The following is a 57,671-nucleotide window of genomic DNA, read 5'->3' on the forward strand; positions in this document are numbered from 1 at the left end:
GTTGGCCGCTTTGGTATCTCCCCGTTTTTTAAAGAACTTTTGCCTTTAGCGGGTACAAATATAGGGGATTCTCTATGAAATCCAAAGAAACCGGGAAAAAATATTAAAAATGTGGAGGAATCTTTTCGTCGGCAGATTTGTGTTTGCGAAGGTTACGGATAAAGGCGGGAAGAAAACAGACGATGAGTTGGGGGCGGGTCCAGTTATAACATTTTTGAAAACAGAGCATTGCAATGCCGATAAACAGGCTGGCACCTATGAATACCTGTATGGGGAGCCAAAGCAGGTCTTCCGGGGGGAGCAATAGGGGGATTAAAGCGACGGCTCCTGCGGGAGCAAAAGGTTTTCCTGAAAGTTCGAATAGGAGGAATAGAGGGCCTGTTATACATAAAGCGATGAGGAATTCGGGTAAATGCCATTGATAATAACCGAACCATTGGCAGAGTGAACCTAATAAGGAGGCTGCAAATAGCGTGAGCAGTATCTGGACCGGGCGGTTGCGGAAACCGGCTTTGGAATGGGCGAATTCGATGTAGGTGACAATGAGGGGCGGAAGAATGAAATAAATGTTGTTTGTGTATATCGCCAGTGAAGCTACCGATAATATGGTAAACAGCAGAAAGGTCCACGAAAGGAGAACCGAACGCCAGTATATTTTTACCGGAGTATATTCGATAGGAGTACGTAATTGCTTTTTTTCCATCAGATATTGTCCGAGGATAATGATAAGTGACATTATAATTACTGCGGCCGGATATACCCAACTGTTTGTTTTTAACAGTATAGGCAGGATGATGGCAGAAACCTGCGGGATCAAGGTGGTTCGGGATAAAGTCAGATGAATGGCCGCAAAACTAAAGGCCAAAGCAATGTTCCCCAATAGGGGAAAAGGTGAGTAACGGACAATGAGGACTCCTGTTACGGAGCAGAGGCTCATTGCAAGAAGCATTTTCCATTTGTTACAGTGCCATACCCGTTTATCGACTACCCACATGCCGATTGCAAGGGCTGCCATTTCGGGGAAAATGATTTCACGTTCGGCCAGTCCTTCCGCGCATCCTACCATAATAAGAATCATGAGTAAGGCGTAGATATATCTCCGATAGCGGAGAGGAATCGAATAAAGCATTTGAATCAGTTAACGACATTGGTCGGATGTCCTTCCAAAAAATTCCGGATATTCGTCAGAGCTTCTTCTGCCATGGCAATCCGTCCGTCGATGGTGGCTGTACCTACATGCGGAAGGAGTACGACATTGTCCAATTCGTATAATTCGTCCGTGATGTGGGGTTCCCGTTCGAATACATCCAGTGCTGCACCCCGTATGGTACGTTTGCGCAGGCATTCCGTCAAAGCGGCCTCGTCTATGACGGCGCCTCTGGCCGTATTGATGATAAAAGCCGATTTTTTCATCAGTCCTAATTCCCGGCTACCGATCAGATGACGGGAATCGTCGTTCAAAGGTGTGTGCAGGGAAATAAAATCCGATTCTTTTAACAATGAATCCAGATCGGTACGTTTGAAACCGGGAATTTCCGTATGGCGATTGTAATAGACGATTTTCATTCCGAAAGCCTCTGCTTTGCGGGCGACATTCTGGCCGATCCGTCCCATGCCGATAATACCCAGGGTTTTCCCGTACAGGTCTGTCCCCAGGTTTTTCATGACTCCCCAAAGGCTTTCTTTTTCTGTACGGATTCTGCGGTCCAGCTCGGCAACTCTTCTGGAGGCACTAAGCATTAGGGCCATGCAGAGTTCTGCTGTCGGGTTGCAAACCGACTGAGGGGTATTGCATACTGTAATCCCTTTTTGCCGCGCATACTGAATGTCGATGTTGTTGTAGCCGACCCCGAAGTTGCTGATGAGTTGTAATTTTTTACCGGCATCAAGCATGTCTTTGTCTATCGGACGGCTGAAGATTGCCAGTAAGATATCATATTCCGGCAATAACCGGATAATTTCCTCTTTTGAAAGCTTTTCACCTTCCGGAAAGGTGATTTCCCAATCTGCCGGCAGATTGACGAAAGGTTCGCGGGGGATGTCGTAGGTAACTAATATTTTCATAATAAAGTTAACAAGTTTTTATTCGGTTTTCAGGAATCCGTTTTCCGGAGATCAGTCGAGGGTTGTCCGGGCAAACGGAACGGCTTTGAGATCGATAAATTGGCCGGCAAGGTATTTATAATAACCTGTGACGGCTACCATGCCTGCATTGTCGAGGGAAAAGCCGAGGCGGGGGATGAATACTTCCCAGCCTGCTTTTGCAGCTTCTGTATGTACGGCATTTTGCAGTCCGGAGTTTGCCGATACGCCTCCGCCGATTGCAATTTGTTTGATACCGGTTTGCCTGGCTGCTTTTTTCAATTTAGACATCAGGATGTCGATGATTGTTTTTTGCAGGGAAGCACAAAGGTCGTTCAGATTTTTCGTTATAAAATCGGGATCTTTTTTCAGTTCATCGCGGATAAAATAAAGAAAGGAAGTTTTTAATCCGCTGAAACTGTAATCCAGACCCGGAATCTGGGGTTTATTGAACGTAAATCGCTCCGGGTTGCCTTCTTTTGCCAGACGGTCGATTACAGGTCCGCCCGGATAAGGAAGTCCCATTATTTTTGCGCATTTGTCGAATGCTTCTCCTGCGGCATCGTCTATTGTCTGGCCGATCATTTCCATCCTCAGATAATCGTGTACTACGATTAATTGAGAATTGCCTCCGGATACGAGTAGTGTAAGGAACGGAAAGGAGGGGTGACGGCTTTCGACGCCCGGTTCTTTGATGAAATTGGCCAGGATGTGCGCTTGTAAATGGTTTACTTCGATCATCGGTATATGATTTGCAATAGCAAATCCTTTGGCAAAAGATGTGCCTACCAATAAGGAACCCAGTAATCCCGGTCCCCGGGTAAATGCAATGGCGTCGATGTCCTTTATTGCAATTTCCGCTTTGCGGATCGCTTCGGATACGACCGGAATGATGTTTTGCTGATGGGCTCTGGAAGCCAGTTCCGGAACCACACCTCCGTAGGCTTCGTGAACTTTTTGACTGGCGATAATATTCGATAATACGATTCCGTCTTTTAGTATGGCGGCAGAGGTATCATCACACGATGATTCGATTCCGAGAATAACTGTCATAAGGTTGTTTTTTTACGAGTCGGCAGAGAAGGAAAGTTAAAAGCCGTAAATATATGGTTTTTACTTTATCTTTAGTTTCCGATCTCTTTCAAATATTCTGCAATATTAATATTTTTGTAGGCAAACTAAAACTGTGCGGATATAAAAAAAGTTTTTCGGATATTATTCTATTGTGTCGCGGGGATTCTACTGTTGATTTTAATTCTTTATGCTTTGTTACACAGTCCGTATGTACAGACAAAGTTGGTCAATTATCTGACTTATCGTATCGAACAGACTACGGGTGTAAAGATGAAAATCGGCGGGGTGGATTTTCGTCCGGTAAAATCGTTGGTGTTGAATGATGTTTTAGTTGAGGATTACAGACAGGATACGTTGTTGTATTGCAAGGATTTACGGGTGAAGATCGATTCTTTTCAATGGACATCCCAGCGTTTTACCGTAAAAGATATTACACTGAAAAATGCCTATTTCAATTTATGGATTGTGAGGGGGGAGGAGAAGTCGGTTATGAATCTGGATGTTCTTCTGAATGCTCTTCGGATTACGGCAGAAGAAGAACAGGAGGGGATAGCTGGAGGTGCAGAGGATGTTACTGTCCCCTGGCAGGCGGATTTAAAACGCATTCAGATCCGGGATTCTCGTTTTGTATATAGGGAGAGTGAATATGAGGCGGTAGATTACGGTATCAATTGGACGGATGTGGAGTGTCTTCATGTCAATGCCGATATTACGGATATTGATTTTTCGGGAGGTCGGGTCGGGATGCGTGTTACCGGGTTGGGGCTGGAAGAGAAGTCCGGTTTTGTGATCGATAAAATGGAGGCGACAGTCAGTGCCTGCGATTCCAATTTATTGATAACAGATACAAAGATATATACGGCGAGGAGTTTTCTGGACCTCCGGAAGTTGGAATACAATTGGGTGCCGGGTCGCCGGGATTGGCGTCATTTTACGACTATGATGCAACAATATTACCGATTGGGGGAATCCCGGGTAAGTTTTATCGATCTGGCTTATTTTAACGGAATATTGCGGGGAATCGAGAATACGGTGGGGTGTAAAGGGGTTATTACAAATACCGTAAACCGGATAGAGGGACATCAATTGGAGTTTACTCTTGGGGAATCAACCCGATTGACCGGAGAATTTAAATCTTTCGGTTTACCTGATTTCAGGCATACGATTTTCGATATAAATATCCGGGAGGCCCAATTGAATCCGAAAGATTTGGAAACCGTTTATTTGCCGTGGTTTTCATGTCAGCTTTCGGTGCCACAACCCTTGCATCATTGGAATAAATTTGATCTGACCGGGAATTTTAAGGGAACGATAGATGATTTTATATTGTTGATCGACAGTCGTACGACCGGATTCAAAGGGACTGCAAAGTTGGGATATATTCCTTGTGCTTCGGCTGATTCTACAGATTGTTCCCGTATATCCGGGGAGTTCAATTTCCCGTCCCTGAATTTTGCGAAGCTGAGCGGAACGGAAGTATTGGGAGGAGGGCATATTTCCGGTACGTATGACGGGATATTGGCGGAGGGCCGGACGGCATTGAATGTGAATGGAAAATTGAATACGATTCAGATCGGTAAAGGAAAGTTGAAAAATACCGATTTATTTCTTACGATGGACGATGAAAAAATCAATGTTCTTTCTTCATTTGATAACGATAGCATCCGGGGTGCGGTGATGTTGACCTGTGATGTGGGGAAAGAAGTATTCTTTTTGAGTTCCAAGGGCAAGATAGAGGTAAATGATCTTGCTGATTTCGGGTGGGGGATCACCGGGGGCAAAGAAGCTGTCAAAACCGGATTTGACTTTGTTTATGCAAAGAAGAAAGGAGGAGATAGTTTCGGGAATTATGCATTCCGGAATTTTACCTATGCCGGAGAGAAGGGTGACTTTATCCTCGATAATGTCAGTATCGAAAATCGATTGAATGACGGGTATTATGTCACCAGTTTATTTTCGGATATTGTGGATATGCAGATCGAGGGACATTATATGTCGATACGTCCTCTTGAGTTTACGGATAAGCTGGTCCGCAGTTATTTGCCTGCTTATAAATGGCAGAAGTACAAAAATCTGAATGAGGAGAAGGCTGATTTCCGGTATAGTATAAACATCAAGGATGCCGATCGGGTTTTATCGGCTGTTTATCCCGATTTGAAAATTGCTCCGGGAACCAAACTTTATTCCGATTTCGGATATAAGGGAAAGAAGATTCACCTTCGAATCGATTCGGATTCTATCCGGTACAAGGACTTTATTTTGCAAAATTCCCGGATTGATCTGACGGGGGATGAAGATTGTTTGCGGATGTTGTGTACGGCAGATCAGTTAGAAGTCAGTCAGGACTATCGTTTGTATAATGTCCGGAATGAATTGGTTTTGAAGGATAATACGGTGTCCGATAAATTGTTGTGGAGTAATTGGGGCAGTGAAACGTATAGCGGTGAATTGGGAATGATTCTTCGCTATGAACCTATCGACAAGAACAAATACAGGACGGTAGTTCATATTCAGCCTGGAGTGATTGTGCTTGCAGATAAGGTGTGGAATGTACAGGAAGCGGAGATAATCGCTTTGGATAAGGAAATTTCCATTTACGATTTCTGGATCGGTAACGGAAGGCAATATTTATCCATAGACGGAGATCTTTCCGAAAATCCGCAAAAAACGCTTTCTTTCCGGTTGAATCGTTTTGATTTGTCGGAATTGAACCGGGTGTTGTTTGACAATCGCTTTCATGTTTTCGGTCTTGCAACAGGAGAGGTGATCGTGCAGGATTATTACAAAGATAATTTATTGTATTCGGATGTACATGTGCAGGATTGGGGGATAAACCGCGATACTTTAGGAACGTTGCGGATGTTATCGGCCTGGGATGCGGATAGCAGCCGTATGCTGATCCGGGCGGAAAACCAGGTCGGAGAGGAAATCCCTTTGCGGGTAAAAGGATATTACCGGCCGGATACAGATAGCCTGAACGTCAATATAAATTTGTCTAAAATCAAATTGGATCGGCTGGGTATGTATGCTTCGGATTATTTTGTGGCCAGCCGGGGAGGTATTTCGGGTAAAATCAAGCTTACCGGTTTGATGTCCCATCCGGATTTTTCCGGTTATCTTTTTTTGGATTCGGTTTTGTTGACGATGCGGGATGTCAATACGTCTTTTTTCATAAATGACAGTATTTATGTCGATAAGAGCAGTTTTATAATCAATGATCTGGCTATAAAAGACGTGCTCGGCCGTTCTTCGCTCTGTTCGGGATATTACCGGTTTTGGGATGATGAGTACGAGTTGAATATTACCTCCCGTAATTTTTTGATTCTCAATACAGATTACAGTCAAAACGATTCGTTTTACGGAAAGGTATTTATGAGTGGCTTTACGAATATTAATAATCGTAACGGTTTTATGGCATTGACGGTAAATGCACGGCCTGAAAGTAATTCTCGTTTATATCTGCCTTTGACCTCGGCGTTGACAGAGGAAAATGGTAATTTTTTACATTTTGTAAGTCCTAATCAGCAAGCGCGGAAAAAGGTACAGGTTCAGACCGGAACCGGCGGGATGCAGTTGAATGCTAATCTGGAATTGAATGACAATCTGGAGATACAGATTGTTTTCGACCCGACGATCGGGGATATTTTGAAAGCCAGAGGTTCCGGCGATATTAAGGTAACGTTGGATCAGGATGGGACAATCAATATGTTCGGAGCCTATAAGATTTCAAAAGGGGATTATCTGTTTACGTTGAGTAATCTGTTGAATAAAAAATTTGTACTGACTCAGGGGGGAAGTATAGCCTGGAACGGTTCGCCTTATGATGCGACGGTAGATATCAATGCCGTTTATAATTTAAAGACGTCGTTGTATGAGTTATTGACTGCGACGAGTTCTACTGTAGATAAATCGACAAAGGTGCCTGTTGAGTGTGTACTGAATTTAAGTGATAATTTTGCTAATCCATTGGTGAAGTTTGATATCAATTTTCCGACTTTGGATACGCAGACGAAGAGTTATGTGCAGAGTCTTTTTTCCAGTCAGGACGAGATCAATAAACAGATGTTTTCTTTGTTGATTTTAAATAAGTTTTACACTCCGGACTATATGACGACGGCTGATATCGAGGAGAGAAATGCCGGTTATCAGGCGGGTGTGACGACGGCTTCGGAGTTGGTATCGAACCAGTTGTCCCGGTGGCTGTCGAAAATCAGCAATAATTTCGATATCGGTTTTTCTTATCGTCCCGGAGATAATATCACGACGGATGAGATTGAATTGGCTCTTTCGACCCAATTGCTGAATGATCGGGTTACCTTGTCTGCCAACGGTAATATGGATGTCGGAAATGCTAAAAATGTAACTTCGAATTCAACCGGAAGCAATAATATTGCCGGCGATTTCGATTTGGATGTTAAACTGAATAAGCAGGGAACGCTGAAATTGAAAGCCTATTCGCATACGGACGAGAAAATTATTTATAACGCGACGGAGACGATTCAGGGTGTCGGTATTTCTTATCAGGAGGCTTTCGATACTTTTCGGGAATTGTTACATCGGTATTTTAGTTTTTTGAGGAAGAAAAAATAAAAATCCTTGGTCTATATTGAATTTATAATCTTTATGACTTTGTTTTTTAATCTTTTTTTCACAAATTGCGTATTGCAAACGATTACGAACAGATTTGGGCCAACAAACTCATAAAAATTATATAACTTATGAATGCAAAGGATTACATGGACAGGGAAGCTCGTTACGGAGCTCACAATTATCACCCGCTGCCGGTTGTATTGGAACGTGGTGAAGGAATTTTTGTGTGGGATACGGATGGGAAACGATACTATGATTTTTTGTCAGCATATTCGGCTGTCAATCAAGGGCATTGTCATCCGAAAATTGTAGGGGCAATGACAGAGCAGGCCCGCAAACTGGCTTTAACGTCCCGGGCTTTTTATAATGATGTGCTGGGCGAGTGGGAGGAATTTGTGACGAAATATTTCGGTTATGATAAGGTACTTCCGATGAATACCGGGGCTGAAGCCGACGAGACTGCTTTAAAGCTTTGCCGGAAGTGGGCTTATATGAAGAAAGGTATTCCGGAAGGGCAGGCTAAGATTATTGTTTGTAACGGAAATTTTCACGGACGTACGATTACGATCGTTTCCTTGTCGAATGATCCGGATTCTTATGAAGGCTATGGTCCTTTTACCCCCGGTTTTATTAAGATTCCTTACAATGATATTCCGGCTTTGGAGAAAGAGTTGCAAGATCCGAATGTAGCCGGTTTTCTGGTAGAGCCGATTCAGGGAGAAGCCGGAGTTTTTGTGCCTGATGCCGGGTATTTGAAGAAAGCATTCGATTTGTGTAAAGCCCATAACGTGTTGTTTATGGCTGATGAAGTACAGACGGGAATTGCCCGTACGGGAAAATTACTGGCTTGCGATCATGAAGGGGTACGTCCCGATGTTTTGATATTGGGGAAAGCCTTGGGAGGAGGTGTTATGCCTGTATCCTGCGTTTTGGCGGACGATGAAGTCATGTTGTGTATTCGTCCGGGAGAGCACGGTTCGACTTTCGGAGGAAATCCGATTGCTGCTAAAGTTTCCATTGCGGCTCTGGAAGTGGTTCGGGATGAGAAGCTGGCCGAAAATGCCGAAAAACTGGGGATTGTTTTCCGGGATAGACTGAGTGCGATTCATTCGGACCGGATTGAGGAAGTGAGGGGGAAAGGATTGTTGAATGCTGTTGTGATTAAGCCGAAAAACGGAAAGACGGCCTGGGATGTTTGCTTGAAGTTGCGTGACCGGGGACTGTTGGCTAAACCGACGCATGAACATATTATTCGTTTTGCTCCGCCTCTGGTGATTCATAAGGTGGAATTGATGGAGGCCATCGGAATTATTGAAAATACGTTTGCTGAATTGGAATAGATAAAAAAGGTGTCAAAATTTTTTTGACACCTTTTTTATTCAATATTTAAAGCTGCTGCCTCCTAAGAATTCCCGCAGGATTGAGGTGTTGGGTATTTCCCGGGTAGGTACGGCTTTGATATAGGAGAGAAATTTCAATAAACGCAGGGCTTTGGAATGTTCCGGGTGCTGTCCTGTAACTTCCCGTAATAAAGGTTCGGCCTGTTGTTTAAGAGCACCGAGTTCGTATATCAGAGCTGAGTTGAACATGATATCGGCTTCTTCCTGGTAAGGGACGATGTGTTTTTGCTCACCTTTCAATACGCTTTCCCAGCGTTTTAGAGTTTCAAGCGCCGAATAATTCCGGTATTTATAATCTCTGACCATCCGTCGGAGTAAACGGTTATCCGTCGGATTGATGATGTTATGGTTGTCGATAGAGATAGAAGTCAATGCCGACACAAATATTCTGAATATGGAATCGGCCGGGAGTAAGCGGGTGAGTTTAGGATTAAGTCCGTGTATTCCTTCTACGACGATTACATTATTTTTGGCAATTTTCAGTTTCTCTCCGCTGTAGTAGCGTTGTCCGGTTTCAAATGAAAATTTGGGTATTTCGATCTCTTCACCGTTTATCAAGCGGAGAATGTTATCGGAAAATGTATCGATGTCCAAAGCATCTATCGATTCGTAATCGTATTCACCCTTTTCGTCTTTCGGTGTATATTCCCGGTTGACAAAGTAGTTGTCGAGGGACAGGTTTACAGGGCGGATGCCGTTGACCATCAGTTGAATACTCAATCTTTTGCTAAAAGTCGTTTTGCCGGAGGAAGACGGACCTGCAATGAGAATAACTTTTACTTTTTTTCTGCGGCTTTTGATTTTATCGGCGATCAGGGAAATTTTCTTTTCATGCAGGGCTTCACTGATTTTTATGATGGCGCCGGAATATTTTTCTTCTACGGTCCGGTTTAGGTTACCGATGTCTGAGATGCCGAGAATTTTTCCCCAGCGCTTATATTCACTGAATATTTGAAATAGTTTCGTTTGCGGGGTTTCCGGCAATAATTCCTGGGGATTATTGCGATTTGGCAAGCGAAGCAACATCCCGTCTTTGTAAGGTATAAGATCGAAAATAGCCATACAGCCGGTGGAAGGAGCTAATGTGCCGTAAAAATAATCAGCCGTATTTTGGATATAGTATACGGAGGTATACAATCTTCCCCGGGTTGCCATAAGTTCGCATTTGTCTTTTAAGCCGGCTTTTTTAAATAGCCGGATGGCCTCTTCGGTCGGCATTTCTTCGCGGATAATGGGATAATCGGCGGCAATAATTTCTTGCATTTTGTCCCGTATGGCGGCAATTGTTTCCGGTCTCAAAACAACATCTTTATTTGCTATCCGGCAGAATATACCGTTGGATATGTTGTATTCGGCGATTAATGTCTTTTTGGGAAAAAGCCTGTGTACCGCTTTGTAGAGTATGAATATAAGGGAGCGCGTGTAAATACTGTATCCATCTAAAGTCGTAACGTCAATGAAATTGACTTGTTTCGGATTCATGATGATGTATTGTAAGTCTTGTAGCTGGTTATTTACAAGAGCGCCTAAAATGGACTTATGATTTTGAGGAAAAATAATTTTTTTGACTTCCCGAAGGGGCGTACCGATTTCAATATCGTAATACTTCCCCGTATTTTCACACATAATACTTACTTTTTCCATAATTATATATTTGATCCTCTAATGTAGTTTTTTCTTTCTATATAAGCAAATAACATGCCAACAGTCCCTTAGGAGAAATTCAGGCAAAAGAAGGGAATAAACAAAAGATCAGGGTAAGCCGGGATACCTTTGTGAATCAAAAATCGTAAATTAATTTTAGAGAGAGGGGATTGTTGAGTCTGTGGTGTTGTATTTATCTGTACATTTCTTTGTCTTTCGGGATACGTATTTCATATTCCCGGTGAGCCGGGTTTTTCAGTTTATTTTTGCGGAGCCACGGGTTGAAGCGTTTGAGTGTTTTATAGGAGATGTCGTGTTTATTGGCAAAGTCGGCCCAATCTGCAACGGATTTTTTGATTTTGACGATTTTGACTTTTTCGATAGGATAGGCTGTAGGAGGATCGAAGTTGTACACATTCGGATTGTTCAGTATTTGTTTTAAGGCCAATATCCGGAATACGTATCTTTCGGTTTCTTCGCCGAGCAACAGGTCGTAGTAGTTTTTTTCTTTTTGGATGTCCATTTGTTTCTGGAGCATCGAGTTTCCCGCATTATAGGCAGCAGCGGCCATTGTCCAGGAGCCGAAGCGCTCATATGCTTTTTTCAGGTAGTTGCTGGCTGCCTGGGTTGCTTTTTCTACATTGTATCGCTCGTCTACTTCGCTGTTTATTTCCAGGCCGGCTTCCTCTCCCGTAGATGCCAGAAATTGCCACAATCCGACAGCTCCGGCAGGAGAGACGGCAGAGGGATTGAGGTTACTTTCGATGACGGCGAGGTATTTGAAGTCTTCCGGAATTCCGTTTTCTTTTAATATCGGTTCGATACGGGCGAACATACGGGGGGCATTTTTGAGCAGTTGTAAGGTATGTGAATGCAGATAGGTGTTTACTATCAATTCTTTACGCAGTGCTTCTTGTACATCGATGCGGTGAAGAGGCACTTCTTCTCCGGCAAAGCTGATGGCTTCCGGGACAAATACATCTACGGTGAGGGCTTGCTCTAAGGGAGTCAAATCAGTATGCGGAGTCGCGGCCGACAGGTTTGAATTACCTCCTGCTGCCTGCGAATAAAATACAATGGCAAAAATATTCAGAATGGATACTGTCGTACAAATATATATTAGTGAGGTGTATTTTTTCATTTCAGAATTAGTTGTTTTATATTTGCTGTAAAGATAATGCATAAAAGGCTATGATAAAAGAGGCAGAATGCTAAAATAGCGAGATTTCATAGTGGTTTATCCGTTAAAAATCGTTGTTATTCTTTATAAAGGAATTAGTATATGAAATACAATTTTGATGAAATTATAGATCGCCGGGGAACGGATTGTGTGAAATACGATGACCTGAACCGCACTTTCGGACGGACGGATTTATTACCGATGTGGGTTGCGGATATGGATTTCCGGACGGCTCCGGCAATTATCGGGGCAGCAGAGGATTGTTGCCGGCACGGTATTTTCGGATATACTTTCCGGTCGGAAGAAGCTAAACAGGCGTTTATCGATTGGGTGGCGTTGCATTACGGCTGGCCGGTAAAACCGGAATGGATATCTATCAGCCCGGGGATTGTTACGGCCTTATCTGTTGCGGTAAGGGCTTTTACTGAGAAGAGGGACAAGGTGTTGATCTTAACTCCCGTATATCCGCCTTTTTTTGCTGTTGTAACTGAAAACGGGCGAGAGTTGGTATGTAGTTCGCTGGTAGTGGAAAACGGGCATTATGAAGTGGATTGGGCGGATTTTGAAGATAAGCTCAGACAGGGTGTGAAGCTTTTTATACTGTGTAATTCTCATAATCCGGTGGGACGGGTATGGCGTGCGGAGGAACTGAAACGTATGGGAGATTTGTGTTGTAAGTACGGTGTATTGATTTTATCCGATGAAATTCATGCCGATTTGGCTTTGCCGGGATTTAAACATACCGTTATGGCTTCCTTGTCGGAAGATATTGCGGCTCATACATTGACTGCGATGGCTCCGAGTAAAACGTTCAATATTGCAGGAATGATGAATTCTTTGATCGTATCTTCCTCATCTGAATTATTGGGTAAGTATAACCGGGAAATGCTGGCATTGCATTTGGACGTCGGCAATATATTCGGGCATGTGACATTGAAAGCTGCTTATCGGGCAGGAGGGGAATGGCTGGAAGAGTTACGGATATATCTGGGTCGAAATGTCGATTTTGCGGATGAGTATATCCGGCATGAATTGCCTTATGTGAAGATGTTGAGGCCGGAAGGTTCTTTTTTGTTGTGGCTGGATTTCCGGCCGACAGGATTAAGGCATGAGGAGGTCGGTCGTATATTGACTGAAAAGGCAAGGGTCGGTTTGAACGACGGAAGTGCCTTCGGTAAAGAAGGCATCGGCTTCCGGCGGATGAATGTCGGATGTCCCCGGGCTATTTTACAGGAAGGCCTGGAGCGTATAAAGAAAGCTTTTTAATGTGATGGCATACCGTGAATCCGGAGAATTTGGCTTTAAATTTTCCGGATATATTCGGTAAGGGATTCTTTGGGTTGCAGATTCAAATGCTGACGTAATCTGTAACGGGCGATATTTATGGTATTGGGTGGGTTATCCGTCAATATGGAAATGTCTTTGTTACTAAGTCCGATGCGTAGGTAGGTAGCCAGTTTTTGATCTCCTTTGGTCAAATTTCCATGTTTTTGCATCAATCGTTCCGTGAAATCGGAATGCAGCGTTTCGATCTGTAAAAGCGTATCTTTTAAGTTACTGTTGCTTTTTAAGTACAGAGCTATAAACGAGCTTATCTTTTCCAGCTGGGTTTTCAATTCTTCATTGTGCATTTTTTTTGCTTCTTTCAGCATGGTGATGATCTTTTGGAAAAGATCGTTCCGGCTTTTGATATAACAACAGAGATTGGTCAGTAATTTTTTGGAATAATCCAAGGCTGTAAAAGCATTGTTTTTTTCGATTTCAACGGCGTTTAACTGATAGTTGATCAGAGCGTTGTTTTTTTCGTGTAATTCCTGTTCGACAGCTAGTTTTTGTATTTTTATCTTTTGACGCACCCTGACTTGAAAGATAATGATTAAAAGTGTGGTTAGTAATAATGCCGAAATTCCCAGTAAATAACGCTTTTGTATAGTTTGCAGTTGATTTTGTTTTTGTTCGATCCGGACTTGTTGTTCAGATTCTTTGAGTTTCTTTTCTGCAATTCTTCTTTCGATATTACTGATCCGGTCGGTAATGAATATTTGTTTTTCCAGTTGGTGTAATTGTTGCAGGCTTTCATAGGCATTGGCCATATCTCCGATTTTATGGTATATCTGGGCACAATAATTCAAATTGTCCATCAGAATTTCCTGGGCGTTGATGGTTTTGGCTTTTTCCCGGGCTTTTTCGAGATAATCCAATGCTTTTTTGTATTTTCCGGCATATAGATGTTGTAGTCCGAAATTGTTGTAATTTTCGGCAATCGCCCAGGTGGCGTTGACAGCCAGATTGATTTGCAGGGCTTCTTCCAGAAATTTGATTTTTTCCTGGAAATGTTCGGGAAGCATACCCAAATTGTTCAGATTTGCCGCAATCGCTTTGGAATTATTAAACCGGCGGTTGATTTGTAAGGCATAATTGAATTCTTTTTCTGCTTGCTTGTATTCTTTTTGAACGAAATGTAATAATCCTTTGATGTTGTGGTAGTAGGACTCTCTGGGATCGTTGGGGAAATCTTTGTAATACAGGGCCGATTTATCCAGAAATTCGGAGGCACGCTTGAAATTGCGCAGTAAACGGTAAGAATTACCGAGACATGCATGTAAGTAAGCTATCGTAGCAGGACTGCACCGGTCTTCTTTATCAAGGGCCTGGTAGTAAATATCCAGAGCCATATCAAACCGGGATTGATGAATATAGCTGGTACCTAAAAGGATCAAAGCTTCGATTTCCAGAGAGTCGTTTTGTATTTTTATGGCTTCCCGAACGGCTTCGTTGGCATAATATCCTGCTAATTCGGGCGCTTTGTAATAATTATTTTGAGCTAAATCCAGATTTTCTTCGATTTTACGAATGGTGGTCGTGTCGGATTTTTCCTGTGCAGAAAAAAATGTGAATAATAGTATAAATGCAAATTGGGGTACCATAATTCTGACGCTTGTGTGTTGTAATCGGTTTGCCACACATCTTTCAAAAACAATTGCCCATGCACCGGCTTTTTATAGAAATCCACGTTGTTCCCAAGTCTTGAAGATGTATAACATTCCGTATAGGATTTATGTTAGTGGGAACTAAGTTAATATAAATTTAATAGGGTCTGTGCTATTTTAAGATAAAATTATAAGTCCGGAATTGAAAAAAATGAAAATAAATCAAAAAAAGAAAAACAGATGTATATATTTCGAATGTATAATTAGTTGATTATTAATATGTGATTGTTAAAATTGTATATAAGAAAAGAGGTGAAAACAGGAGTACGTATATATGATAATTTTGTTTTTTGAGTTTATTTTTTTTTAGAATTTTCATTTTTGTTTGCGGTTAAAAGTGAACAATTATGAAATCTTGGATCAAATTAACGATTGTTGTTATTACGGTGTTGTTGTGTGCATGTCATGACGATGAAGTGAGAAATAAAGTACAGGTTGTGGAAGAGCCTTTGTCGGATATTGGTTGCCGGACAGCAGAAATGAACCGTGAAATGGCGATGTCGATTCCGGAAGGATATCAGGGACGGGGGTCTTTATTGACCAAAGCTTATATGCAGACACGGGCTTCTTCTCAAAAATACATTATTCCGGTCGTTTTTCATGTTTATGGAACCAGTTTTCTAGGAAAAAGCGTAACCGTGGAATTGATTGAGGATGCTTTAAGGCGTACCAATGAAGATTTTCAGGGATTAAATGGAGATTGGCAACGGATAACGGCGCCTTTCGATTTGATAAAAAAAGAATTGAATATCGAGTTCCGTTTGGCACAAAAGGATCCGGAGGGAAAATCGACAACGGGGGTCATTTTTTATCCTAAAAACAGCGGTTTCGGAGGTTTGAATAAGAACCCTGAGATTGCTGCTTGTGCCTGGGATAATTACAGTTATATGAATGTATATGTGATGGAGGATTTATATGGGGATCAGGTGTTGAATAATTCCGGTGTTGCCTGGTATCCGGATGAATGGATGAGTGATCGTAATCTGGCCCGGGTTGTGTATAACGGTGCTTATATCGGTAAAAATACCACAGAGAATTTCCGTCGGGTACTGACCCATGAATTCGGGCATTGGCTGGGATTGGCTCATACGTTCGAAGGGGGATGTACTTATCCGAACGATGAGGTCGACGATACACCGCCTCATGAAAAGAATATGTTGCATGAGTATGATTTGAATTGCGAAGGAAATAAGACCAATTGGCAAAACTTTATGACTTATACGGATATGTATGCCAATTTTACAACCGGTCAGGTGGAACGGATGTTGGCCATGCTGGAGCATCCGGCTCGTTTTCCGATTTGGCAGGAAGAGAATCTGAAAAAAACATTGTATCTGGGAGATGAGGCTGTTATTGAAGTGGGTGAGGGTATGCTGTTTGAAGATAAAAAGAATGACGGTACTTTTTCGGGCCGTTTTGAATTGAATGTAAAGTTTGCTTCATTGAAGGGGCAGGTAAACGATGAGTTGTCTGCCGATACCTATGAGGTGCAGCATTTGCCGGAAGGTTTATCTGTGCGCGTAGTCGTTGCAGGTGCCTCTTTGCTGCATGTTTTTGTCGACGGTCAAGCCGTAAATCATTCTTCGGCTGATAATACTTTTTTTATCCTCCGGTTTACAGGCGATATTTGTGATAAACCTTTGCATATTGATGACCAGCATCTGGAATTGCGGTTCCGGAATCCCTATCAAATCGTGACGACAGAGGTCTCGGATGTCGTGGTTTGTGCCGGGCAACAACGTCATCTTTTTCAGCTTTCTTCCGTTTATCCTTCTTCGAAGTATAGTCTGGTGTATGAAGGAGGTAAGTTGCGTATCGATACCTATAGTAAGGCTTTGGCAACAGAATCTTTTTCCCGTAATGTCAGTTGTCTGAGTGGCGGGGATGAGATTCCGGGCACATTGTCCTGGATCACGGGGTCGGATAATTTTATTCATGATTTATATACTCCTTCTTATAATCAGTGGAAAGGTAAGACGGGTTACGTCGGGCTGTATTTTCCGGGAGCGGATCAGACCGAGCGCTTGTACGGCTGGTTGAAATTGAGTGTAAGTACTGCCGGGGATTCGGTGATATTACATAGTTATGCTTTCCGGGAAGAACCGGGGATTGCTCTGAAAGCCGGTCAGAAAGAGGTTGGGCAAAACCTGATCGATCCGGAAATTTATGCTGATAAAACGGTCGTAAATACAGGCGAACAAGTGCGCTTCGGTTTTTCCGCGTGGAGTAATAGCGGAATCAACACTTATCGTTGGTCATTTCCCGGAGGAACCCCGGCTGCTTCTTCGGAAAAAAATCCGGAGGTGAGTTATGAGCAAAGCGGAATATATGATGTGTCTTTAGAGGTTACCGATCGCTCCGGGGAATCGTGGGTTCTATCCAAAAGTCGCTGGATACAGGTAAAAGGAGGGGGTACCTCCGAAAAACCGGAAATTACGTCTTTGATTGTTTTAACCGGTAATGGCGATAAATTTTTCCGGATAGAAAATCCGGAACATTATGCCGACAGTGAATTGACTATTTGGAATCCACGCCGGAAAGAAATCCTGAAACGGCAGAATTACCGGAATGATTTTGAAATGAAGGGATTGGCTGCGGGGACTTATTATTATCGTTTTACTTGGGAAGCCGCAGGACAAAAAGAGGAAGTCACAGGCTTTGTCGAGTTGGTACGTTGACTACAATTGTCTAACCTAATATAAATTTTATGAACAAACTGATCATGCTACTTTCCTTTCTGATTATAATCGGGATGGAAACGGGTATCGCACAATCTTTAACGATTCACGGTACGGTAACAGAAAAGGCGACAGGGGAGCCACTTCCGGGTGTCGGTATTCAAGTAAAAGGGACGGGAACAGGAACGACGACGGATATTAAGGGATATTATACCATTAGTGCTCAGAAGGGACAGGTGTTGTTATTTTCTTTCGTCGGGATGAAAACAAGAGAGGTAAAGGTTGAAGGGAGTAGTCCGATAGATATAAAGTTGGAGGCCGAAAACCAGGCTTTGGACGAAGTTGTTGTTGTCGGATACGGTGTTCAGCGCAAAGAAGCTTTGACCGGGGCCATGACTACGGTTAAATCCGAGAAGTTGGCAACCGTTACGGTTTCCAGTATTGATAAGGCTTTGCAGGGAAATGCTGCAGGTGTGATTGCAACGTCTGCCAGCGGTACTCCCGGTAGTTTTGCTACGATTCAGATTCGGGGAGCCGGTTCTGTAAATGCAGGAACGAGTCCGTTGTATGTTGTCGATGGTGTGCCTATCATGTCGGGATCAACTTCCGGCTGGGCTTCTTCTTCCAATGCGTTGGCTTCTTTGAATCCGGCTGATATCGAATCCTTGACGATATTAAAGGACGCTGCGGCGACAGCTATTTACGGGTCGCAGGCTGCCAATGGAGTTGTATTGATTACGACCAAGAAAGGAAAACAGGGAAAAACGCGGATTTCTGCTAATATCGAGCGCGGATTTTCAACTCCTACCAATACGAGGTTCGGGGTTTGTAGTTCTTCCGAGTTACTGATGCTCCAACGGGAGGCTGTCGATAATGCCCGGGATTATTTTAAAAGTGATGCATACGACTGGACTGATCCTGACGGCGCTTACTATTTGCCGGATGAACTGGCGAATACCAATACGGATTGGTGGGATGTGGTTACCCGTAACGCTTTGTATCAATCTTATGATGTTTCTGCATCCGGAGGTAATGAGAAAACTCGTTTTTTTGCTTCCGTATCTTACATGAAGCAAGACGGTATTGTTATCGGGACCGACTTTTCCCGTTTTTCTGCCCGTCTGAATCTGGATCATGAGATCAATAAGCATTTTTCTTTTAATATCAGCTTATCCGGTTCTAATGCGTCGCAGAATTATTCCTTGACGAATTGGGCTTATCAAAATCCTATTTTTGCTGCCTATTCTTTGCTGCCTTATGATTCGCCTTATAATGAGGACGGCTCGTGGCGGGAAACATTTACCCGGAATGCCAATGGAAATTACAATCCGTTGAACTATATGAATGAGTGCGAGCTGGGACAGAAAACGAAGTCCTTAATTTCGACTTCTTATTTGCAGTATCAGATTGTCCCCTGGCTGACCTTCCGGACGACTTTCGGTATGGATTACAAGATGACCCGGGAACGTACCCGTTACGGTGATAAATCGAATACGGGTATGTCCGAGGATTCTCCGATTAGTGTTCAGGATTTGCAATACTATCGTTGGACATCTTCCAATGTGTTGACTTTCAGTAAGGTGTTTACAGAAAAGCACAATGTAGAGGCTTTGTTGGGTTATGAGGCTACGGCTTATAAGAGTGATTATTTGTATGCCTCAGGTTCCGGAAGTAACGACGATATCCCTTATCTGAAGGCAGCTTCTGCGAATTTCGATGTGGATGAAGGATTGTCGGAGTATGCTTCTATCTCAATGTTCGGACGGGTAAATTATAGTTATGACAGCCGTTATTATATGGCTGCCAGTTTCCGGCGTGACGGTTCTTCCCGTTTCGGCGATAACAATAAATGGGCGAACTTCTGGTCGGTTTCAGGAGCCTGGAAACTTTCCGGAGAAAGTTTTATGAAAGCGGATTACCTCGATATGCTGAAGTTACGCTTGAGTTACGGAACAACCGGTAACTCTTCGATTGGCGATTATGCAAGTAAAGGTTTGTACAGTTCGACGAAATATGCGGGACTCGGTGGATTATTGCCTTCCCAACTGGCTAATCCGACATTATCCTGGGAAGAGTCGGCAACAACGAATCTGGCCGTAGATTTCGGTTTCCTGAATCGTATCAGCGGTACGGTAGAGTATTTCTGGAAAAAGACTTCGGATTTGTTGTTGAGTGAACAATTGTCTTATACAACCGGTTTCAGCAGTATTTTGAGAAATACAGGTTCGATTATGAACCGCGGATTGGAATTTCAGATTTCCGGACAGATTTTTAAAGACGGAAATTTTAAATGGACTTCGGATTTGAATATGACATTCCCGTCCAGTGAGATTTTAAGTTTGGGGGGAGTTGAAGAACGTTTTGAAGGAAACTATCAGAAGAGAAGGGTACACGGAAAGGCATTTACAGAATGGTATATGGCTGATTATGCCGGCGTAAACCCGGCCGACGGTATGCCGATGTGGTACGATGAAAACGGCGGGTTGACCTCCGATTATGGTAAAGCCCGTTATTCTTACCTGGGTACACCGGAACCGGATTTTTACGGTGGATTTACTAATACGTTCAGTTGGAAGGGGATTACGCTTTCCTGTATGTTCTATTTCAATTACGGTAATACGGTGAAATTCAACGATTATTATTATCTGGAAGGAGACGGAGCCGATGGTTTGGGTATGAATTTAAGCCGCAGGCAGCTGCAACGTTGGCAAAAACCGGGGGATATTACCGAAGTTCCGAAGCCGATTCTCGGTAATCCGACGAAATCACGGGATTGGTATAATTCCCGCTGGTTGGAAGACGGTTCATATATTCGTTTGAAAAATGTGACGCTTTCTTATGATTTCCCGAAGCATCTGATCGGAAAAATCGGTATCGATAATTTGCAGATTTATTTTAAAGGTACGAATCTTTGGACGCATTCCAATGTCTGGTCTTTGGATCCGGAAGTGGGTGTTTACGGATCTTCTTCCAATGTTTATCCGAATTCCCGTTCTTTTGTGTTCGGTCTGAATATTGGTTTATGATATGAACTATAAAAAGTAAAACCTATGAAAAAAGTATATAATATATTAGGCATCATCTTGAGTATAGCCTTGTTATGGTCTTGCTCATCCGATTTTATAGATAAGGATCCCAAGACGTCCATTTCTAATGAGAAAGCGCTTTCGACTTATGATAAACTGGTTCTGGCAACCAATGGTTTGTATGCGCCGTTGCTGGACAGGAGTTTGTACGGTGAGTCTTCGATATTGGCTCCGGATGTTATGGCAGACAATGTTGTGCTTTCGTCAGTAAAGGCATCCGGACGTTATATTCAGGAGTTTAATCTGACAATGGGATCTAATGACGGGCCTTCCGACGGTGTGTACAGTATGGGATATTACATTATATGTGCTGCCTGCAATGTGATCAACGCTATCGAGGCAAATAAGTTTGACCGTCAGGGGGCTACGGACGCACAGGTAAATCAGTTGCTGGGAGAGGCTTTGTTTATCCGGGCGATGGTACATTTCGATTTGTGCCGTTGGTTTGCTTATCCTTATCATTTTACGGATACAAAACTGGCGCCGGGGGCTGACGGTGCAGGCGGACATCCCGGTATTCCGGTTGTTTTGACGACTGAAATCGGTAAACCGGCACGGAGTACCGTGCACAAGGTGTATGAACAGGTTATTTCGGATTTGAAACGGGCAGCCGATCTGATGACGGAGAAGAAAGTCTGTTTCTGGGCTTCTTCAGAAGTAGCCAAGGCATTGCTGGCCCGCGTATATTTGTATCAGGGGAATAACCAGGATGCGGCTACGATGGCAACGGAAGTCATCGGTTCACATCGTTATGAATTGACTCCGGCAGCAGATTTTGTAAAATATTGGGCATTGGAAGGACAGAAGGAAACGATTTTTGAGTTGCAATCCAATAAGACCGATGACTATTTTTACGGAGGAAATAACAATCCGGGTGGTGTATACTTGTATTACGGAGATTTGGTGGCGGCAAATGAATTGGCGACATCTTACGAAGAAGGGGACGTGAGAGCGAAACTGGTCGTTTTGAATAAAGACGGGGAATATACCGTAAATAAATATCCGGGACGGGAAGGAACAGGGAACGTTGAAATCAATAATCCTCATATTCTGCGTTTGGCTGAAATGTATTTGATAAGGGCCGAAGCCAATCAGAAGAATAATTCACAAATCGGCGATACACCGTTGAATGATGTCAATGCCGTGCGTGCGAAACGCGGACTTTCGGGTTTACGGGTTGTTGACGGCAGTACAATTGCTTCGGAACGCCGGAAAGAACTGGCTTTTGAAGGACATCGCTGGTTCGATTTGTCCAGAAACGGTCAGGATAATGTACGCCCCGGTTGTAAGGCTACGCCGTTGGTGACATGGCCCGATAAACGTTTTGTATTGCCGATTCCATTGTATGAGATGAAGAATAACGGTAATATGGTGCAAAATATCGGTTATTGAGTGGTATCTAGGTTTTATGATTAAAACGAATGTTTATGAAAAAGATTTTAATTAATATAGGTTGGATTTTTGCTTTGGCCGGGATTTTGTTTTCCTGTGAAAAAAGTAAATTGGAACACTTGTACGAAGGACCTTGGTTTCTTGCTTTTCAATCGGGAGAGCTGACAGCTGTTGAAAGCGAGCCGGACCCGGTTGAGATCCCGGTGCAATTGGTTAGTACCGTAAGAAATACGCCGGTAAAGGTGGATTTTACGATTAATGCCGGGAGCCTGATTGCCGGTGAGGATTACGAATTGCTGAACGAGTCTCAGACTCTGACTTTCGCTCCGGGAGAGCTTACGCAGTACATACGGGTTCAACTGCATGATAACCTCGATATAAACGGCGATCAGCAGATTGTATTTACATTGACGTCGAACGATGCCGATATACAGATCGGACAACCGGGTACCGGAAGCAAGCGGGATGCTTGTACTCTGATCGTAAAAGATGACGATTGCCCGTTGGAATTGAACCTATTCTCCGGTAAAGTGAAAGGAAAAGAGACGACACCCTGGTGGGATAAGGTTGAATTTCCTGCGACATTTACGCCGATAGAGGAGCTTGCTCCGGGTAAAATCAAATATCATGTAAGCGGAATATTTTTTGCCGTTCAGTTGGAATATGCTTATAATGCATGGCTGGGAACTGCCGATCAGGCTGAATATAATGAAGTAGAAGTTGTTATCGACTTTACGAATCCGGCCAAGCCGACGATGTCCTGGGAAGAACAGCTTTCGGTAACCGTATATTGGGACGGAGATACGACGGGTGATGAGTATTGGATACAGGCTGCCGTTAATCAGCCGATAGCTATTTCCACATGTGATAAGACTTTAGAGTTTACCTATTATATGGCAAATCCGGATTGGGCGAGGTCGTATGCATTCCGGGTAGCGTTTAATTTTGGAGACTGACCGGATGTAATGTAAAACTTTAAATTTTGAAAGTTATGAATAGATTGAAATATGGTTTGTTAATCGTCGGTATCGTCTGTGGATTATCGGCCTGTGACGATGATAACGATTATGAGTATATACCGAAATTGCCGAGGGGCGGTTTTTTGGAGAAAACATCGGATCAAAGTGCGGATTATTTTATCAGTGATGCTGAAAACGTAGCTGTTCCGATGCAAATGAACCGGATGAAGGCCGGACAGAACCTTACGGTAAAACTGGATGTAAGCATTGAACCGGCAGAGTTGAGTTCTGCTATCGGTATACTGAAAAACGAAGTGGCTTTTAAAGGGAGTGAAAAAATTACTCCCGAATTGTTCAGCATAGATTGGAGTAAAGTGCCGGCCGGAAAAAGTTTGACGGTGACGGCTAAATTGCAGGAAGCCGATGATATTGATTTGAATACTATCTGTGCTTCTTATCAGATGAATGTGAGTAAGGCCGCTTTACCGATTCCCTGGTGTGATCCGCAAGGAGTGGGAGAGGTGATGTTGGATTTCGATGCGACGGCTCCCAAAAAGGTTTCACTGGCTTTATTGTCGATGACAAAGGCTGCCGTGCAGGATTTGGTCGTACCTTTCAAGTTGGAAACGGATTTGGTAGAAGGTACGGATTTCAAGATACTGGGGGAATACGGACATGCCTTTTTCGTACCAGCCGGAGAACGTTCAGCATCTATTGAAGTCGAGGTAAGGGGTGATTTATTCCCACAGGTCGGTTTTGAGCGGGTAAAACTGACGTTGACGGAGGAAGGTAAAAATCCCTCTCAGCTTTTTGAGTATGATCCGGCCTGGAAAGAAACCTGGCTGAAAATAGGGCGTAGTCCGGATTATGTGATGACACTGGACCCGAATGCCGAATACGAGGCTTTGTTGGCTGCCGGAGAAGGAAACAAAGAGTTTACAATAACCATTCCCAATGTATTGGATAAGGCCGCTGCCAGAAATATGACGATTCCTTTGAATTTAAACCAGTATATGGCTAAGTTGGGAATTCATTTCCAAATGGATGCGCCTTATCAGATGACAGTGCAGCAAGGCTCCCGGGATGCACAAGTGGTGCTGACTGTTTTGAGCGATGCTTTCGCTTCTTCGGATGATAATGTACCTTTATACATCGAACTGGCAGACCCCAGTGATGCCGTCAATTTCTGGACGACGATAACGTTAGGACGTGAATGACAAATAATAGGCGGGAGGTCCCTGACCGGGGGACTTCCCGTATTTTAAAATGTAAATCAATGTTGGTTATGTGGAAGAAATTATGGGGTGTATTTTGTTGTTGGGGTATGGTGACGGGAGGAATGGCTCAAGATGTTGTGCCGGTAAGGGCATTGTCCAGTCCGGAAATTATCAATCCTGCTTATTATAACCGGGAAACCGGTGTGTCAGCCGCTTTGTGGTATCGGCATCAATGGGGAAAACTGGAAGAATCTCCTCAATATATGGGTATTTCGCTACACAAGCTGTGGACTCCCGGAAAATGGGGGACGGGTGTCAACGGGGGATATAGTAAATCGGGGTACCGGAAAGATTATCAGTTCGGATTGACCGGAGACCGGGGATTTGCTCTGTCGGAAAATTCCCGTCTTTCTCTCGGACTTACTGCGGGGATGCAATTGGTGCGTTACGATTGGCCGGAGAATCTGGGAAGTGCAAAGCCGGAAGATTTTAATAAAGAATGGTTTTATGTTGCCGGAGGTGTTGCCTGGAATTACCGGGAATTGTCTTTGGGAGCAGGCTACCGGGGAGTGTGCCGGGACGGAGGTGCCGGGATGTATTCCAGGATAAGTTTGTATGGGGAATACCGGATTGGAATGGGATCCCGTTGGGATATTTTGCCGAGAGCGTTATATGTGTACGATAGCGATTGGGACAGTGATCTGGATTTAGGCGTTTTTGCCTATTACCGGAATATGGCCGGAATCGGTTTGATTTGGCGGAAAGAACAGGCAATAGGCGTACAGGGAGAAATGCGGTTACTGGACTGTCTGGCCGTTACTTATTGTTATGAACCATCGACCGGAACGGATGCCAATGTGTTCGGAGCCTCGCATGAAGTATCCCTGAAATTCAATTCCGGAGGTTTATATCGGAAGAAATAAGCAGATGTTTTAAATTTTCTTCTTTTGCCAGTGTGCGAATTTCAGGTATAGGTAGGAGACCAAACCGATAAATACACCGTAAATAAATTCGCTGCTCCAGACCCATTCTACCCGGGCATTGATATAAGAGGCGAAAAACCAAACCGAGAAGGTATAGGCTGCCAATACGACAAATTCGAGCAACAAGGCTTTGGTGGTGTTGCCGGTGCCGGAGACGCCTTCAAACATAGGCATCCCGATACTCATCGTGATTGCTGCACAGCAAACAACGAAAAGTGAAGAAACCGATTCCGCAGCCAAAGTCGTATCGTTTGTGTAGACAGACAATATAAAAGAGGGAAAGAATAAACAACAAAGTAGTATCGGCAGGATGGCCAGCATGCCCTGACCGATTGTTTTGAGTATCGTCGGGATAACTTCGTTTTGCTTACCGGCACCGATGAGGCGGCTCGTAAGCGTATTTGCCGTAGCTCCGAATGCGAATACCGGTATCATAATCAACATATAAACGCTCCGAATGATTCCGGATACGGCGATCGGCCCTTCTCCCATGTGCTCGACAAGTGCAAAAAAGATAAACCAGGTTCCGAAAGAAAATAATTTTTGCAGCATAGTCGGAAATGCCAGCCGGAGAATAGATTTCATCAACCAGCCTTCGAGTTTGTGAAAATAGAATAAGGCATATGTTTTCAACGGTAATTTTACGAGTGTATAGCCGATGAAGAAGAGAAGTGCGGAGATTTCGGCACAGACAGAAGCCAATGCTGCTCCACCGACTCCCATATTGGGGAATCCCCATTTGCCGAATATCAGGACATAATCGAGTACGATATTGACGATGGCCATCAATAGCGTGGAAAAACTGATTACTTTTGTATTGGAAAGTCCGATGTATAAAGCCCTGAAAAGAAAATTGAAACAGACGAAGACAATACCGTAATGCCGGTAATTCATGTAGTCCATTGCCGAATTATATATGTTGGGCGATTGAATGATGTTGTGAAGTATGCTGTCGGTAAAGTAATGCTGGATTAGAAACAATCCGGAGGATAAGAACAGCACAAATACCAGGCCGTGCTCGAAGATAACTCCGATACGGTTTAATTTGTTCTCTCCCAGACGGCGGGCTACGATGATTTGTATACCGATACTGAATCCCCAGGCCAAGGTTGAATAGACGTAATAATATATTCCTGCCATCATTGAGGCGCCTAAGGCAATGGGACTTAAGCGTCCTAAAAATGCCGTGTCCGTCAATGCAATTAAAGTTTGTGCCAGATTACCGAAAATGATCGGATAAGCAATGGTCCAGATGGTTTTGTTTTTAATCGAAGTCATATATTCCAGATTGCTTCGCAAAGGTAAGAAAAAAGCGTGTCGATATGTTTTTTAAATCCCTTTCATCAAAAGATTCGTTTGAAAATATTAATTTCGTCAATTGGAACGGGAGAAATACCGGATGGATATAAGCGGGAAGGTAGGATGAATTGAACCTTTTAGAGGCAATAGAGCAGACAATGGATTTACTTCACCGGTTTAAAATTGGCAGCTAAATCCTGTATTTGGATTTTAGTGGCATTGCTTTTTCGAAAGGAAGTTTTAAAATGCACCTATGTATTAGCGGTTATTCGAATAAAAATACTTAATACAATTTATTATGACGATAGAAGAACAAGTAAACGAAGGCATTAAAAATGCCATGAAAGCGAAAGAAAAAATTCGCCTGGAAGCCTTGCGGAATATCAAAAAAGTGATATTGGAAGCCAAAACCCGTCCGGGTGCAGATGGCATAGACGATGCCGAATGTATTAAAATCATTCAGAAACTGGCAAAGCAGAGTATGGATGCTGCTGAAATATATAAGCAGCAGGGGCGTACCGATTTGTATGAAGAGGAAAGCGGACAGCTTGAAGTATTGAGTTCGTTTTTACCGAAACAGATGTCGGAAGCGGAATTGACGGATGCTTTAAAAGCGATCATCGCTTCTGTCGGAGCAACCTCTCCCAAAGATATGGGTAAGGTGATGGGGGTTGCGACGAAGCAATTGTCGGGGAAGGCCGATGGTAAAGCGATTTCTGCTAAAGTAAAAGAATTACTGGGATAAGGAACAAGGCCGGAATTTAATTCCGGCTCGTTTCTTTTAAAGAAATTTTTTCCTAAAACCTTGTTTTATATCAAACGATTGCATATCTTGGCTGCATGTTAATTGCACCGGATATATATCGTATTTTACAGAACCGTTCCTATAAGGGACTTTATGAGTGCTGGATTTGTTAGCACTTTATACTTTTCTGTGTGTGATTCCGGAAACGAATGATACTTTCCGGAAATAATAATCCGAATTTATTTATTTTTTACTGTTATGCGTGGAAATATTTTCGATATTAAGCGCTATGCAATTCATGATGGCCCGGGAATACGGACAACTGTATTTCTGAAAGGATGTAATTTGCATTGTCGTTGGTGTCATAATCCGGAAAGTCAGTCTTTGCAACCGACGGTTATGTTACAGGTTCACCGGCTGGGAGATAAGGAGTTCCGGGAGGAGAGTACGGTAGGGTACAGTGTTACGACCGAGGAATTGATGTCAGAGATATTAAAAGACCAGGTGTTTTTTGAAGAATCGGGTGGAGGCGTGACCTTTTCGGGTGGAGAACCTTTGTTGCAGGCTCCTTTTTTACTTGAGATACTTAAGCTGTGTAAAGCTCATAAGATCAGTACTTGTATAGATACGGCCGGAGCTGTTTCCTGTGAAATGTTGGAAGAAATCTGCCGGTATACCGATTTGTTTCTGTATGATATGAAGACAGCGGAGGAGGCTAAATTTACGGAGTTTGTCGGTCGGGGATTTCATCAGGTGCTGGAGAATTTGGGATGTATAGCCGGGTACGGTAATCGGGTTATCATACGGATTCCCGTTATTCCCGGAGTAAACAACACCCCTGACGGGCAACAGGCTTTATTGGATTGTCTAAAACAATGGCCGGCTTTGCGTGAAGTGGAGTTTTTGCCTTATCACCGGACGGGGGCCGATAAGTATCGTCGTTTGGGGATGACCTATGAGATGGGAGATCTGGCTAGTATGACGGAAAAGGATCTTTGTGAGATAAAAGAGTGTTTCCGCCGAAACAACTATACGATATTGTAATGTAAAAACTATAAACTTTATAACTATGCAACTGAGTGAAAGAATTAAAAGACTGCGTGAACAGAGTCTGAATGCCGTGAATCGTATTTCGGCCGAACGTGCATTATTGATTACGGAATTTTATAAATCGGGTGTGGCCGATGCCGAACCGGTACCGGTTCAGCGGGCAATGTCGTTCCGTTATATTTTGGAACACAAATACATCTGTATTAACGAAGGGGAATTGATTGTCGGAGAAAGGGGACCGGCGCCTAAAGCAACCCCTACTTATCCGGAAATATGTGTGCATTCGATAAAAGACCTTGAGATATTGAATGACCGGGCAAAAGTGTCTTTTAAATCGGACGAGGAGACCCGTAAGGCTTATCGGGATGTGATTATTCCTTATTGGACGGGTAAATCCAACCGGGACAGAATTTTCAAAAGTTTACCGGAAGAATGGAAGGAGGCATACGCTGCCGGTATCTTTACCGAATTTCAGGAACAGCGGGCGCCGGGACATACCGTATTGGGTAAGAAAATGTTCCGTACGGGTTTGCTCGATCTGAAACGGGAAATTGAGGAAGCAATGGCTGAATTGGATATGCTGGACGATCCGGAAGGTGTGGATAAGCACGACGAATTGCGAGCCATGGAAATTGTTTGTGATGCCATGATTATGTATGCAGGCCGACATGCCGATAAGCTGGAAGAGTTGGCAGCGGCAGAAGCCGATCCGAAGCGTAAGTCTGAGTTAAAACAGATGGCAGAGGTTTGTCGCTGGGTGCCGGCACATGCTCCGCGTACTGTGCAGGAAGCTCTCCAACATTATTGGTTTATCCATCTGGGGGTCGTTACAGAGTTGAATCCTTGGGATTCTTTTAATCCGGGACGTCTGGATCAGAGTCTTTATCCGTTGTATGAAAAACAGATGCGGGAAGGATCTGCGACGAAGGAAGATATATACGAAGTGTTGGAGTCGTTCTGGGTAAAGTTTAATAACCATCCTTCTCCTCCTAAAGTGGGGGTTACCGCAGAGGAAAGTAACACATATACCGATTTTTCGCTGATCAATGTCGGAGGAGTAAAGGAAGACGGTAGTGACGGTGTAAATGAAATGTCTTATATTTTGCTGGATGTTATCCGGGAGATGCGTATTTTGCAGCCTAGTTCGATGATTCAGGTCAGCAAGAAGAATCCCGATCAGTTTATCCGGGCCGCCGTTGAGATTATTAAAACCGGATTCGGTCAGCCTTCGGTTTTCAATACGGATGCGTTGGTACAGGAAATGCTCCGGGCTGGAAAAGATGTTGTAGATGCCCGTAACGGCGGTTGTTCCGGTTGTGTGGAAACCGGAGCTTTCGGAACAGAGGCTTACATCCTTACCGGATATTTTAACCTGCCGAAAATATTGGAATTGACATTGAATAACGGATTTGATAAACGTACGGGCAAGCAACTCGGTTTGAAAACCGGTTGTTTGGTTGATTATACGACTTATGAAGAGTTGTTCGCTGCTTTCCGGGCTCAGGTGACACATTTTATGCGTATTAAACTGATCGGGAATAATATTATCGAACGGATTTTTATGCGCCATATGCCGGTGCCTTTCTTGTCTGTCCTGATTGAAGATTGTATTAAGAACGGTAAGGATTATATGTGCGGCGGTGCCCGTTATAATTCCAGTTATGTTCAGGGCGTTGGTCTGGGAAGCATTACGGATATGCTGACTTCTTTGCGGTATCATGTTTATGATAAGAAGGACGTCGGTGTGGAACAGATGGCTGCGGCTCTTGCTGCAGATTTTAAGGGATATGAAGAGTTGCAGTATCAATTTGTATACAAAACCCCGAAGTATGGAAATGACGATGATTATGCCGATAAACAGGAAGTAGAAGTTTTCGATTTATACTACGATGTGTTAAACGGGCATAAGTCTCCGAGGGGGGCTAATTATCGAGTAAATATGTTACCGACAACCTGCCACGTTTATTTCGGAAGTGTGACGGGGGCTACACCGGACGGGCGTAATGCCGGCAAACCCTTGTCAGAAGGAATATCTCCGGTACAGGGAGCCGATACCAAAGGACCGACGGCTGTGATTAAATCCGCCGCTAAGATCGATCATATCAAGACGGGGGGGACGTTGTTGAATCAGAAATTTACACCTTCCTTACTGGCAACGGAACAAGGGGCTACAAATCTGGTACATTTGATCCGTGCGTATTTCCGTATGGACGGACATCACATTCAGTTTAATGTTGTCAATGCTGATACATTGCGGGATGCTCAGAAGCATCCTGAAAACTATAAGGATTTGATTGTAAGGGTTGCCGGATACAGCGACTATTTCAATGATCTGGGTGAGGATTTGCAGAACGAGATTATTTGCCGTACCGAGCAAACTGAATTGTAGCGGTTTGTCTATAGCTTTTAAAGCTTGGGATGTTGATAACCTATTTTGCCGCAATTGTGGCAGAATAGGTTATTTTAAAACAGGATACCTCATTTTCTTGCCGGCTTTTTCCCTCATATTACAGTTATTTTACAACTGACTGTTTTTATTTTAATTCCGGTAACTCGATTCCTTTGATTTTCCGGTAAAGATTCAATGCATAAGAATCGGTCATACCGGATACGTAATCGACGACCGTTTGTATTTTGGTGTACATCGAGTCGTCTTTACTGACTTGGTATTGTTCCGGCATAACGGATAAGATGTTGCGGGCGTAATAGGTTTCCGGTTTGAGAACGGCATCCGTATATTCTTTCAGGATCGTTCCGAGGATTTTGAAACCGGCTATTTGAATCTGTGTGACGATATTGGTGTGGTATATCCGACTGTAAGCCAGTTCTGTACACTTGTCGTAAGCCATTTTGTTGGTGCCCGTCAGGTTTTTGATTAAACTGCTCTTGAATTCCCCCATCATAATGGTTTCGTAGTTTTGGCAGAAGATATCGGCACAGGCGTTGATCAGCTTGTTGATAATGCCGGCACGGAGGAAGGCGATGCGTTCGTTTTTGTCAGTTACCACTTTAAAAGTCCGGGCAATGATTTTCAGGTCTTCTTTGTCTTCGTTTTTGTCATAAAAATTTTCCAGGATATTTGTCGTTTCATCGTAAGAGAGTATCCGCATTTTATGTGAGTCTTCGATATCCATGATTTGGTAGCAAATGTCGTCGGCAGCCTCTACCAGAAATACAAGGGGGTGACGGACATATTGCAACGGATTTTCACTTATCCGGCGAATGCCCAATTCTTCGGCCACCTGCTGAAAGATTTCTTTCTCACTTTGGAAAAAACCGTATTTATAGCCTTTGGCGGAGGCTTTGGATTCGAAAGGATATTTGACGATGGAAGCCAGGGTTGTATAAGTCATGGTATATCCTCCCGGACGTCTTCCGTTGAAACTGTGTGTCAACAGGCGGAAAGCATTGGCATTGCCTTCGAAATGACTGAGATCGGCCCACTCTTCATCCGATAATAGCTTTTTAAAATACATGCCTTCTCCTTCGCTGAAAAAATAGGAAATAGCTTCTTCGCCCGAATGTCCGAAAGGAGGATTGCCTAAGTCGTGCGCCAGACAAGCGCTACTGACAATCGTACCGATTTCTTCCAGTAGTTCAGGATTGTCTATTGGCACATTTTGTTGTTTGATGAATTGGGCGATTTTATTGCCCAGTGACCGTCCTACGCTGGCCACTTCCAGACTATGTGTAAGGCGGTTGTGGACAAAAATATTTCCGGGCAAAGGAAATACCTGTGTTTTATTCTGCAAACGCCGGAAAGGGGAAGAAAAAATCAACCGGTCGTAATCGCGTTGGAACTGTGAACGGTCGTGAGAGTGAAATAAAGAAGCGGGGCTTCCCGGGTGGTAGCGATGTGCAGATAAAAGTGTATTCCAATCCATCATAAGGCTGTAAAAATAAAACGGTTTTCTTTAACGATGGGCGAAGGTACGATTAAAATGTCGAAAGTCAAAGGGAAGGATAATCGGAGAGGGAAGGAAAGAAAAAGAGGAGCTGAAAAAGCTCCTCTTTCTGCCGGATTTATTTTTTTACAAAATGGAAATGGCTGCCGAAACGTTCGAATGCAGCTTTGTCCAATTCTTCCTGATGTTGGGGAGCTGCAATAGCAATCAATGCTTTTGCACGTTCCTGTAAGGTTTTACCGTAGAGGTCTGCAACACCGAATTCCGTAACGACATAGTGAACATCAAAACGGGTGGTTACAACACCTGCTCCGTTCAGTAAAGTCGGGCTGATTTTGCTGACTCCTTTGGCCGTTACAGCCGGCATGGCGATGATCGGTTTGCCTCCTTCACTGGCAGCCGCTCCGCGGATGAAATCCAATTGACCGCCGCAACCGCTGTAAAACTTGCAACCCAGAGAGTCTGCATTTACCTGACCGGTAAGGTCGATGGACAGTGCCGAATTGATAGCTGTCAGTTTCGGCTGTTGGGCAATGATACAGGGATCGTTGGTGTAACCGACATCCATCATGGCTACGGCCGGATTGTCATCGATAAAATCGTATACTTCTTTGGAACCCATCAGAAAGGTAGAAACAATCTTCCCTTTGTCGTATTTTTTATTCAGGTTGTTGATAACGCCTTTGTAGTAAAGCGGAAGAACTCCGTCAGCGAACATTTCGGTGTGGATTCCCAGATTTTTGTGGTTACCCAATTGGGATAATACGGCGTTCGGAATGGCTCCGATACCCATTTGCAGACAGGCACCGTCTTCGATCAAACCGGCACAGTTTTTACCGATTTTGATGTCTTGTTCGGAGGGTTGAGCCGGTTTGGCTTCGATCAGCGGGGTGTCGTCTTCACAGAAAATGTCGATATCCGATAATTTTATGATAGCATCTCCCCAGGCACGCGGAACGTTCGGGTTGATGACGGCAATAACCGTTTTAGCCGTTTGTACGGCAGCCAGGGTTGCATCTACGGAAGTACCCATAGATACGTAGCCGTGCTTGTCCGGAGGACAAACCTGGATCATGGCAACGTCTACGGGGGTAATCCCCATGCGGATCAATTTTTGAGTTTCGCTCAGATGAACCGGAATGTAGTCGGCCCAACCTTCCTGTGTCGCTTTGCGTACGTTATGACCTACGAAAAACGATTCCAGGAAAAATACGCCTTCAAATTCCTGTTCTGCATAGGGAGCACATCCTTCCGTGTGGAGGTGTTGTAATTTTATGTCTTTCAGTTCTCCGGCACGTCCCCGGGCACAAAGAGCCTGAATTAATCCCTGCGGTGCACAGGCGACGCTGTGGATATGAATCCGGTCGCCGGATTTCACCACTTTTACAGCTTCTTCGAATGATACTGTTTTTATTCCTTGATACATGATACTGATATTTTGATTAAATTCCTAGCGTTTTCAAACGAATGCGAAGGTAGTAAGAAAACTAAAAAATGAAAAGAAAAAGAGGGAATTAAAATCACCCGGATAAATGATCAGAATTTGCGTACACGGTCCATATCCCGCTTGGCATCTTTGAGCTTGAGCGATTCCCGTTTGTCGTATTCTTTTTTACCGCGTGCCAGGGCGATGCGTAATTTTGCCCAGCCTTTGTCTGTCAGGAACAGTTTGACCGGAATGATCGTAAGACCGCTTTCCTTGATTTTACGTTCCAGTTTACGGAGTTCTTTCCGGGTGAGCAGAAGTTTCCGTTCCCGTTTTTCATCGTGATTGTAGTAAGTACCTAAACGGTATTCCGCAATGTGAATGCCTTTTACCCAAAGTTCACCCCGGTCGAAATAACAATAGGAATCGACAAGGCTGGCTTTTCCGGCACGTATGGATTTTATTTCTGTGCCGGTCAGAATCATTCCGGCATTGTATTCTTCAATAAACTCGTAATCGAAAGAAGCACGTTTGTTGCGAATGTTGATATCGTTACTCATGATATGGGCTTACAAGTTAAAAACGGGTATGTGAAATAAAATCATTAACAATCTCTTACAAATGACCGGAATACATATGATAGACAAGGCCATGATAATCAGCATACTGGTTTTTTGGCCGGTTTCCAGTTTGGTAATCCCCGAAATACCGGCGTGTAGGGTGCGTAAAAATATCAGGCTGATCAACCCTAATAATTGACTCCAGAAACCGCTGACTAATGCAACAGAAAGACTGTGGAACAAGGTAAAAACTGCCGCACTGTAAACGGACAAATGCAAAGCTGTGCCTTCGGCATCCGGAAGCTTACCGGTCAGGTATTCCCGCGTGATGATAAAAGTCAGATAAGTTCCCAGTGTTATTGATATAAAGTTGATCAGTGTATACAGCAATGTATGTAATCCGTTGTAATGCAAAAGACCGAGTAATAAAACAACGATAGAGGCCATGATAGCCAGTGGAATCAGGTAATTGGAAAACAATTGGAGCGGCGAATCGTGTTCATTGTCGATAAGGCTCCATTCCCGTTTGGGATTCAGGATCAGTTGCCGGGTTCTTGCGTAATATTTTTTGAGATCATCTTTATTTATCATACCGCAAAAATACCAAATTTAAAGATAAAATAAGATCATTCGTTCCCATTTTTGCAGAATTATGAAAATATGAAAATTCCAGACCCGGAAGAATGATCTTTGACGGTTCTAAAATAACCTGTTTACGGATCGATTTGTAAAGTTTAGAATGAGATACTGGGATTTTTCGACGCGGTGATACCGGTTGCACTTTTCGCAAATACCTGTGGATACTGGAATTTTGATATATATTGAATATTTTTTACAAAAAGTGGGTGAAAGTGGTTTAAAGTGGGATTTTTTTTTTACTTTTACCTTTTGAAAGAATTGCCTTTTAAAATTTGGTATTTGTATTCAATGTGCATTGGATCAGATAGTAAAGAATGCAATTGAATCGTGAGTTTTAGATGATATGTTTAAATCGATGGAATAAATTCGTTATCGGGTTTGTCTGGTTTAAAATTTGAAATCTACAATTAAAATCTGAGTTGGCATGTTATCGTTTATCGGAGATTATTCATGTAAGGCAGATGGCAAGGGACGGGTTGTGGTACCGGCTTCTTTTCGGAAGGTTATGCAGGTATCGCAACAGTCGGTTTTTGTCTTACGTAAGAATATATTCGAAACTTGTGTCGATATGTATCCTTATTCGGAGTGGGAGGCTTTGATGGCAGGTGTAAGGGGGAAATTGAATCCGTTTGACCGGAATCACGCTGCTTTTTTGCGGGGATGGTACCGGGGGACTTTGGAGGTTGAGATGGACGGAAACGGCCGGATTTTGTTGCCGAAACGTTTGCTGGAGGAGATCGGGGTGGATAGGGAGCTTGTGCTGGCCGGACAGGATGCGAAAATTGAAATCTGGAGCGAACAGGCTTACCGGCAATCTGCAATAGATCCGGAAGAGTTTGCCGGATTGACACAACAGGTTTTTGGAATTTGAAAAAAGAGAGTTATGTCTGAATATCATGTACCGGTGTTGTTGAAGGAGTCTGTCGACGGATTGGATATCCGTCCGGGGGGTGTATATCTGGATTTGACATTCGGAGGAGGGGGGCATTCCAGGGAGATATTGAACCGTTTACAACAAGGACATTTGTTGGGTTTCGATCAGGATGAGGATGCTTTGGTGAATGTGCCTGAAGACGAACGCTTTATTTTTGTCAATCACAATTTCCGTTATCTGCGGAATTTTGTGCGTTATTACGGATTCGGAAAGGTGGACGGTATTTTGGCGGATTTGGGCGTTTCTTCTCATGAGTTTGACGAAGCGGATCGGGGTTTTTCTTTTCGTTATGAGGCGGAGCTGGATATGCGGATGAATCGTCGGAGCAAGCTGAAAGCTTCGGATGTCTTGAATACCTATACGGATGATGTTTTGGTGAATATTTTCCGGAATTACGGTGAGGTGGAAAATGCCGGCCGGTTGGTCGGGGCGATTGTGAAGGCCCGGCAGGAGAAAGCAATCGTGACTTCTGAGGATTTTTATCAGGCTATTTTTTCCTGTATTCCTAAAATGAAGGAGAAAAAATACCTGGCAAAGGTGTATCAGGCTTTACGTATCGAAGTGAACGGAGAATTAGATGCTTTGAAAGAAATGCTCGGAGCTGCCGGAGAGGTGTTGCGGCCGGGCGGACGTCTGGTGGTGATTACCTATCATTCCTTGGAAGACCGGTTGGTGAAGAATTTTTTTAAGACGGGAAATATTGAGGGGAAAGTCGAAAAAGATATGATATACGGGCACGAAACGAAGGGATTTGAACTGGTGAACCGGAAAGTGATTGTGCCTTCGGAGGATGAGATTACTGCGAATCCGAGGGCAAGGAGCGCTAAATTACGGATCGCGGTTAAATCGGATGACAAATTGAAGGATTAGTGATGGCAGAGGTAATATGGGACTTTTCAGTAAAAATAGGGATTTTATTGCTCCGAAAGATGAATTGAAGGAGACGGTGGGCAGCTCAGTGAAAGAGTTGCTGGACGGGCGTATATTGGCAGATAAAGTGATACGGAAAAATATAGCCTTTATTCTTTTCCTTACGTTTTTGGGTATATTTTATATTGCAAACGGATACAGTGCCGAGAAGTTGTATAAGAAGAGGGTAGCGATGGAACGGGAGGTCCGGGAACTGCGCTTTGAATCGATTACTGCTGCTGCACAACTGATGTTTATAAGTAAGCAGTCGGAAGTGAAAAAGCGGATCAATGAAGAAGGTCTTAATTTGCAGGAGAGTAAAGAGCCTCCTGTAAAATTATACAGGAGGTAGGCCTATGTCAATGAAAGGTGAAATCGTTTGGCGTATCGGTCTGGTATATGTACTGATGATCATAATAGCCGGAGCCGTGGTATTTCAGGCTTTGCGGGTACAGATGTGGGAAGGGGAAAAGTGGCGTAAGCAGTCGGTGGCCGTTCGGGTGAAAGACTTTGAGGTGGCACCGAACCGGGGCGATATCTGCGCGAGCGACGGACGGAAGTTAGCCAGCTCGGTGCCTTATTATGAGCTTCGTTTTGATGGTTCTGTTGTCGAAAGCGGGGTGTTTCAACAGAAAGTTGATAGTCTGGCTTTGTGTCTTTCCCGTTTTTTTAAAGATGAGTCTCCGGCGTTTTACCGGAAAAAATTAGGTATAGCCAAAAGTCAGAAAAAACGTTATTTTCTGATCAATCGTCGTAAAGTTTCTTTTACAGAATTAAAGGAAATACGTCAGTTTCCGATTTTCCGGCTGGGGAAAAACCGGGGAGGTTTAATTGAGGTGATGAGCAGTGTGCGCTTGCAACCTCATGTTAATCTGGCTACGCGTACGATCGGTTATCTGAACGAGTCGGAGGACGGTAGTTTTGAGGGACGTGTCGGATTGGAAGGGGCTTTTGAGAACGAATTGAAGGGGGAACCCGGCCGGAGTATCAAACAGATGATGTCCGGGACTTGGGTGCCGGTGACGGTGGAAGAACCTGTGGACGGGAATGATGTGATTACGACAATTGATGTCGATTATCAGGATATTGTTCAGAATGCTTTACTGAGACAATTGGAAAAATTTGAGGCGGTTAATGGTACAGCTATTTTGATGGAAGTGAGAACCGGGGATGTAAAAGCGATAGCAAATTTAACGCGGACAGCGAGTGGAAGTTACCGGGAAGATATGAATTATGCGGTCGGGGATGCAGGAGAACCGGGATCGGTGATCAAAGCAGCGACAATGATTGCTTTGCTGGAGGATGGCTATGTGGAACCCCAGGATACGGTAGATTTGGGGGGGACCGGACGGTATCAGTTTTATAAAAATTACCTGACGGATTCAGACAATAAGAAGCCGGGCAAAATTTCTGTGCAGCATATTTTTGAAATTTCGTCTAACGGTATTGCCCGGTTGGTATTCGATCATTACAAAGATAAACCGGAACGTTTTGTGAACCGATTATGCGGAATGGGACTGGATAAAAAGCTGGGCGTTCGGATCAAGGGGGAAGGCGAGCCTTACATCAAGCATCCGGGAGATAAAGATTGGAGCGGACTTACGCTTCCCTGGATGAGCATCGGATATGAATTGAAGATAACGCCTTTACAGATGCTGGCTTTTTACAATGCGATAGCCAATGACGGACAGCGTATGCGGCCTCGTTTTGTGAAAGAGATACGCAACCGGGGGGAGGTGATTGAGCGGATAGATCCGGAAGAAGTGGGGGGACGGATATGCAGCCGGAGCACATTGAGGAAGATTAGGGAAATGTTGGAAGGGGTGGTTGAGAATGGGACCGGACGAAATATCCGTACGGATAAATACAGGATTGCAGGAAAAACGGGTACGGCCCGAATTGCAACGGGAACAGAGGGGTATGGCATACGGAAATACAGGGCCAGTTTTGTCGGTTTTTTTCCTGCTGACGAGCCTTTGTATTCTTGTGTCGTTGTAGTGAATAATCCTTCTCTTTCGAAAGGATTTTATGCGAATCAGGTGGCTAGTCCGGTTTTCCGGGAGATTGCAGATAAGGTATATTCGATTGCCTATATGCAATATGGGGAAGTGAAGACGGAGCCGGTAAAAGGTTTGCCGGTATGTAAAAACGGACTTAAAAGGGATTTTTTGGAGATTTTCGGTGAATTGGATTATGAGCTGGAAGGGGTGGATGAGGTGGAGGAAAACGATTGGGTGTTGACAGCCAGTGCAGAAAGTGAGCATGTGGTGTTGAAACCCCGGCGGATCACTAACTCTCAGGTGCCGAATGTAAAAGGTATGGGATTGAGGGATGCTTTGTTTGTGTTGGAGAATGCCGGTTTAAAAGTCGGGGTAAGCGGTGCCGGAATGGTACAAAGCCAGTCGATTAATCCGGGTACGGAAGTGCGGGAGGGGAGTTGGATACAGATTGTATTGCGATAAAAGACGGTACGGTAAAGCCGTATATATAAAAATGGTATCATGAAGTTAAAAGATTTAATTGCAGGAGTCGATTGTAAAGAAGTTCGGGGAACGACGGAGATGGCTGTCGGATCGGTACATTTCGATTCCAGAAAAGTAGGTCATGGAGATTTGTTTGTGGCCCAGAGGGGAGTGAGTGCAGATGGACATGCTTATATCGGGAAGGCAATAGAAGCCGGAGCTGTGGCTGTCGTTTGTGAAGAGTTGCCGGAAGAATTGGACGCCCGGGTATGTTATATTGTTGTCGGGGATTCTTCGGCAGCTTTGGGAACAATTGCTTCCTGTTATTACGGAGAGCCTTCGCGACAAATGATACTGGTGGGGGTAACGGGTACGAACGGGAAAACGACGACGGCGACTTTACTGTATGAATTGGTACGATTGATGGGGAAAAAGGCTGGTTTGTTATCGACGGTTTGTAATTATATCGACGAAGAAAGATGTCCGTCCACTCATACGACTCCGGATGCATTGGAGATCAATAGTTTTATGCGGCGGATGGTTGATGCCGGCTGTGAATATTGTTTTATGGAAGTCAGTTCTCATGCGGTTCATCAGAAACGTATTGCCGGTTTGGATTTCGATGGGGCGGTATTTTCAAATATTACGCATGATCATTTGGATTATCATAAGACATTCAGGGCTTATATCGAAGCGAAAAAGGCGTTTTTTGACGGTTTGAAAAAAGAGGCTTTTGCACTGACGAATCTGGACGATAAGAACGGTATGGTCATGTTGCAGAATACGGTGGCCCGGAAATATACGTATTCTTGCCGGACATTGGCGGATTTTAATTGTAAGCCTGTGGAGAAACATCTGGACGGGACTCTTTTGGCGCTGGACGGTTGTGAGGTATGGACGAAGTTTACAGGAGATTTCAATGCCTATAATTTGTTGGCGGTATATGCTTCGGCTTGTCTGATGGGGTTGGAAAAAGAGGAGGTATTGCGCTGTATGAGTTTGCTGGTTCCGGTGTCGGGACGTTTTGAAACGTTGATGTCTCCGGAAGGAATTGTTGCTGTTGTCGACTATGCTCATACGCCCGATGCATTGGAAAATGTATTGACGACGATACAGGGGTTGAAGGGAAAGAACAATAAGGTAATTACGGTTGTCGGTGCCGGCGGTGACCGGGATAAGACCAAAAGACCGGAAATGGCGGATGCGGCCTGCCGGTACAGTGACCGGATCATACTTACTTCTGACAATCCCCGGAGTGAGGAGCCTGGTGCGATCATTGCCGATATGCAGGCCGGGGTAAAGGATGAATACAGAAAGAACGTGTTGTCGATTACTGACCGGAAAGAGGCAATCCGGACGGCCCTGATGATGGCAGCGAAGGGTGATATTGTACTGATTGCGGGAAAAGGACATGAGAATTATCAGGAAATAAAAGGAGTGAAGCACCATTTTGACGATAAGGAAGTGGTAAAAGAGATTTTTAATATGTAATATTAAATGGGGAAGGGGCTTTGATTTGGTGTTCGTTCCCAATTATTCAATTTTCAGTTTTATGTTGTATTATCTTTTCAAGTATCTGGATAGTTTGGATTTCCCGGGAGCGGGAATGTTCCATTACATTACGTTTCGTTCGGCCTGTGCTATCATATTATCATTAGCGATAGCGACGATTATAGGAAAGAAAGTCATCCGTATTTTGCAACGGCAGCAAATCGGTGAGGAAATCCGGGATTTGGGATTGGAAGGACAAATGCAGAAGAAAGGAACTCCGACAATGGGAGGAATCATTATTCTGTTGTCGATATTGGTGCCAGTTTTATTATTTGCCCGTCTGGATAATATTTATGTACAGTTGATGATTATTTCGACGATATGGTTGGGTGCGATTGGTTTTGCGGACGATTATATCAAAGTATTCCGTAAGCATAAGGAAGGGTTAAAGGGACGTTTTAAAGTTATCGGTCAGGTCGGATTGGGACTGATTGTGGGGATCAGTCTTTATGTAAGTGAAGATGTCGTTATCCGGGAAAGGGCGACGATTTCCGATATCGGGGTAATTACGAGTACTGTCGATGAAGGATTCGGAGAAGAGAATGGGGCAAAGGTGCTGACCCGGGATATTAAATCGACAAAGACGACTATTCCTTTTTTTAAAGATAATGAATTCGATTATGCCTGGTTTACTTCTTTTGCCGGAGAGAATGCAGACACCTTAGGCTGGATTGTATTTATCCTGATAACGATTCTGATTGTAACAGCCGTGTCGAATGGTGCGAATCTGACAGACGGTTTGGATGGGTTGGCGACGGGTACGTCCGCTATTGCCGGGGCGACACTCGGAATTCTGGCGTATGTCTCCGGTAATATGGTGTATGCTGATTATCTGAATATCATGTATATTCCGCATTCGGGCGAATTGGTGGTATATGGGGCGGCATTTATCGGCGCGACCATCGGTTTCTTGTGGTACAATTCGTATCCGGCTCAGGTGTTTATGGGAGATACCGGTAGTTTGTCGTTGGGTGGTATTATCGCCGTTTTTGCCATTATGTTGCATAAGGAGTTGCTGATACCGATTTTATGCGGAATTTTCCTGATGGAGAATTTGTCTGTCGTGATGCAGGTTTCTTATTTTAAATATACCAAAAAGAGATATGGGGAAGGAAAGCGTATCTTTTTGATGTCGCCTTTGCATCATCACTTCCAGAAAAAAGGTATTCCGGAACCTAAGATCGTTACCCGGTTTTGGATTGTCGGGATTATTCTGGCCGTTGTAACGATTGTAACGCTGAAAATGCGGTAAGATAAGCTTTAAATTTAAAATTGTAGATTTTAGATTTTAAATTTTAGATTGAAAAAGGAACGGGTTATTGAGGATATTACGGTTTGTCGTTGACAGACGAAGGTAAAATGCTGAAGTTATGAAACTGGTTATTTTAGGTGGAAAAGAAAGCGGTACGGGTGCGGCTTTGCTCGGACAAAAGCTTGGGTATGACGTGTTTTTGTCGGATAAAGGTGTTATTGAGAAAACATATAAAGAGGAGCTGAATAAAGCCGGTATTCCGTTTGAGGAGGGACAACATACGGCGGAACGGATCTATGGAGCCGATCTGGTTGTGAAGAGTCCCGGTATTCCGGATACGGTCCCCTTAGTTGCTGAATTGAGGAATCGGGGGACAGAGGTTATTTCTGAAATAGAGTTTGCCGGCCGGCATACGGAGGCCCGGATGATTTGTATAACCGGGAGTAACGGCAAGACAACAACAACGTTACTGACGCATCATATATTGAAGCAAGCGGGTTTGGACGTCGGGCTGGCCGGTAATGTCGGAGCCAGTCTGGCTGCGCAGGTGGCTGTTGAAGCGCATCCTGTGTATGTTGTAGAGCTTTCGAGTTTCCAACTGGACGGCATGTTCCGTTTTCAGGCTGACATTGCGGTGATTACAAATATAACTCCCGATCATCTGGATCGCTACGATCATAAGTTCGGGAATTATGTTGATTCGAAATTCCGTATTTTACAAAATATGAATGATAAGGGTTTGTTTATTTACGGTTGGGATTGCCAAGTGGTGAGGAAGAGGGTAGAAGAGGCGTGTTTACAACCTCAGGTGGCTGCTTTTACTTACACGGAAAACAGACCCGGAGAAGGAGAGAATTATGCCGGAATGGAAGGAGATATGGTTGTGGTACGATTAAATGCCCGTGAATTCCGTATAAATAAAAATGAAATCAGTATAAAGGGAAGGCATAACGTTTATAATGCTATGGCCGCAATTCTGGCATGTATGCAGATGGGAATTGGTTTTGAAGCGATTGCGGAAGGCTTGCGGAGTTTTCCGCAGGTAGAACACCGCTTGGAGACTGTTGCCGTAATCGACGGAGTGACATATATCAATGATTCGAAGGCAACGAATGTAGATTCGGCCTGGTATGCCCTGGATAGTATGACGACGCCGGTTGTATGGATAGCCGGAGGTACGGATAAAGGGAATGATTACAGCGTACTGTTTGATCTCGTGAAAGCGAAAGTTAAGGTTTTGATTTGTATGGGAGCGGACAACCGGAAATTGATTGATAATTTTTCCGCCATTTGTCCGGTAGTCGATACTCATAGCCTGGAAGAGACATTGGCGGCTGCCCGTGACTATGCCGTATCCGGAGATACGGTGCTTTTATCCCCCTGTTGTGCCAGTTTCGATTTATTCAGGAACTATGAAGACCGGGGAGATCTGTTTAAGGAAAAGGTAAGACAACTGGCAAAATAAATTACCGGAAATGAAGCTTGATCTGCGGAATAAAGAATGGATTAAAGGGGACAAGATCCTTTGGTATGTGATTATCGGTTTGATGATTGCTTCGATAATGGTGGTGTATTCATCCACCGGACGTTTGGCGAAAGGGAATCCGGTCTTTTTTCTGGCGAAGCAGGTCGGGATTATTTCGGTTTGCCTGTTGTTGATTTACTGGTTGCAATCTGTGCCGTATAAATATTTTTTGCTGTTTGCCAAAGTATTTGTGTTGGGGGCTTTTGTGTTGCTGATTGTCGCGAAATTTTCCTCAATGACAGTTAACGATACGGATCGTTGGATCAGAATACCTTTTATCGGGTTGACCTTTCAGCCTTCGGAGCTGGCAAAATTGGCAGCTATTATATATACGGCGCGGGTACTTTCTTTTTATCAGGATGATGACGAATGCAGAGATGAGGCTTTAAAAAATATCCTGATTTTTGTCGGGCCTTTGATATTTCTGATTTTTATGGACAATTTCTCGACCTCGTTATTGTTGGGGTTGGTATGTTTGATTATGTTGTTTGTCGGACGTATCAGATTGAAGCGAATGGCTGTTATATTGGGTGGATTGTTTGTCATGGTGTCTCTGGTCGTTGCGCTTGCTTTTACTCCTAAGTTGGGGGAAGTGTGGCGTTTCCCGACGATCAAATCGAGGGTTACTGCCTTTTTTTCCGGAGGTGAGGAGTCATTTCAGGCCCAGCAGTCTAAAATTGCGGTAGCCAGAGGAGGAATGCTGGGAGTCGGCCCCGGGAATAGTGTTCAGCGGAATTTTTTACCGCATCCTTATTCTGATTTTATTTTTGCGATTATTATTGAAGAATACGGCTTGGTTGGCGGTGGCGTTATTTTACTGCTGTTCCTGATTATTTTATACCGTATCGGGGTTATTGTGAGGCGATGTACCCGGACATTCCCGGCATTGCTGGTTACCGGTCTGGGTTTGATGATTGTTTTGCAGGCTTTTGTCAATATGGGGGTTTGTGTCGGTTTATTTCCGGTAACGGGGCAGCCTTTGCCGTTGGTTAGTATGGGAGGAACTTCCCTTTTATTTACCAGTGCGGCTTTTGGTATGATTTTGAGTGTCAGCCATACCTTTCCGGAACATGGAGAAATGATAGAAGAACCGGCAGAGGAAGAAGGAATAGAGGAGGATGAGGACATGACGCAAGAAGAGAATAGGATTGAGGAAGAGGTTGAAGAATAGGAGTTGTCGATAAACGATTTTTAAACATATTGTATATGAAACGAGTTATTGTAAGCGGAGGGGGAACCGGAGGACATATTTTCCCGGCATTGTCGATAGCGAACGCTTTGAAACGTTTAGATAAGGAGGTGGAGATTTTGTTTGTAGGAGCAGAAGGAAAAATGGAAATGGAGAAAGTTCCGGAAGCCGGATTTCCGATAGAGGGATTGCCTGTGCGGGGATTACAGCGGAAATTGACACTCCGGAATGTAAAGGTGTTGGTTAATTTGTGGAAAAGTTTACGTAAAGCGAAAAAAATCATCAGGCGTTTCCGTCCTGATGTTGTGGTAGGGGTCGGAGGATATGCCAGCGGTCCGATTGGAAGAACGGCGGTTAAGGCCGGAATTCCATTGGTGTTGCAGGAGCAAAATTCGTATGCCGGAGTAACCAATCGTTTGTTGGCGAAAAAGGCCGTGAAGATATGTGTGGCTTATGAGGGTATGGAACGTTTTTTTAGTCCGGAAAAGATTGTGTTTACCGGTAATCCGGTCCGGAAAGATTTGTTGGAAGCCGGAAAGTTGAGAGAAGAAGGAATTGAATACTATGGATTGGTGCCTCAAAAAAGAACGGTGTTGGTGACCGGGGGGAGTCTGGGTGCCGGTATGATGAATCAGGCTGTGCGAAAAAACCTGGAAGTTATTGCTGGCTGGAAGGATGTACAGGTGTTGTGGCAGTGTGGTAGCTATTATTATGAAAAATTGAAAGCGGAATTGGCAGATTTTTTGCCGGAGAATGTAAAGCTGACTGCTTTTCTGAAACGGATGGATTTGGCCTATGCTTGTGCTGACGTTGTGGTGGCTAGGGCCGGAGCGGGAACGATTTCCGAATTGTGTTTATTGGCAAAAGCTACAATACTGATTCCTTCTCCGAATGTAGCAGAAGATCATCAGACGAAAAATGCATTGGCGTTGGTGAATAAGCAGGCTGCGGTTATGCTGAAAGATAGCGAAGCTGCCGATAAGTTGATACCGGCTTTGTCGGAATTGCTGGACCATCCGGAGCAATTGAAACTGTTGTCGGAGAATATTGCGGGTTTGGCTATGCCGGATTCGGATACAAAGATTGCCCGGGAGATATTAAATCTGATCGGAAATAAATAAATTAAGTCGGCGGACTTAAATAAAGGAGGATATGGAGATTGTATTCAGGAATATAAAGAATATTTATTTTGTAGGAATCGGCGGGATCGGAATGAGTGCTTTGGCTCGTTATTTCCGGCAAAAAGGATACCGGGTAGGGGGGTATGACCGTACACCTTCGGCTTTGACCGAACGGTTGAGTCTGGAAGGCATTGCAGTGAATTACAGGGATGAGGAAGAAGAGATAGCTTCGGAATACCGTGATAAAGCCGATACTTTAGTCGTATATACACCGGCGGTTCCGGCAGATTCCCGTCAGTTGTGCTGGTTTAAAGAAGCGGGTTTTGTTTTGCACAAACGTTCTGAGGTGCTGGGATTGTTGTCTCGTACCGGGAAAGCGCTTTGTGTGGGAGGTACACATGGGAAAACGACAACGACGACGTTGTTGGCTTTTTTATTGGATGCTTCTCATGTTGGGTGTAATGCATTTTTAGGAGGGATTTCCAGAAATTTCAGTACCAATCTGTTGACTGATGAAAAATCGGAATATATTGTCGTAGAAGCGGATGAGTTCGACCGTTCTTTTTTGCAATTGACCCCCTATGTTGCAGCCATTACAGCGATGGATGAGGATCACCTGGATATATACGGAAACAAAGCCAATCTGATCGACGCCTTTGAAGCCTTTGCTGCCCGTACGGTTCCGGAAGGAAAAGTTTTTATTAAAAAGGGACTTTCACTGGAGAAGTCAAAGGTTTCGGGTTATTATGCGGTGGAAGAGGTAACGGATAATTATTCCGATAATTTAAGGGTAGAGGGAGTACAATATGTTTTCGACTATCACGGGCAAAAGGCAGAGATAAAAGATTTACGGTTGGGCGTACCCGGCCGGATGAATGTGGAGAATGCGACTTTAGCGATTACCATAGCGTTGGAAGCGGGGGTGAGACCGGAAGAAATCCGGGAGGCTTTGCCCCGTTTTAAAGGCGTGATGAGACGCTTCAATATTCATTCCGAGGGGAAGGTTATGTATATCGATGACTATGCTCATCACCCGCAGGAAATAGAAGCCGTATTGAGAGCTGTGCGGGAAATGTGGCCGGAGAAAAGACTGACTGTGGCTTTTCAGCCGCATCTGTATTCCCGCACAAATGATTTACAGGCTGGTTTTGCTAAAAGTCTGGACATTGCCGACGAGGTTATCCTGCTGGATATTTATCCGGCCAGGGAGATGCCTATTCCGGGCGTAACTTCGGCTGTGATTTTAGATAAACTTAACGTACCGGCACACATCGTGGCTAAGGGAGAATTTCCTAAATTTGTGGAACAAAACGTAGGTGAAGGCATATTTATGACGGTTGGGGCAGGGGATATCGATCGTTTTGTGCCTGTATTTACAGATATGTTTAATAAATAACAATGAATAGCTGATCCAAAAGGATTTTTGAATGCAGAAAATAGGAGTTTACATATTATTCCTTGGATTGTTTGTATACCTGATAATTGTGCTTACCTTTGCGACGTCGAAAATGGATGACGTAAAATGTAAAGGAATCCACGTTTCGGTAAAAGATGCTGTACTTAATACATTCATAGATGATATGGATGTTGTCAATATGGTGAGACGAGGGTATGGAAATGTATTGGATATGCCTGTTACCCGTATAGATAAAGACAGTGTTGAACGATTGCTTGTCAAAAATTCGATTATAAAATCGGCTCAGGTTTACTACAGTTTAGACGGTTATTTCCATGTAGATATCACACAACGTAAGCCTGTTCTTAGAGTATTGACAGGAGAAGGGTTTTATGTTGATGAGGACGGAAAGTATATGCCGTTATCTCGTAAGTATACTTCTCGGGTAGTAGTTGCTACCGGAGAAATATCAAAAAAATTTGCTTGTGAGAAGTTGTATCCTTTTGTCATGATGTTGAGGGAGGATGATTTCTGGGATGCATTGATCGAACAGATCGTTGTCGACCGGGGTGAAGAAATAATCTTGATTCCTAAGGTCGGAAATTTCCGGATTATTCTCGGGGAGGTGGGGAATGCGGAGGAGAAGATGGAGAAACTTCGTCTTTTTCTGAAAGATGGGATTGTACGTAAAGGGTGGAATGTATATAAGGAAATCAATCTGAAGTTCGACAATCAGGTTGTTTGTGTCAGAAAGTAATAGTATAAAAATTCAGACAGTATGGGTTTGATTGCATCATTGGATATCGGTTCTGAGAAAATGGTAATGGCAGTGGCTGCCGAGGAGAATGGCGAATGCCGTTTGGCTGGCATCAAGATGATCGCTTTGCAGGGAGTTCAGGACGGTATAATTACAGATAAATCGAAAGTAAAGTCTTATATTCAATATCTGATCCGGGAGTTGGCGAAAGACAAGCCGATAGATTGCCTGAATGTGGCGTTATCCGGAAAGGCGTTGCGGATCAGTGAGCATAAGGTAAATGTACCGATCCGGAAAAAAGTGAGGGAAAGCGATATTGCTCAGGCTGAAAACAGATGTACGGAGTTGGTATTGTCGAAAGGGGATGAATTGGTGGATATTATACCTGTCACGTATGCCGTTGATCGTGGAAACTATGTAACGGACCCGGTCGGAATGACGGCCAAAAGTCTGGATGTCCGTTTTCGGGTGTATCTTTCGGATGCTGCCTATTTGACAGAGATTCGTGAGTTGATGGAGGCGTGCGGGGTAGAGAATGTTGAGTTTTTCCCGCCGGTAAGGGCTTATATGGAAGCTTTGGATGTTTACGATAGAAGTGAACCGTTTGCCTTGATCGATATGGGGGCTACCCATACGGAAGTTGTACTGTTCAGGGACGGTGGATTGAGATATGAGATTAGTTTGCCGCTGGGGGCCCAAACCATCGATCACGATATTGTACGGGCTTTTTCTCTGGAAGATATTCAGCTAGCCAAAAAGATGAAACATCAATACGGGGTGGCTATACGTGCAGTATGTAAGAATGAGAAAATCGATATCCCGGATGTAAAAAAACGCATTGAGAAACGTGATTTGGCTAAAGTAATCCAGTGTCGTATGGAAGAGTTGCTGGAAGGTGCTGTTTATCAGATTCAACAATGGCGTTTCAATGATCCGAAAAAAGAGATTGTATTGACAGGAGGAGGAAGTCGTTTGGCGGAGACTGAACTTTTGCTCGGCAGATTGTCGGGGCAAAAAGTGATACGGGCGAAGGCGGCGGGAATTAAGACAACCAATGAGGATATACTGGAAGCTCCGTCCTGTTTGGTGGCGTTGGGGCTTTTGTTGTGTGAACATAGTGAGCCATTGGAAGAAAAAGGAGGTTGGGGAAGTTGGCTGAATAGTATATTCCGTTGATAGTTAAAAGTGTATCGTTTTATCCGGATGATTTACAATTTGAAATGACGTGATATAGTCTGGCAATGTAAAAATATAGATTATGGAAAATGACGAATTATTGGCGTTGAAGTTGCCCGTACAGCGAGAATCGATAATTAAAGTGATCGGTGTCGGCGGGGGGGGTAGCAATGCGGTAAACCATATGTGCAGGCAGGGAATTCATGGGGTTGAATTTGTCGTTTGTAATACCGATATACAGGCTTTACGCTTGAGTCCTGTAAAAAATCGTATTCAGTTGGGGAAAGAGCTGACGGAGGGACGGGGTGCCGGTTGTGTTCCGGAAAGGGGAAGGCAATCTGCTGTAGAGAGTATCGATTTTATCCGGAATTTACTTTCTCATAAAACGAAGATGGTATTTATTACGGCCGGAATGGGAGGGGGAACCGGTACCGGAGCGGCTCCGGAAATTGCCAGGCAAGCCAGGGAACTGGGAATTCTGACCATCGGAATTGTGACTCTGCCTTTTAGTTTTGAGGGAAGGAGAAAAATGGAACAGGCGATGGACGGTATCGATGAATTGGAACAATATGTGGATGCTTTGCTGATTATTCAGAATGATAAGCTGAAAGATATATACGGAGACCTGAAATTGTCGGAGGCTTTTGCTATGGCAGACAATGTGCTTACGATTGCCGCCAAAAGTATTGCAGAGATCATCACATTCAAAGGGTATGTAAATGTGGATTTTGCCGATGTGGACGGCGTGATGCGGAATAGCGGGGTTGCTTTGATGGGTGCCTCTGAAGCCGAGGGGGAAAACCGGGCAATGACAGCCTTGGAAGATGCCTTGATTTCTCCTTTACTGAATAGCCACGATATACGGGGGGCTTCTAATATTTTATTAAATATGCTGTATGGGGATAAAGAGGTTACGATGGATGAGATTACGTTGATAACGGAAAGTTTGCAGGAAAAAGTCGGAGGGGATGTAAATGTGATTTGGGGAGCCGGGAAGGACGAGACGCTGGGGGATAAATTACGTGTTGCTGTTATAGCTGTCGGGTTTAACCGGAGCAGTGCCATTCATATTCAATCTCCGTTGGCGCGGGAGCGGGAGAAAGGGACGGAAGTCAGTTTTAAGGTAGAGGAAATGCCGGAAGAGTTGGAGATGGTGACTGTAAATTCCACGGAATTGGAAGAACAGGCAAGGCAGAAAAGGCTAAAACAGGAAGAGCAGAAGGCTAAGAGAGTAAAAGAAACGCATCAGGAAGAAAGTCCGCGTCCCAGAAAGCGCAAAAGTATAAATGAGTTACCGGATACGGACAGTTGGTTTAAACGTAAGCTGGGAGGTATGTTTAATGAGGATTCCAGCCGGGATACGGAGATGAGGTAAGGAAGAAGGCTTTTATTTTTCAGACTTTAGATATTCAGTCTTTGACTATAAATTATGGATTGTTATGATAGACGGATTGGTAAATTTTAATCTGGATGAAGTGTCTCCTACGATTATAAAAGTAATCGGAGTAGGTGGAGGGGGAGGAAATGCTGTGGAATATATGTATTCCAAGGGTATATGTGATGTGGATTTTGTACTTTGTAACACGGATGCTCAGATATTGGAAAACAGTCCTGTCCCGGTGAAGATTCAGTTGGGGAGAGAGTTGACGGATGGGCATGGGGCCGGCAATAATCCGGCGATCGGTGCGAAGTCGGCTGAAGAGAGTCTGGAAGAGATAAAAGAAATGTTGCGTAAGAATACGAAAATGGCTTTTATTACGGCGGCAATGGGGGGAGGAACAGGTACCGGAGCCGCTCCGGTAATTGCGAAGCTGGCTAAAGATATGGGGATATTGACGGTCGGAATTGTTTCTATTCCGGCACGTTTTGAAGGGCCTAAGCGTTTGAACCAAGCCCGCGAAGGGTTGCGTTCTTTGAAGGACAATGTCGATTGTCTGATTGTTATCGATAATGAAAAGATAAAGCGGATTTATGGGTCGCAGACAATATCGGCGGCTTTTGCCAAAGCCAATGATGTATTGAATATAGCAGCGAAAGGAATAGCAGAGGTGATTACATTGCCCGGGTATATCAATGTGGATTTTGCCGATGTAAAAACCGTAATGACCAATAGTGGGGTTGCCATAATGGGGGCGGCACAGGCTTCCGGAGAGGATCGGGCAAGGAGAGCGATAACCGAGGCATTGGATAGTCCGTTGCTCAATAACAACGATATCCGTGGAGCAAAAGATATTCTGTTGAATATAACATCCGGTACGGATGAGGTGACGATGAACGAAATGACCGAAATTACCTCGATCATCATTCATCGTGTCGGAGACTCGGCAGCAGTAATTTGGGGGGTAGGTACGGACGAGAGTCTGGGAAGTGCCGTTTCGGTGACGATTATTGCAACCGGTTTCCCGAAAGACGATATTGAGATTCTCGATCAACAACCGGGCGATAGAAAGGCAGAAAACGATTTGATCCTTCGGGATGACGAAGTGGTGTTGAAACCGAATTTGACACCGGAAGAAATTAAAGAATTAATAGAAGAACCGGCGTTTAAGCGTCGGAGAAATGTAAGAATTATTTGAGTTTATTGTTTAGAAGTTTGTAAGATAGGATTTTGATTAAATAATCCTGTTTCAATTGGTTGTTCATTCCATGTTCTAAAGTGATTTTCCTGGATAAAATCTCTTTTGACGTAATGTCCGGATTTTAGTTTTAGTTTTCGTACAGAATGACGACGGATGATTTTTAAGTTGTCGGTCGTATACAGGGACGGGGCAGGATAGGAGTATTATGGTTTTTATTTATGAACTTTATAAACCTGATAAACTTTATAAACTTTAGTATTATATTGAATGGAAAAATTTAAAGAATTAGGTTTAGAAGGTGAAATTCTTAAAGGAATTGCCGATTTAGGGTTTGAAACGCCGAGTCCGGTACAGGAGAAAGTAATTCCTGTCATATTGGGAGAAGAAAACGATTTAGTGGCTTTGGCCCAGACAGGAACGGGAAAAACGGCAGCATTTGGATTGCCTTTGTTGCAGAAATTAGATGCTTCTCTGAATAAGATACAGGTTTTGATATTGAGCCCGACACGGGAATTATGTGTACAGATCGGAAACGATTTGAAAAATTATTCCAAATATCGTTCCGATTTACGTATTACTTGTGTATACGGAGGTACGGATATCCGCCGGCAAATCCGGGAGTTGGAAAAAGGCGTGCATGTGTTGGTGGCTACTCCGGGACGGTTGTGTGATTTGATAAAGAGAGGGGCTGTCAATATTGAGGCTGTTCGGGCTGTCGTTTTGGATGAGGCAGATGAAATGCTGAATATGGGTTTTAAGGAGGATTTGAATTTCATTTTGGAAGAAACTCCGGCAGAACGGAATACCTATTTGTTTTCAGCAACAATGCCCAGGGAAGTGGAGCGGATTGCCCGGAATTACCTGCATTCTCCGAAAGAGATCTCTGTGGGTAAAAAAAATCAGGGGGCAGATACGGTAAGTCACCAATACTATCAGGTACGGGCAAAAGATTGTTATGAGACATTGCATCGGGTGATCGATTGTGCTCCTGACATGTATGCCATTATTTTTACGCGAACGAAAATGGATGCCCGGGAGATTGCCCATAAATTACAGAAAGACGGGATCGACTGCGATGCCTTGCATGGGGATTTGAGTCAGTCACAACGGGATGACGTTATGGCGCGTTTCCGCTCAAAACGTTTGAAGGTGTTGGTGGCAACGGATGTAGCAGCCCGGGGATTGGATGTCGATAACCTGACTCATGTCATCAATTATAATCTCCCTGAAGATTCCGAAAGTTATACTCACCGTAGCGGGCGTACCGGACGTGCGGGACGGGAAGGCATTTCCGTAGCTATTATCAATTCAAAAGAAAAGGGAAAGTTACGCCGGATAGAATCGATCCTTAAGAAAAAATTCGAATACCGGGAAGTTCCCGGAGGGGAAGAAGTCTGCCGGGCACAATTGCTTTATTATGCCGATAAGATTTTGACTGCCGAACGAAAGGATGCACTTATGCCTTATCAGCAGGAATTGTTTGAGAAGTTTGAAGCTTTGTCGAAGGAAGAATTGATACAGAAAATCGTTTCTTACGAATTCGGTCGTTTGCTGAAAAAATATACCGGAGTGGAAAACCTGAACCTGTCCGAAGATGAACGTCATGAATCGGGCCGGGAAGGTGGTAAGGAAAGAGGGGGACGCAGCCGTTCGGCAAACAATAATTTTACCGTATTTAGTGTTAATGTCGGTCGGGATGATGATTTCACCCCCCGGGATTTGATGGCTATCGTCAATAAATATGCACCCCAGAAAGGTTTGGAAATAGGCGGAATACGGATATTCGACAACAAGACCAAGTTTGAAGTAGATATTACGGGAATTGAGAATTTCGGAAGTTATTTCCGGAATGTGAATTTCAACGGATTGCCTTTTACGGTGACGGAGACAGGCGAGCGTGGCGGAGAGATGCGTAAGGGCGAGCGTGGCGGGAAACGGAGCTCTACTGCCAATAATAAATGGAAAGGCGAACGCCGTAAAAACGGGGGAAATAGCCGCGGACGTTTCGGTGAAAAGAAAAAAGGGGTAGATAACGGTCGCCGTTCCGGAAAAAAATATTAAATTTATTGTGACTTTTTGCGGGAAATAGCAAAAACAGAAGTCTGTGAATTTAAAAAACGGTAGTATGGAGATTCTAAAAGCTGAATTTGTGGTCAGTAATTCCGATGTCGGCAAATGTCCGGCTCCTGATCGCCATGAATATGCCTTTATCGGAAGGTCGAATGTCGGAAAGTCTTCGTTAATCAATATGCTTACTAATCGTAGCAGTTTGGCGAAAACGGCGGCTAAACCGGGAAAAACACAACTTATCAATCATTTTTTGATTGATGATAACTGGTATATGGTCGATTTGCCGGGTTATGGTTATGCGCGGACGTCGAAGTCGCTTCGCGGACAGTTTGAAAAGCTGATCCGGGATTATATCCTGAAACGTGAAAACCTGATTTGTCTCTTTGTTTTGATAGATTGCCGGCTCGAACCGCAGCAGATTGATCTGGAGTTTATGGAGTGGCTCGGTGAAAACGGAGTCCCTTTTGTAATGGTCTTTACAAAAGGAGATAAACTGTCTGTTGCTCAGCGCAGGAAAAATCTGGAACATTATCAGGAAGTGATGTTGGATACCTGGGAGACGACACCGATTGCTTTTATGACTTCTTCGGAGAAAAAACTGGGCCGGGAAGAACTGTTGGATTATATTGATGAGTTGAACAGGACGGTGGAGCTATGAGAGGGATTGTTTTGTGTTGGATGTTAGGGATGATATTGCTGGACGGGGCTTTTGCTTTCGGTCAACAGGGAGTTTTGAAGAAGGGATATTATCCGGATGGTAAAGTACGTTATGAAGGGTATTTCGAAGGTGATGAACCGGTTGGAAAAATGACCCGTTACTATCCGGATGGTCGTATTCAGGCTGAATTGTTTCATCAGGGAGATAAAACCGAAGCTGTGCTTTATAGTAAGCATGGGGAATATGTCTCTGCGGGATGTTATCAGAATCGTTTGAAAGAGGGAGAGTGGCACTATAAAAAAGGAGAGCGTGTTATAGCTACGGAAACTTACAAAGAAAATAAGCTGGACGGAGTCTCCCGGAAATATTTTACATCCGGAAAAATTGCCGAAGAGAGAAATTGGAAGCAAGGGTTTCCGGAAGGAATCTGGAAAGCTTATTACCCGGACGGCGGGCTTCGGATAGAAGCCGGATATGTGGATGGTAAGCTGGAAGGAAAAATGCAGGGGTATTATCCGGACGGCAGTGTGATGGCAAAAGGAATGTACCGGAATAACCTGAAAGAAGGGGTTTGGTATTACTACGGACGGGATGGGGAGTTGAAGAAGACGAAAACATTCCGGGGAGGGATTGCCGAAGATCAGCAGGAGGAAGATATCGAAGAGAGCCGGAAATTGGACAAATGGATAGACGAAGGGAAGAAAATCGTCGATCCGGTTCATTTTATCGATGACCCTGAAATGTATCTTAAGGCTGCGGGTGATTGATGATTCGTGTATAAACGGGGAACGGAAAGATGGATTTTATTTCTTTATTCGATCTGAACAATCAGGTGAAGCGGACTCTGAAAGAACGTTTTGCCGAACCGGTATGGGTCACTGCGGAGATCGCTTCAATACAGGAGAACCGTTCTGGTCATTGTTATCTGGAATTGATCGATAAGCCCGAAGGCGAAGACAATCCGGTTGCTGTTGCCAAAGGAACGATTTGGGCATTTACTTACCGTATGTTGAAACCGTATTTTGAGACAACGACGGGACGAAGCCTGGAGAGAGGAATGAAGGTCTTGGTTCAGGTAGAAGTGATTTTTCATGAATTGTACGGTTTTTCTCTGAATATTAAAGATATCAACCCGACGTTTACGATCGGTGATCTGGAGCGGAAGAAACGGGAGATTATCGAACAGTTGGAACGGGAAGGGATTATTGATATGAACCAACGCCTGGAATTATCCCTTTTGCCGAAAAATATTGCCGTTATTTCTTCTCCGACGGCTGCCGGATTAGGTGATTTTATAAATCAATTGGAGCGGAATTCTTACGGTTATAAATTTCACATCAAATTGTTTCCTGCGGTGATGCAGGGGGAGAAGACGACGGAATCTGTGATTGCAGCATTAGACCGGATTTATGAATATGAATATCTGTTTGATGTTGTTGTGATTATCCGGGGAGGAGGGGCGCAGTCGGATTTGGGATGTTTCGATTCCTATGATATGGCGGCTAATGTGGCCCAGTTTCCGATACCGGTAATAGCCGGAATCGGCCATGAACGTGATGAAACGATTGTGGACCGGGTTGCTTTTATGCGTGTGAAGACGCCGACAGCGGCAGCAGCTTTTTTAATCGAGACTTTTCAGGATTTTGATGCGCATGTTGAGGAGTTGAGAGGGGATTTTGTCTCCGGAGTAAAGGATTTATTATTGCGGGAAAACAATCGGCAAAAATTGTTGGCAGTTAATTTGAAACGATTGACTCAGGGATGGCTGGGAGGAAATGCGAATCGTTTGCACTTGCTGTCTCATCGGTTGGAGCATTCGGTACAGTTATATGTATATAACCGAAAAGGATATTTTAATACCGTATATACACGTATCGTAAACCGTTTGAATCTTCTTCGGGAACGACAAGGGAATCAGTTGTCGGATTTTGCTGTACGGGTAAAACAGAAATGCAAAAGCCGGTTTGAGAAAGAGCGTCATTTTATCGAGTTGGCGGAAATGCAGATGAAATACGTTGATCCCAAAAATGTGTTGGAACGGGGATATTCTATCACCCGTTTGAATGGTCGTGCCGTTCGCTCGGTAACAGAAGTAAAGGCGGGAGATGTTGTGGAAACTGTGGTTGGCGACGGAAAATTAAAGAGCAGGGTGGATTCGGTTGAAATAGGATGAATCATTATAAAAGGAAAACGATGGAAGAGAAATTGAATTATAAAGATGCCATAGCTGAAATAGAGCAAATTGTTACATTGTTGGAAGAGAATAAATTGGATGTCGATGAGTTGGGTACAAAAGTAAAGCGGGTCTCGGAATTGATTGCATTCTGTAAAGCCAAATTACACAATACCGAAGAAGAGGTGGAAAATATTCTGAAGACAATGGGAGAAGAATAGATGGTAGGAAAAAGGTTCGGATTGTTGTTGTGTTGCCTGTGGGGATTGTCAAGCGGTCTCCGGGGACAGCCTTCTGAAGCTTTGGAGCGCTTGCTGGAGGCCGTAGAATTGAGACATGCCGTTATAGGTATCTCGGTAAAAACTGTCGCGGACGGGCGCATTGTGATAGATCGGTCAGGAGATAAATCTTTACAGCCGGCTTCTGTATGTAAATTATTGTCATCTGCTTTGGCGCTGAAAGAGAAAGGAGCAGATTTTCATTATACGACATCGGTATGGAGAACCGGTACCATTGCCGACGGGAAATTAAACGGAGATATCGTTATCGAATCGAACGGAGATCCGTGTTTTGATTCCCGTTATTTCCCGGAATATAAGTTTACAGACCGGTTGGTTGATGCAATCCGTCAATTGAATATCCGTCAAATACGGGGAAAGATCCGGATAGAAAACGATAAACAGGTTGTTTTGCCCGGGTCCTGGTTGTGGGAAGATATTTCCAATTATTACGGAGCAGCTTATTTCCCTTTTAACTATAAAGATAACACCTATTATTTAAGATTTCGTACCGGATTGCCCGGAGAAAAAACCGTATTGTTAAATGTCGATCCGGAGCAACCGGGAGTACGGTTTGTGAATGAGGTGAAAGCTGCTGAGGGAAATACAGATGATGCCTGGATTTTCGGAGGCCCGTATAGTAAAGAAATGCATATCCTGGGTACTTTACCCCAGAAACGGGAAGTATTTCAGATAAAAGGAGCTATGCATCGTCCGGATTTGTGTTTTTTGGAAGAGATCG

At 43.9% G+C, this 57,671-nt stretch carries 43 protein-coding genes (1 of these 43 running past the window's edge); 32 read left to right on the forward strand and 11 right to left on the reverse strand.

The window, feature by feature from the left end:
* Positions 1 to 103 precede the first annotated feature (103 nt).
* From DD657_RS12545 to tsaD, 3 genes are read right to left on the reverse strand one after another with little or no spacing between them, the layout of a single operon-like run.
* Positions 104 to 1,129 (reverse strand): HPP family protein, encoded by a 1,026-nt coding sequence (locus DD657_RS12545; protein WP_287050106.1) that lies wholly within the window; start codon positions 1,127 to 1,129, stop codon positions 104 to 106.
* 5 nt (positions 1,130 to 1,134) lie between these two features.
* Positions 1,135 to 2,064: an NAD(P)-dependent oxidoreductase gene (locus DD657_RS12550; protein WP_021986516.1), complete on the reverse strand. Its 930-nt coding sequence runs from the start codon at positions 2,062 to 2,064 to the stop codon at positions 1,135 to 1,137.
* A 51-nt stretch (positions 2,065 to 2,115) separates the two neighbouring features.
* On the reverse strand, positions 2,116 to 3,135 hold the full coding sequence (tsaD, locus tag DD657_RS12555; protein ID WP_287050108.1) for a tRNA (adenosine(37)-N6)-threonylcarbamoyltransferase complex transferase subunit TsaD: 1,020 nt from the start codon (positions 3,133 to 3,135) through the stop codon (positions 2,116 to 2,118).
* Between the two features lie 213 nt (positions 3,136 to 3,348).
* Between tsaD and DD657_RS12560 the strand changes: the two genes are divergently transcribed.
* Positions 3,349 to 7,746 carry a translocation/assembly module TamB domain-containing protein gene (locus DD657_RS12560; protein ID WP_287050110.1) on the forward strand — a complete coding sequence of 1,466 codons (4,398 nt, stop codon included), beginning with the start codon at positions 3,349 to 3,351 and terminating at the stop codon, positions 7,744 to 7,746.
* A 128-nt stretch (positions 7,747 to 7,874) separates the two neighbouring features.
* Positions 7,875 to 9,086, forward strand: a complete 1,212-nt coding sequence (gene rocD / locus DD657_RS12565) for an ornithine--oxo-acid transaminase (protein ID WP_021986519.1) — start codon at positions 7,875 to 7,877, stop codon at positions 9,084 to 9,086.
* Positions 9,087 to 9,125: 39 nt separating this feature from the next.
* Here rocD and DD657_RS12570 read toward each other — a convergent pair whose 3' ends face one another.
* Together DD657_RS12570 and DD657_RS12575 are read right to left on the reverse strand one after the other, a co-directional pair.
* The gene (locus DD657_RS12570) at positions 9,126 to 10,790 is read right to left on the reverse strand and encodes a nucleoside kinase (RefSeq protein ID WP_021986520.1); all 1,665 of its coding nucleotides are present in this window, start codon (positions 10,788 to 10,790) and stop codon (positions 9,126 to 9,128) included.
* Between the two features lie 193 nt (positions 10,791 to 10,983).
* A complete protein-coding gene (locus tag DD657_RS12575) occupies positions 10,984 to 11,931 on the reverse strand; it encodes a lytic transglycosylase domain-containing protein (protein WP_287050113.1) in 948 nt (315 codons plus the stop codon).
* Between the two features lie 141 nt (positions 11,932 to 12,072).
* Between DD657_RS12575 and DD657_RS12580 the strand changes: the two genes are divergently transcribed.
* Positions 12,073 to 13,236, forward strand: coding sequence for a MalY/PatB family protein (locus DD657_RS12580; RefSeq protein WP_287050114.1), 1,164 nt, complete (start codon positions 12,073 to 12,075; stop codon positions 13,234 to 13,236).
* A gap of 35 nt (positions 13,237 to 13,271) precedes the next feature.
* Here DD657_RS12580 and DD657_RS12585 read toward each other — a convergent pair whose 3' ends face one another.
* Entirely contained in the window at positions 13,272 to 14,897 is a 1,626-nt protein-coding gene (locus DD657_RS12585; RefSeq protein ID WP_021986523.1) for a hypothetical protein, read from the reverse strand.
* Positions 14,898 to 15,307: 410 nt separating this feature from the next.
* On the opposite strand from DD657_RS12585, the gene DD657_RS12590 reads away from it, so the two are divergent.
* The 6 genes from DD657_RS12590 to DD657_RS12615 all read left to right on the forward strand — a co-directional run bounded on the left by DD657_RS12590 (position 15,308) and on the right by DD657_RS12615 (position 25,215).
* Positions 15,308 to 17,638, forward strand: coding sequence for a M43 family zinc metalloprotease (locus DD657_RS12590; protein WP_287050116.1), 2,331 nt, complete (start codon positions 15,308 to 15,310; stop codon positions 17,636 to 17,638).
* Between the two features lie 29 nt (positions 17,639 to 17,667).
* Complete coding sequence (locus tag DD657_RS12595; RefSeq protein ID WP_287050118.1) at positions 17,668 to 20,664, forward strand: SusC/RagA family TonB-linked outer membrane protein; 2,997 nt, start codon at positions 17,668 to 17,670, stop codon at positions 20,662 to 20,664.
* 24 nt (positions 20,665 to 20,688) lie between these two features.
* Positions 20,689 to 22,116, forward strand: a complete 1,428-nt coding sequence (locus DD657_RS12600) for a RagB/SusD family nutrient uptake outer membrane protein (protein ID WP_068688271.1) — start codon at positions 20,689 to 20,691, stop codon at positions 22,114 to 22,116.
* Between the two features lie 35 nt (positions 22,117 to 22,151).
* Positions 22,152 to 23,072: a Calx-beta domain-containing protein gene (locus DD657_RS12605; protein WP_021986527.1), complete on the forward strand. Its 921-nt coding sequence runs from the start codon at positions 22,152 to 22,154 to the stop codon at positions 23,070 to 23,072.
* 35 nt (positions 23,073 to 23,107) lie between these two features.
* On the forward strand, positions 23,108 to 24,292 hold the full coding sequence (locus DD657_RS12610) for a hypothetical protein (RefSeq protein WP_021986528.1): 1,185 nt from the start codon (positions 23,108 to 23,110) through the stop codon (positions 24,290 to 24,292).
* Positions 24,293 to 24,360: 68 nt separating this feature from the next.
* Positions 24,361 to 25,215, forward strand: coding sequence for a type IX secretion system membrane protein PorP/SprF (locus DD657_RS12615; protein ID WP_287050120.1), 855 nt, complete (start codon positions 24,361 to 24,363; stop codon positions 25,213 to 25,215).
* A gap of 9 nt (positions 25,216 to 25,224) precedes the next feature.
* Here DD657_RS12615 and DD657_RS12620 read toward each other — a convergent pair whose 3' ends face one another.
* On the reverse strand, positions 25,225 to 26,553 hold the full coding sequence (locus DD657_RS12620; RefSeq protein ID WP_021986530.1) for an MATE family efflux transporter: 1,329 nt from the start codon (positions 26,551 to 26,553) through the stop codon (positions 25,225 to 25,227).
* A 319-nt stretch (positions 26,554 to 26,872) separates the two neighbouring features.
* Between DD657_RS12620 and DD657_RS12625 the strand changes: the two genes are divergently transcribed.
* The 3 genes from DD657_RS12625 (at position 26,873) to hypD (ending at position 30,758) form a co-directional block, all read left to right on the forward strand.
* Positions 26,873 to 27,319 (forward strand): GatB/YqeY domain-containing protein, encoded by a 447-nt coding sequence (locus DD657_RS12625; RefSeq protein ID WP_021986531.1) that lies wholly within the window; start codon positions 26,873 to 26,875, stop codon positions 27,317 to 27,319.
* A gap of 258 nt (positions 27,320 to 27,577) precedes the next feature.
* Positions 27,578 to 28,363 (forward strand): glycyl-radical enzyme activating protein, encoded by a 786-nt coding sequence (locus DD657_RS12630; RefSeq protein WP_287050124.1) that lies wholly within the window; start codon positions 27,578 to 27,580, stop codon positions 28,361 to 28,363.
* A gap of 25 nt (positions 28,364 to 28,388) precedes the next feature.
* Positions 28,389 to 30,758: a trans-4-hydroxy-L-proline dehydratase gene (gene hypD / locus DD657_RS12635; protein ID WP_287050126.1), complete on the forward strand. Its 2,370-nt coding sequence runs from the start codon at positions 28,389 to 28,391 to the stop codon at positions 30,756 to 30,758.
* A 145-nt stretch (positions 30,759 to 30,903) separates the two neighbouring features.
* Here hypD and DD657_RS12640 read toward each other — a convergent pair whose 3' ends face one another.
* The 4 genes from DD657_RS12640 to DD657_RS12655 form a co-directional block, all read right to left on the reverse strand.
* On the reverse strand, positions 30,904 to 32,256 hold the full coding sequence (locus tag DD657_RS12640; protein WP_021986534.1) for a deoxyguanosinetriphosphate triphosphohydrolase: 1,353 nt from the start codon (positions 32,254 to 32,256) through the stop codon (positions 30,904 to 30,906).
* A 136-nt stretch (positions 32,257 to 32,392) separates the two neighbouring features.
* The gene (locus DD657_RS12645) at positions 32,393 to 33,700 is read right to left on the reverse strand and encodes an acetyl-CoA hydrolase/transferase family protein (protein WP_021986535.1); all 1,308 of its coding nucleotides are present in this window, start codon (positions 33,698 to 33,700) and stop codon (positions 32,393 to 32,395) included.
* Between the two features lie 110 nt (positions 33,701 to 33,810).
* Positions 33,811 to 34,260, reverse strand: a complete 450-nt coding sequence (smpB, locus tag DD657_RS12650; RefSeq protein WP_021986536.1) for an SsrA-binding protein SmpB — start codon at positions 34,258 to 34,260, stop codon at positions 33,811 to 33,813.
* Between the two features lie 9 nt (positions 34,261 to 34,269).
* A complete protein-coding gene (locus tag DD657_RS12655; protein WP_118773946.1) occupies positions 34,270 to 34,851 on the reverse strand; it encodes a hypothetical protein in 582 nt (193 codons plus the stop codon).
* A 472-nt stretch (positions 34,852 to 35,323) separates the two neighbouring features.
* Between DD657_RS12655 and DD657_RS12660 the strand changes: the two genes are divergently transcribed.
* The 20 genes from DD657_RS12660 to dacB all read left to right on the forward strand — a co-directional run.
* Complete coding sequence (locus tag DD657_RS12660; RefSeq protein WP_021986538.1) at positions 35,324 to 35,770, forward strand: division/cell wall cluster transcriptional repressor MraZ; 447 nt, start codon at positions 35,324 to 35,326, stop codon at positions 35,768 to 35,770.
* A gap of 12 nt (positions 35,771 to 35,782) precedes the next feature.
* On the forward strand, positions 35,783 to 36,703 hold the full coding sequence (gene rsmH / locus DD657_RS12665; protein WP_021986539.1) for a 16S rRNA (cytosine(1402)-N(4))-methyltransferase RsmH: 921 nt from the start codon (positions 35,783 to 35,785) through the stop codon (positions 36,701 to 36,703).
* 16 nt (positions 36,704 to 36,719) lie between these two features.
* Positions 36,720 to 37,094 (forward strand): FtsL-like putative cell division protein, encoded by a 375-nt coding sequence (locus DD657_RS12670; protein ID WP_021986540.1) that lies wholly within the window; start codon positions 36,720 to 36,722, stop codon positions 37,092 to 37,094.
* Positions 37,095 to 37,098: 4 nt separating this feature from the next.
* Positions 37,099 to 39,204: a PASTA domain-containing penicillin-binding protein gene (locus DD657_RS12675; protein ID WP_021986541.1), complete on the forward strand. Its 2,106-nt coding sequence runs from the start codon at positions 37,099 to 37,101 to the stop codon at positions 39,202 to 39,204.
* Between the two features lie 39 nt (positions 39,205 to 39,243).
* Positions 39,244 to 40,695: a UDP-N-acetylmuramoyl-L-alanyl-D-glutamate--2,6-diaminopimelate ligase gene (locus DD657_RS12680; RefSeq protein ID WP_287050130.1), complete on the forward strand. Its 1,452-nt coding sequence runs from the start codon at positions 39,244 to 39,246 to the stop codon at positions 40,693 to 40,695.
* A 61-nt stretch (positions 40,696 to 40,756) separates the two neighbouring features.
* Positions 40,757 to 42,007: a phospho-N-acetylmuramoyl-pentapeptide-transferase gene (gene mraY, locus DD657_RS12685; protein ID WP_021986543.1), complete on the forward strand. Its 1,251-nt coding sequence runs from the start codon at positions 40,757 to 40,759 to the stop codon at positions 42,005 to 42,007.
* Positions 42,008 to 42,125: 118 nt separating this feature from the next.
* Positions 42,126 to 43,472 carry a UDP-N-acetylmuramoyl-L-alanine--D-glutamate ligase gene (gene murD, locus DD657_RS12690; protein WP_287050131.1) on the forward strand — a complete coding sequence of 449 codons (1,347 nt, stop codon included), beginning with the start codon at positions 42,126 to 42,128 and terminating at the stop codon, positions 43,470 to 43,472.
* A 10-nt stretch (positions 43,473 to 43,482) separates the two neighbouring features.
* A complete protein-coding gene (locus DD657_RS12695) occupies positions 43,483 to 44,703 on the forward strand; it encodes an FtsW/RodA/SpoVE family cell cycle protein (RefSeq protein ID WP_021986545.1) in 1,221 nt (406 codons plus the stop codon).
* Between the two features lie 35 nt (positions 44,704 to 44,738).
* The gene (gene murG / locus DD657_RS12700) at positions 44,739 to 45,842 is read left to right on the forward strand and encodes an undecaprenyldiphospho-muramoylpentapeptide beta-N-acetylglucosaminyltransferase (RefSeq protein WP_021986546.1); all 1,104 of its coding nucleotides are present in this window, start codon (positions 44,739 to 44,741) and stop codon (positions 45,840 to 45,842) included.
* A 31-nt stretch (positions 45,843 to 45,873) separates the two neighbouring features.
* Positions 45,874 to 47,238, forward strand: a complete 1,365-nt coding sequence (gene murC / locus DD657_RS12705) for a UDP-N-acetylmuramate--L-alanine ligase (protein WP_287050132.1) — start codon at positions 45,874 to 45,876, stop codon at positions 47,236 to 47,238.
* A 31-nt stretch (positions 47,239 to 47,269) separates the two neighbouring features.
* A complete protein-coding gene (locus DD657_RS12710) occupies positions 47,270 to 47,995 on the forward strand; it encodes a cell division protein FtsQ/DivIB (protein WP_021986548.1) in 726 nt (241 codons plus the stop codon).
* Positions 47,996 to 48,016: 21 nt separating this feature from the next.
* The gene (locus DD657_RS12715; protein ID WP_068688292.1) at positions 48,017 to 49,171 is read left to right on the forward strand and encodes a cell division FtsA domain-containing protein; all 1,155 of its coding nucleotides are present in this window, start codon (positions 48,017 to 48,019) and stop codon (positions 49,169 to 49,171) included.
* Between the two features lie 82 nt (positions 49,172 to 49,253).
* Positions 49,254 to 50,546, forward strand: a complete 1,293-nt coding sequence (gene ftsZ, locus DD657_RS12720) for a cell division protein FtsZ (RefSeq protein ID WP_021986550.1) — start codon at positions 49,254 to 49,256, stop codon at positions 50,544 to 50,546.
* Between the two features lie 64 nt (positions 50,547 to 50,610).
* Complete coding sequence (gene ftsZ, locus DD657_RS12725; RefSeq protein ID WP_021986551.1) at positions 50,611 to 51,747, forward strand: cell division protein FtsZ; 1,137 nt, start codon at positions 50,611 to 50,613, stop codon at positions 51,745 to 51,747.
* Positions 51,748 to 52,017: 270 nt separating this feature from the next.
* The gene (locus DD657_RS12730; RefSeq protein ID WP_021986552.1) at positions 52,018 to 53,811 is read left to right on the forward strand and encodes a DEAD/DEAH box helicase; all 1,794 of its coding nucleotides are present in this window, start codon (positions 52,018 to 52,020) and stop codon (positions 53,809 to 53,811) included.
* Positions 53,812 to 53,875: 64 nt separating this feature from the next.
* Positions 53,876 to 54,478 (forward strand): ribosome biogenesis GTP-binding protein YihA/YsxC, encoded by a 603-nt coding sequence (gene yihA, locus DD657_RS12735; protein ID WP_068688296.1) that lies wholly within the window; start codon positions 53,876 to 53,878, stop codon positions 54,476 to 54,478.
* Positions 54,475 to 55,245, forward strand: coding sequence for a toxin-antitoxin system YwqK family antitoxin (locus DD657_RS12740; protein ID WP_287050134.1), 771 nt, complete (start codon positions 54,475 to 54,477; stop codon positions 55,243 to 55,245). The genes yihA and DD657_RS12740 overlap by 4 nt, the downstream gene beginning before the upstream one ends.
* A gap of 29 nt (positions 55,246 to 55,274) precedes the next feature.
* Positions 55,275 to 56,651: an exodeoxyribonuclease VII large subunit gene (gene xseA, locus DD657_RS12745; protein WP_287050135.1), complete on the forward strand. Its 1,377-nt coding sequence runs from the start codon at positions 55,275 to 55,277 to the stop codon at positions 56,649 to 56,651.
* Positions 56,652 to 56,671: 20 nt separating this feature from the next.
* Entirely contained in the window at positions 56,672 to 56,872 is a 201-nt protein-coding gene (gene xseB, locus DD657_RS12750) for an exodeoxyribonuclease VII small subunit (RefSeq protein WP_021986556.1), read from the forward strand.
* Positions 56,873 to 57,671, forward strand: the 5' portion of a protein-coding gene (dacB, locus tag DD657_RS12755) for a D-alanyl-D-alanine carboxypeptidase/D-alanyl-D-alanine endopeptidase (protein WP_287050137.1). 581 nt of this gene lie beyond the right edge of the window; 799 of the gene's 1,380 nt are visible here — the first part of the coding sequence; the start codon lies at positions 56,873 to 56,875; its stop codon lies beyond the right edge, outside the window. It abuts the gene before it with no gap.

This window comes from Culturomica sp. (genome assembly GCF_003524185.1).
Taxonomy (GTDB): Bacteria; Bacteroidota; Bacteroidia; order Bacteroidales; family Marinifilaceae; genus Culturomica; species Culturomica massiliensis.

Bases quoted from the DNA above. Each gene is read 5' to 3' on its own strand.
- DD657_RS12545 (WP_287050106.1), bottom strand. From the start codon at position 1,129: ATGCTTTATTCGATTCCTCTCCGCTATCGGAGATATATCTACGCCTTA.
- DD657_RS12550 (WP_021986516.1), bottom strand. From the start codon at position 2,064: ATGAAAATATTAGTTACCTACGACATCCCCCGCGAACCTTTCGTCAAT.
- tsaD (WP_287050108.1), bottom strand. From the start codon at position 3,135: ATGACAGTTATTCTCGGAATCGAATCATCGTGTGATGATACCTCTGCC.
- rocD (WP_021986519.1), top strand. From the start codon at position 7,875: ATGAATGCAAAGGATTACATGGACAGGGAAGCTCGTTACGGAGCTCAC.
- DD657_RS12570 (WP_021986520.1), bottom strand. From the start codon at position 10,790: ATGGAAAAAGTAAGTATTATGTGTGAAAATACGGGGAAGTATTACGAT.
- DD657_RS12575 (WP_287050113.1), bottom strand. From the start codon at position 11,931: ATGAAAAAATACACCTCACTAATATATATTTGTACGACAGTATCCATT.
- DD657_RS12580 (WP_287050114.1), top strand. From the start codon at position 12,073: ATGAAATACAATTTTGATGAAATTATAGATCGCCGGGGAACGGATTGT.
- DD657_RS12585 (WP_021986523.1), bottom strand. From the start codon at position 14,897: ATGGTACCCCAATTTGCATTTATACTATTATTCACATTTTTTTCTGCA.
- DD657_RS12590 (WP_287050116.1), top strand. From the start codon at position 15,308: ATGAAATCTTGGATCAAATTAACGATTGTTGTTATTACGGTGTTGTTG.
- DD657_RS12595 (WP_287050118.1), top strand. From the start codon at position 17,668: ATGAACAAACTGATCATGCTACTTTCCTTTCTGATTATAATCGGGATG.
- DD657_RS12600 (WP_068688271.1), top strand. From the start codon at position 20,689: ATGAAAAAAGTATATAATATATTAGGCATCATCTTGAGTATAGCCTTG.
- DD657_RS12605 (WP_021986527.1), top strand. From the start codon at position 22,152: ATGAAAAAGATTTTAATTAATATAGGTTGGATTTTTGCTTTGGCCGGG.
- DD657_RS12610 (WP_021986528.1), top strand. From the start codon at position 23,108: ATGAATAGATTGAAATATGGTTTGTTAATCGTCGGTATCGTCTGTGGA.
- DD657_RS12615 (WP_287050120.1), top strand. From the start codon at position 24,361: ATGTGGAAGAAATTATGGGGTGTATTTTGTTGTTGGGGTATGGTGACG.
- DD657_RS12620 (WP_021986530.1), bottom strand. From the start codon at position 26,553: ATGACTTCGATTAAAAACAAAACCATCTGGACCATTGCTTATCCGATC.
- DD657_RS12625 (WP_021986531.1), top strand. From the start codon at position 26,873: ATGACGATAGAAGAACAAGTAAACGAAGGCATTAAAAATGCCATGAAA.
- DD657_RS12630 (WP_287050124.1), top strand. From the start codon at position 27,578: ATGCGTGGAAATATTTTCGATATTAAGCGCTATGCAATTCATGATGGC.
- hypD (WP_287050126.1), top strand. From the start codon at position 28,389: ATGCAACTGAGTGAAAGAATTAAAAGACTGCGTGAACAGAGTCTGAAT.
- DD657_RS12640 (WP_021986534.1), bottom strand. From the start codon at position 32,256: ATGATGGATTGGAATACACTTTTATCTGCACATCGCTACCACCCGGGA.
- DD657_RS12645 (WP_021986535.1), bottom strand. From the start codon at position 33,700: ATGTATCAAGGAATAAAAACAGTATCATTCGAAGAAGCTGTAAAAGTG.
- smpB (WP_021986536.1), bottom strand. From the start codon at position 34,260: ATGAGTAACGATATCAACATTCGCAACAAACGTGCTTCTTTCGATTAC.
- DD657_RS12655 (WP_118773946.1), bottom strand. From the start codon at position 34,851: ATGATAAATAAAGATGATCTCAAAAAATATTACGCAAGAACCCGGCAA.
- DD657_RS12660 (WP_021986538.1), top strand. From the start codon at position 35,324: ATGTTATCGTTTATCGGAGATTATTCATGTAAGGCAGATGGCAAGGGA.
- rsmH (WP_021986539.1), top strand. From the start codon at position 35,783: ATGTCTGAATATCATGTACCGGTGTTGTTGAAGGAGTCTGTCGACGGA.
- DD657_RS12670 (WP_021986540.1), top strand. From the start codon at position 36,720: ATGGGACTTTTCAGTAAAAATAGGGATTTTATTGCTCCGAAAGATGAA.
- DD657_RS12675 (WP_021986541.1), top strand. From the start codon at position 37,099: ATGTCAATGAAAGGTGAAATCGTTTGGCGTATCGGTCTGGTATATGTA.
- DD657_RS12680 (WP_287050130.1), top strand. From the start codon at position 39,244: ATGAAGTTAAAAGATTTAATTGCAGGAGTCGATTGTAAAGAAGTTCGG.
- mraY (WP_021986543.1), top strand. From the start codon at position 40,757: ATGTTGTATTATCTTTTCAAGTATCTGGATAGTTTGGATTTCCCGGGA.
- murD (WP_287050131.1), top strand. From the start codon at position 42,126: ATGAAACTGGTTATTTTAGGTGGAAAAGAAAGCGGTACGGGTGCGGCT.
- DD657_RS12695 (WP_021986545.1), top strand. From the start codon at position 43,483: ATGAAGCTTGATCTGCGGAATAAAGAATGGATTAAAGGGGACAAGATC.
- murG (WP_021986546.1), top strand. From the start codon at position 44,739: ATGAAACGAGTTATTGTAAGCGGAGGGGGAACCGGAGGACATATTTTC.
- murC (WP_287050132.1), top strand. From the start codon at position 45,874: ATGGAGATTGTATTCAGGAATATAAAGAATATTTATTTTGTAGGAATC.
- DD657_RS12710 (WP_021986548.1), top strand. From the start codon at position 47,270: ATGCAGAAAATAGGAGTTTACATATTATTCCTTGGATTGTTTGTATAC.
- DD657_RS12715 (WP_068688292.1), top strand. From the start codon at position 48,017: ATGGGTTTGATTGCATCATTGGATATCGGTTCTGAGAAAATGGTAATG.
- ftsZ (WP_021986550.1), top strand. From the start codon at position 49,254: ATGGAAAATGACGAATTATTGGCGTTGAAGTTGCCCGTACAGCGAGAA.
- ftsZ (WP_021986551.1), top strand. From the start codon at position 50,611: ATGATAGACGGATTGGTAAATTTTAATCTGGATGAAGTGTCTCCTACG.
- DD657_RS12730 (WP_021986552.1), top strand. From the start codon at position 52,018: ATGGAAAAATTTAAAGAATTAGGTTTAGAAGGTGAAATTCTTAAAGGA.
- yihA (WP_068688296.1), top strand. From the start codon at position 53,876: ATGGAGATTCTAAAAGCTGAATTTGTGGTCAGTAATTCCGATGTCGGC.
- DD657_RS12740 (WP_287050134.1), top strand. From the start codon at position 54,475: ATGAGAGGGATTGTTTTGTGTTGGATGTTAGGGATGATATTGCTGGAC.
- xseA (WP_287050135.1), top strand. From the start codon at position 55,275: ATGGATTTTATTTCTTTATTCGATCTGAACAATCAGGTGAAGCGGACT.
- xseB (WP_021986556.1), top strand. From the start codon at position 56,672: ATGGAAGAGAAATTGAATTATAAAGATGCCATAGCTGAAATAGAGCAA.